Below are 57,671 nucleotides of genomic sequence, written 5' to 3' on the forward strand. Positions count from 1 at the left end.
CCTCGAGGCGGGCCGCCGGTACGGCCTCCCCACCGTGGGCACCGCCGCCCATTCCTTCACCCTCCTCCACGACAGTGAGCGGGAGGCCTTCGAGGCGCAGGTCGCCTCGCTCGGCAAGGGAACCTCGCTGCTCGTCGACACGTACGACGTCGAGCAGGGCGTGCGGACCGCCGTCGACGTCGCGGGCCCCGACCTCGGTGCGGTGCGCCTCGATTCGGGCGACCTCGTGGCGCAGGCCCGCTGGGTGCGGGAACTGCTCGATGACCTCGGGAACACAACCACGAAGATCGTGGTCACCTCCGACCTCGATGAGTTCGCGATCGGCCTCCTGGCCTCCGCCCCCGTGGACTCCTACGGGGTGGGAACGTCACTCGTCACCGGTTCGGGAGCGCCGACCGCCGGCATGGTCTACAAGCTGGTAAGCCGCCAGGATGACGAGGGCCGCTTCATCGCCGTGGCGAAGGCAGCGAAGAACAAGGCCTCCGTGGGTGGCCGAAAGTATGCGCTCCGCCGGCTCGACGAGAACGGCAGGGCCACCGCCGAGGTGCTCGGCATCGGTACGCGGCCGAACGATGACGGCAACGACCGCCCGCTCCTGCACCAGCTCGTCCGGGACGGCGAGGTGCTCCCCGGTTGGACGGGGCCCGATGCTGTCCGACGCGCTGCGGAATGCCACCAGCAATCCCTCGCTGAACTGCCAGGGGCCATCCGCCGCCTGCAGCGTGGCGAACCTGTTATCCCCACCGAATACGAGGAGAACCTGACATGACACGCGCCCTGATAATCGTCGACGTCCAGAACGACTTCTGCGAGGGAGGTTCGCTCGCCGTCGACGGCGGCGCCACCGTCGCCGCAGACCTCAGCGACCATATGGACGAGCAGTCCGGCACGTACGACTATGTGGTGGCAACGCAGGACTGGCATGTCGACCCGGGGCCTCACTTCTCCGACACCCCGGACTACGTCGACTCCTGGCCCGTCCATTGTGTTGCAGGCACCAGGGGTGCGGAATTCCACCCGGACCTCGACACCGAGGGGATCGACGCCGTTTTTCGGAAGGGGCAGTTCGAGGCCGCCTACTCGGGGTTCGAGGGCGTCAAGGGGCCCGACGATGAAGTACCGAGCGGCGAGCAGAAGCTCGGTGCCGCGGCTGAGGCGGACGAACCCGTCCTGACCCTTGACGACTGGCTCCGCGAACACGAGGTGGAGGAAGTGGTGATTGCCGGCCTGGCCGCCGACCACTGTGTACGCGCAACTGCGCTGGATGCGCTGCAGGCGGGCTACACGGTGTCGCTGCTCACCCAGCTCACGCGTGGCGTGGACGTGGAGCGCACTGCAGACACCCTCGACGAGCTGGAGGCTGCCGGCGTGGAGCTGCTGCGCTAGCCGGCTGACTCGCCGGTTCTCTAGGATGGCCCCATGATCCCGGAGCCCGATCCGCCGCTGGCCGGCCGTGTTGCTGTTCTCACCGGGGTGAGCCGCCGGAGGGGGATCAGTTTCGCGATTGCCGAGAGGCTGGCGGGCATGGGGGCCAGCTTTTTCGTGCAGCACTACTCACCCCATGATGCGGAACAGCCGTGGGGCGCGGAGAACGTCCCCGACCTTCTCGGGGGCCTGGACGGCAAACTTACGGCAGGAGCCCGGCTCGCCGACGCGGAACTGGATTTCGCACAGGAGGATGCCCCTCGTCAGCTCATCGACACGGCGAAGGCCGCTTTCGGGCATCTGGATGTCCTGGTGTGCAACCACGCCCGCAGCGGCGGCGACGGTCCCCTGGCTGCCATGACGGCCGCAACGCTCGACGCGCACTGGCAGGTCAGTACCCGTTCCACCCTGCTGGCCACGCGCGCATTTGCCGACCAGCATGACGGACGTCCGGGAGGCCGGGTCATCTGGCTGACCTCGGGCCAGTTCCAGGGGCCGATGAGCGACGAGATCGCCTATGCAACATCGAAGGCGGCCCTGGCGGGGATCACCTCATCCGTGGCCAATGACCTGATCGACCGCGGCATCATCCTCAATACCGTGAACCCGGGACCGGTCAATACCGGCTATCTCGAGGAAACGGCCGGAATGCCCGCTGATGCGCTTGCCTCAGCGCTTGCCCGTTGTCCGACCGGACGCTTCGGGGAACCCGACGATCCGGCACGGCTCATCGCCTGGCTGATCAGCGACGAGGGCAGGTGGATGGTCGGCCAGGTGCTGAACACCGAGGGCAGGTTCCGCCGCTGGTAGCGCGCGCAGCGGGACGAGGGCGACTCCTGCCCTGTTGTCGAGGTCCGGGTTCGATCCCGACGAGGTAGCGTCGTTGTCCATGGCTGACCCGATCTTCGAACATCCACGGCTGGTGTCGATCTATGACGCCATGGACCCTGACCGCAGCGACCTCGACCCATACCTCGCCATGGTGCAGGACTTTGCCGTCCGCAGGGTCATGGATCTGGGCTGCGGCACCGGGGTGCTCGCCCTGCAACTGGCCGAGCGCGGCATTGACGTCGTTGGAGTGGATCCTGCCGCCGGTTCCCTCGCCGCAGCCCGCGCCAAACCAGGCGGGTCCGGCGTCCGATGGATTCACGGGAACGCGACGGCGTTGCCGCCGATGCAGGTTGATCTGGTTCTGATGACCGGCAACGCGGCACAAGCTATTACAGAGGAGCAGGACTGGTCGGCAACCTTGGACGGCGTCCGCGCCGCGGTGAAACCTCTGGGCCGCTTCGTCTTCGAGACCCGAGATCCTGCCCGGCGCGCATGGGAGGAATGGACCGAAACTGCATCACGTGGCACAGCCGCCGTTGAGGGCGTCGGCGACGTCGAAAGCTGGGTGGAACTCCTCGACGCAACCTGGCCGCTTGTCAGCTTCCGCTGGACCTACATCTTCGCCTCCGACGGGCAGGTACTGACATCGGACTCGACCCTGCGGTTCCGGGAGCAGAATGAGGTCGAGCACGACCTCAACGCTCATGGATTCGACGTCGAAAGCGTTCGCGAGGCAGCCGACCGCCCTGGCCGCGAACTCGTCTTCGTCGCGCGGAAATCTGGCTAGGCTGTCGCTTCATCCTCACCACCTGCGGCAAGCTACCGGTGCTTGTCCGGTTGGAAGGTGAGAGATGCGGTCAGTGGTTCGTGCTGCCGCGAAGCATCTGGGATCAACGTCCGAGCCGCGACTCCTTGCGGCCTGACCCATACCATGGGGAAGACGCGATCAGTACCGCAGCCCGCACCGACGCCCCGCAGGAAAGGCGAACTCCATGTGGATCTGTCGAGCCTGTGCTGTCGAGCACGAGGACAACGCCGAAGGATGCGTCATCTGTGCCGACGAGCGGCAATACGTGCCCGCCGACGGACAACGATGGACCACCCTCTCCGAGTTGACCGCGGCTGGGCACCGAGCGCGTGTGTCGGAACTGGAACCCGATCTGTTCAGTATCACGGTGGCGCCGAAAGTCGGCATCGGTCAGCATGCACATCTGGTGCGGACCCAATCCGGGAATCTGCTCTGGGACCCGCCCGGTTACCTCGACGACCGCGTCGTACAGCAGGTACGCGAGCTTGGCGAGGTAGTTGGGATCGTGGCGAGTCATCCCCACATGTTCGGGGTACAGGTGGAATGGAGCCGGAAACTTGGCGGTGTACCTGTACTCGTCGCCGCACCAGACCTGCACTGGGTTCGGCGGTCGGACCCGGCGATCCACCCATGGTCAGGGACGCTCGAGATCCTGCCCGGGCTCACGCTCTCCCAGCTCGGCGGCCACTTCCCCGGCAGCGCGGTGGCACATTGGGCGTCCGGGGCCGGAGGAAAGGGAGTGCTGCTGGCCGGGGACACGATCCAGGCCAATCCGGATCGAACGTCGGTAACGTTCATGCGCAGCTACCCCAACCGCATTCCGCTGTCAGCAGCAGTGGTGGAACGGGTCACCCGAGCAGCCGGAGTGTTCTCCTTCGACCGGCTCTACGACAACGTCGGCGGCGCCATCGCCGCTGATGCCCGCGGTGTGGTGCGCTACTCCGCCAACCGCTACATATCCTGGATACGCGGCGACTTCGATCACCTCACCTAGGGTGGAGCTTCTGCTCGGCGGCTCTTTTCGGCCTGAATTTCGAGGGCGTCGTGGACAGGTACTGCGTTCCCGGTCTCCTATGCTGGAGCTCATGGCTTTGATCTATGAGGTTTCCCTCCATCCCTCCATCCCTCCAAGATGGAGCTTCTGGCCCAGTGGCTCCCTGCACAGCAGTGGTTCCCGGGCGTAGGCGCGGAGCATCTGGAGCGGGTGGGTTCCTTCCGCTTCGATGATCCCGACGGAGAGGTCGGCATTGAGGTCCTTCTCATCGCCGTCGACGACGCGCTCTTCCAGGTCCCACTGACCTACCGGGATTCACCGCTCACCGGCAAGGACGACCACCTTGTCGGAACGATGGATCATGCCGTCCTGGGCCAACGCTGGGTCTACGACGGACCGGCGGACCCGGTGTACGTCACTGCAATGACGGAGGCGGTCATCAGGGGCATGCCGCAGGCGGATCAGTTTCACGAGATTGATGGGCAGCTTGCCCTGATTGCTCCATCAGTGCAGCTGAAGAAGAAGTACCTCGAAACACCGCAGGTCCAGGAGGTACCTGGTTCGAGTTCTGCCGATACGGGCCGCGTCGTCGAGGTTCCGACTCCGCGCGGGCGTCTGCGAATCTTTCGGGACCTCAAGTCCGGCGCCGAGATTGAAGGACCGCACGCTCTGATATGCACCCTGACCGGCTCGCAGATCACCGCGCAGTTGGCCTCCGCGAGCTAGACCGGCCTCGGGAAGACGCCCGCCGCGCTGATGTTCCAGGGGCGCCCGGCGGTCCGACGGGGCGACTGTGAGCAGCTCGGTCAAGGCGGCGTTGAGGCGCCGTGTCACCTGGGGTGACTCGGTGCCGGCGATTCGGATCTCATCGAAGGCGAGCCGGACGAATCCGTGCCACTGCAGGACCGGCACAGTGAGCCGCGGTGTGCCCTCCGGATCGGTGAACTCGCCCGAGTGCAAGGGGCGGCGGACGATCTGACGCAGAATATCGTGCAACCGATCAATGGCCTGTACTGCAGTCGTCGGATCGTCGAACGGGCCGGAGGCCAGTGCTCCGGCTGCGATATCGACCAGCATCCGGATGCCGTACGCCACGTCCTGATTCATCGTCCGTTCCTGGCCAAGTACGACGGCACGAGAGACCTTGGCCCGTGAGAGGCCTGCCGTCCCGTCCATGATGCGGATCAGCGCGGCGTTGGTCGGTACGAAGTCTCCGATCGCCCACAGCAGGTCGATGCGGCAGTCAGCGTCCGTGGCCAGCTGGATGAGTTCATCGTGGTCCACATCGAAAAGGATGCCGCCCTGGGTCGCAACGATGACGTCCTTCGCCACCTCGGGGCCGTCGCCCGAGTCCGGGTAGACGTTACGCAGCGTGGCCATGGTGTCCTTGGCCAGCCAATCGACCAGCGCCGCGACGCGCAGTGACTGGCCGATATGGTTCAGATACCAGACCAGGGTGACGATGCATCCGATCACCAGGATGATGGCGATCAGGACGGCGAGGCCGGGCACCGTTCCGCCCTCCGGCGTCGTCCGGACCACCCGCATGGACAGCATGGAGTGGGTGAAGGTGCCGGCGAAGAGTCCAATCGCTGCCTGGCTGGGCCTGTCCTGCAGAATCTGCCGCACGATACGGGGCGAGAAGCTGCCCATGGCCAGCTGCACCACCAACACCAGCAGGGAGAGCACCAGACCGGTCAGGGTCAACATCGCAAAGGAGATGAGGTGGAGGATCTGGATCGCGGCAGTCGGATCCCCGCTGACCTGCTGCGGTATGACGGTACCCTCAGGGTCGACGGCTGTCGTTATCAGGGAGAGCGAAATCCCGCCGAGGATGAACAGGACGGGGATGACCCAGAGGCTTGTCTTGAGCCAGTGCTTCAGCTGGAAGCGCTGCATGGGTACCCTCCGTCGCGATGTCCTGGAGTGACCCGGCCCTGATGGCTGCGGAAAGTATCCTACCGATAAAACCTGGGGCCCGACCTCTACATCGCGCGATGGAACGGCCTAGAGATTGATCCCGGCCTGAACGGACAGGGCGTCCCGAACAAGGACCGCCCCCGATTCTCCGCCGTAGTTCGCGCCGAACCGGGGGGTCGGCCACGTGCATCTCCCCCGGACCCAGAAGTTAGTCCTTCGCCCCTGTTCGATCGGCGTGCCGGATACTGACGCAAGCCACGCGGAATGGCGCTGCGCCAACGTCTGCGCGCGCTCGCTGTCCGGTGGCGTGCACTCTTCCACTCCTTCGAGGATTCAGCTCCCAGAGTCGACCTCGAAGGTTGACGTCGCGGCAGGGTCAAGGCAGTTCTACAGGCGGGAGCGTCACAGCCCGTCACTACCTACTTGCGTCCGATGAACCAGTCCTGCAGTTTCTTCAGCCGGCGCTGGAGCTGATCCTCGTTCGCCTGGGCGACGGCCGGCCCACCGCACGCCTTCCGCAATTCGGTATGGACCATACCGTGCGGGGTCCCCGTGCGGGCAGACCACGCCGAGACGTTCTTGGCCAGTTGACCGCGGAGCTCCGTGAGCTGCCGGTGGTCCACCACCGCCTCCGTGGCGGACGCCCCGGCCGGCGCAGCGCCGGCCGCCTTTCCCCGGCGTCGCGACTGCTGCTCCTGCTGGCGCTGGCGCAGCAGATGCCCTACCTGGTCGGCGTCGAGCAGGCCGGGAATTCCGAGGAAGTCCTGCTCATCCTCGCTTCCCATCTCTCCGCCGGTTCCGAACTCGCCGCCGTCGAACAGCACGCGGTCGAAGGACGCCTGGGATTCGAGCGCCTCGAACTTCTGCTTCGTCAGTGAATCCGACGCCTTCTCCTCGCGATTCGCAGCCTCCATCAGGCTGTCCTCCAGTGCGAAGGCATCCTCCTCCCCTGTGGCCGGGCGGTCCAGGGCGTGGTCCCGTTCGAGCTCGAGCTGGTTGGCCAGGGCCATGAGGTTGGGCACGGAGGGCAGGAAGATCGACGCTGTCTCACCCCGGCGCCGGGCACGCACGTAGCGGCCGACAGCCTGTGCGAAAAAAAGCGGGGTGGCCGTCGACGTCGCATACACGCCAACTGCCAGTCGGGGCACGTCCACGCCCTCGGAGACCATCCGGACCGCCACCATCCACCGCTTGTCCCCCACCGAGAACTCCTCGATCTTGGAGGAGGCTTTGACATCGTCGGAGAGGATCACCGTGGCTGACTCGCCGGTGATCCTCTTGAGCTGCCCGGCGTAGGCGCGGGCGTCGTCGTGGTCGGTCGCAATGACCAGGCCTCCGGCGTCATGCACGGTACGCCGCACCTCGGTGAGCCGCCGATCCGCGGCGGCAAGGACTGCGGGGATCCATTCACCCGATGGGTTGAGCGCTGTCCGCCAGGCCTGGGCGGTGATGTCCTTGGTGACTGCTGCCTCGCCGAGCGACGCCGCCATCTCCTCGCCCGCGCTGGTACGCCAGCGCATCTGGCCGGAGTAGGCCATGAACATGACCGGGCGCACCACGTGGTCGCGCAACGCCTCGCCGTAGCCGTAGGTGTAGTCGGAGCGGGAGCGCCGGATGCCGTCGCCGTCCTCCACGTACTCGACGAAGGGGATGGCCGCGGTATCTGACCGGAACGGGGTTCCGGTCAGGGCGAGACGGCGCACGGCGGGTTCGAAGGCCTCCCGGATGCCGTCTCCCCAGGACAGCGCGTCCCCACCGTGGTGGATCTCGTCAAGGATCACGAGGGTCTTTGCGCCCTCGGTCTTGGCGCGGTGGAGCATGGGCTTGCTGGCGACCTGGGCGTACGTCACGGCGACCCCGATGAAGCTGCCGCCGTGGCGGCCGTCGGCATTCTTGAAGTTGGGGTCGATGGCAAGTCCCACCCGCGCTGCGGCGTCGGCCCACTGCCGCTTGAGGTGGTCCGTGGGGGCCACGACGGTGATCCGGTTGACGATGCCCCGCTCCACCAGCTCCGTTGCCACGCGGAGGGCGAAGGTGGTTTTTCCGGCGCCGGGGGTGGCCACGGCCAGGAAGTCCTGCGGCGATCCCGTGAAGTACTTCTCGAGTGCTTCGCTCTGCCACTGCCGCAGCTTGGGAGCGGTGCCCCAGGCAGCCCGCTCCGGATATGCGGGGGGCAGGGCTGCGCCGGCACCGAACAGGGTGTCATTACTCACGCCGGGACAGTACCTTCCATTGCGTTCTTGGGATTCCGCGAAGGGTCGGCGTCGCTGGACTGCGCCCCTCTCAGACCCGAAACTATACCTGCTGCGGCGAACACACACAGAGCCAGCCAGATCGCAACAAAGACCGACACCTGCCCCGGGTCCCTCGGGTCGCGCAACAGTGCGAAGAGGGCTCCCGCCCCGGCTGTTCCCACCACTCCCCCCAGCTGGTCGGAAATCTGCAGTGATGCCGAGTTTCGTCCCTGCTCAGAGGCGGAGGAGAACTTCAGCACCAGCACCGACGTACTGGAGAGTGTCATGCCCATCGCGAATCCGGAGAACGCCCATACCAGGACCAGCAGCCATAGCGGAGCCTCCACTGACGACGCCAGGGCGAATCCCGCCAGCGACAGGGACAGGATGGTTGATCCGGCAACCAGCAACCATTCACGCCGGAAGCGCACCCGGACCTGCAGGAAGGATCCACCGGTCCAGCCGAGGGCACCGGCACTGAGGGCAAGGCCTGCTGTCGCAGCATCGAAGCCCCGTGCGGAGACGAGCATGAGCGGAATGAAGGCCTCTGCGCCGAAGAACGCCACGTTGACGAAGCCCCGCGTGGCGATGATGCCCGGCAGCCCCTTCGCGAGTCTCAGCGTCCCCGGAGGAAGCAGTCCGGGCAATGTCAGGAAAACTGCGATCAGTCCCGCTACGGCGAGCAGGATGAACGCAATTGTGGACATGGTGCTGCCGCTGCCATCAGCGGCAAGCCTGCTGAGAGCCCACTGCGCGGCGAAAACGCCCCCCGCAAGACCGATGCCCCGCAGCGCCCGCGAACGCGCGGACGCAGCCTCGTCTGTGCTTGAACCGGTTGGGCCGGCTCCGGTATTGCCGGTTCCGGCAGGGTCCGTCTTGGCACCGCCCGATCCGGCACCGCCAGATCCGGCAGGGTCCGATCCGGTATTGCCGGTCCCGCCGTCGCTTCCGGCCGCGCCGAGCGTCGCCGTTTTCGGCCACACGATGAGGACAGCCGCCAGCACGATGGGGGCCACGCCGAGGAACACCCAGCGCCACCCCAGGTTCTCGGCAACGATGCCGGCCACCAACGGGCCCACCAGTGCGGGCAGTACCCACGCGGCGGACAACCAGCCGAACACCACGGGCTGGAGGTGGCGGGGAAATGCGCGGGCAATGACCACGTAGAGTGCCACGATCATGAACCCGCCTCCCAGACCGGAGATGGCCCGCCCCACGGTGACGAGCCAGAAAGCGGGAGCAGCACCGGCGGCCAGCAGGCCGAGGATCATGAGGACCATGCCGACACCCAGCGCCGGACGCGGACCCCGGCGGTCACACCACGACCCCGCGAGGACCGTTCCGAGCAGCGACGCCGTCAGGTACATGGAGAACGCCAGGCCATAGCTGGCCTCCCCCTGCAGTTCCCTTGCGACGGAGGGCATCGCTGTGACCACTGCCATCGCTTCGAAGGCGGCACAGGTGATGATGGCGAGAATGCCGACCGTCAGGGGGCGCAGCTCTTTCGACATGGCGCCCACGGAACGACCCGGCCGGGGAGCCTTATTCATCGCGGCTGGGGCGACAGATCATCAAGTGCGGCCCTACTTTTTCGGATCGTCCTTTCCTGGACGCAACCCGTTATAGATGTCCTTGCATTCGGGACAGACGGGAAACTTCTCCGGATCGCGCCCCGGGGTCCATACCTTGCCGCACAGGGCAATGACCGGCTCCCCGCTGAAAGCCGACTCCATGATCTTTTCCTTGCGCACATAGTGCGCAAACCGTTCACGGTCACCGGGTTCGACCTCTTCGCGCACTTCCTCGCGCTCGATGGTGGCCGTCGAACCTCCCGTTCCGGGGGTGTCCAGCGGATCATTGTCAAAGGGATCTGAGGGCATACTCATGGATCCAGTCTATCGTCCGACGATGCTCACAGGACTTTTGCACACCCCGGAACTGCCGGAATCCGGTCGTGCCGGCTTCGCGGTGGTGCCTACTTGTTGACGGACACCGCCTGCAGCAGTTCCGGGCCCCTCGTGTCATACCAGCGGCCCCCCACCCGGATCCCGAGCACCAGTGCTGCGGCACCGAGAGCTATTCCTGCGGCAAGGCTCAGCCAGCCGAACAGTGCATTCCCGGTGATGAAGTATGCGACTGCCAGGAGAATCTCCGGCAGCGCGAGCGCCAGCAGCACGAGCCATCCGACGAACTGGATGCCGAACATCGCGAAGTTCGTGCCGGGCGGCGTCCTGAACGGACTTTCGCCGGGAAGCGGCACGTTGTAGGTATAGCGTGCCGAGACCACCGAGGAGAGCCCTGTGCCGGTCAGGAGCAGACCGGCGGACAGGCCCAGCATCACGGGAAGGTGCTCCAGGCTTCCGGTGATCACCAGCGGCACCACGGTGAAGACCAGCGCAAGCGGAACGCCGAACAGCAGAAGCCCTCCCGCCCGGCCGGCCCGGTCGGCCCGCCCGCTGACCCCCGTCGACAGGTGGAGCCAGAACGCGGTGTTGTCGTAGGAGATATCCGCCGAGATGGACCAGACCAGCAGGAAAGCGGTAATGGGACCCACGAAGTTGAACGCGGCGAGACTGTCCGCCTGGGAGCCGCTGAAGTAGAGGACAACTGCTATGAGGGGAACCGTCAGCAGCGACGCGGAATAGCGGGGATCCCGCACCCAATAGGTCAGCGACCGTGCCGCAACCGCCGCGGACGGCGTGGCGGGCAGCCTGCCGAACCATCCCAGGTTGCCCCCACTCTTCCTCGTCACGGAGTTATAGGCCGGCGTGACCAGGGCCCGGCCGAGACTGGCGGACCAGAGCCACAGGCACAGCACGATGCTGGCCACTCCCACCAAAAAGTGGAGCAGTGCCTGCAAGGAATTTCCGAGGGCGATATCTGCCGGAACCGCCCAGAGTGCTCCCAGGGGCGTCCACGCGAGGACGTCGGCGAGAACCACTGCAAAGTCCGGAGAATTCTGGAAACCCGCGGTGATGCCGCCGATGATGGGCCCGAGGAGCACCAGCGGGATGATCGTCACGATCCCGCTGACATCCTTGAACCTCCGCGTTCCGGCAAGCGCCGAGATCGCCGTCGTGACGAGACGTGAGGCGACGACGCACAGCACCACCGCCAGCAGCCCGCAGACGGGTGCGACGACGGCGGCTGCCGGATACCGGATCCAGGTGGCGGTCTGGGTCAGGGCCGCCACCAGGGTGACGACGCCGGGAACCCCCAGCAGGCCTCCCAGAGTAAGGCCTGCCAGGAGCTGTCTCATGGGCACGGCGAACGTCACGAAACGGGCCGGATCCAGGGTCATATCGATGCCGGCTGCAGCGACCGGAATCACCATCCAGCCCAGTACCGCCGCCGATCCGCCGATCACGAGTACCGAGCGGATCAGGTGGGGGTCCGCCGTACCGAGCAGCACCAGGCCCACGGTGAGGAACCCCAGGACTCCAAGGCCGTAGAGGCCGCCGAGGATCAGGCCGATCAGCTGGCCGGTGCTTCGCCTCAGCGAGTTGCGCAGCAGGGTGAGTTTCAGCCTTACGAGGTCCGCAACCATGAAAGACCCTCCGCAGTGCTGCGTCCTCCCACCAGTTCGACGAAGCGGTCCTCAAGGCTTCCGTTGCCGCGGACCTCATCCACCGTTCCCGCAGCGAGCACGGTTCCGGCAGCGATCACCGCCACGTGGTCGCACACGCGCTGCACCAGATCCATCACGTGGCTCGAGACGATCACCGTTCCCCCGGAGGCCACATAACTCTTCAGGATGTCCCGGATGTTGGCTGCCGAGACAGGATCCACGGATTCGAACGGCTCGTCGAGCACCAGCAGCCTGGGTGCATGGATCAGGGCCGAAGCCAGGGCGATCTTCTTGGTCATTCCCGCGGAGTAGTCGACCACCAGCGTGCCGGCGTCGCCGGCGAGATCGAGCGCGCGCAGGAGGTCCTGCACCCGTCCGGCGACCACGCTCCTGTCCATGCCCCGCAGGAGCCCTGCGTAGCTGACGAGCTGCTCGCCGGTCAGCCGGTCGAACAGCCGCACCCCGTCGGGGAGGATCCCCAGGAGCCTCTTTGCCTCGAGCGGGCTCCTCCACACGTCCACGCCGTGCACCAGGGCCTGCCCGAAGTCAGGACGCAGGAGTCCTGTCGCCATCGAGAGTGTGGTGGTTTTTCCGGCACCGTTCGGCCCGACGAGGCCATAGAAGGAGCCCGCCGGAACATCGAGACTGATGCCGTTGACGGCTATCTTCGAGCCGAACCGTTTGGCCAGCCCCCGGAGGGAGAGCGCAACCGCTTCCGGCCGGTGAGCCGGCGGCGGATCTGTCGGCGGAGGCAGCTGGGAGCTCATGCCCAAAGGCTACTGTCAGAAGAGCGCGCGCGCGAGGGCACTGCGCGCCTTGGTGACGCGCGGATCGGACGTGCCGACGACGTCGAACAGCTCCAGCAGGCGCTTCCGCGCTGTTTCCTTCTCCTCGCCTCCGCTGCGGGCGACGAGGGCCACCACGCGGGCAAAGGCATCCTCCACATGCCCGCCCGTGATGTCCAGATCGGCCACGGCCAGCTGTGCGGGAACGTTGTCGGGCTGGTCTGCACCGGCCTGTCGGAGCTCCGCAGCGTCCGCGCTGTCCAGCCGCTGCATCAGGTCCACCTGCGCGAGGCCCGCTTTGGCGTCGGTATCTGCGGGCTGCTCGGCCAGGGCTTTGCGGTACGCCGCGGCGGCTGCCGCGTAGTCGCCCGCCTCGATGGCCTCGAAGGCTTCCTGGTGCAGGGGAGGCAGCGCCGGTTCGGTCGGTTCCGCGTCCGGGGAGGGCGCTGCGGCGTCGTTGAGTGTTCCGGTGACCCCGTTCGCCTCGGCCACCTTCAGCAGTTCATCGATCAGGGCCCGAAGCTGCGGTTCAGGCATCGTCCCCTCGAACAACGGTACCGGCTGGCCCTTCACCACGGCCACCACGGTGGGCGCGGCCGAGACCTGGAAGGCCTGCGCGATCTGCGGCTGCGACTCGAGGTCGGTATGCGCCAGGAGCACCCGGCCATCGAGTTCGAGTACCACAGCCTCCAGCGCGGCGCTCACCTGCGCTGACTGCTCGCTCCAGGAGGCGCGGAAGTCCACGATCACCGGTACCTGCGCCGAGAGCTGGACGAGCTGCGGGAAGGTCTGCTCCGTCACCGCCACGATGTAGGGGCTTTGCGCCGCAGGGGCGGCCTCGCTCGGAGCAGGCCGTGCGGCGGCGTCGGCCCGTGCCTTGAGGGCGGAGAGATCGACGGCCCCCCGCAGGTTCATCGACGACGGCGGCACTGCGCCCCGCTGTGCTGGTATGGACACTTTTCTGCCTTTCCTGAACCCCGGTAACAGTCGGCGCCACAAGTTTGAAACGCACACCCAACTGTAACGAACAGTGGCCCCTTGGGCACCTCCGGCTGTTAGTGTTTCGTCTGTCCCACCAGCGGTCGAGGCACCGCCAAAAGCGAAAGCAGAGCCCAGCGTGACAGATCATCAGGATGTCCCGGTCAGCGAGCCGCTGCCGAGGCCGTCGGGCAACCCGGCACCCGATGCCCGCGGGCCCGGCCCTGAGATGTCCGACGCCGAGCCGGCCGCCCTGCCGGAGCCTCCTCGGGCGTCCGGGGCATCCGGGGCGTCAGTCCTCCGCAGATGGGGCGCGCGGATCCGCAGACCGCTGCCGGGAGCACAGCCGCGCCCGCGTTTCGAGTTCCCCCCCGAGCGCGACCCTGATCCCGTGGCGGTCGACCCGTCGGTGCAGCTGACCGACGAACGCCTGAAGTTCGGCGGATCCTACCCACGCTCGATGCGCCAGCACCCCATCCACTTCGGCTTCATGGTGAGTGTCGGTGTGGGCCTCGCGCTGCTCGCGTTCTTCATCATCACCAACGTGACGCAGCTGCTGCTGTGGATCGGCGTGGCGCTGTTCATTGCGCTCGGCCTCGAACCGATCGTGCGCTGGCTCAACACCAAGGGCGTGCCCCGGCCCGCGGGCATCGCGCTGGCCCTGTTGGTACTGGCTGGAATCGTGGGCGGATTCTTCGCAACCCTGATCCCCACCATCGTTTCCCAGACGTCGCAGATCGGTGAACGGGCGCCGGGGTATGCCAACGACTTCCTCAACTCGGAGTTCTTCACCACGGTCGATGCGCAGTTCCAGGTGCGCGACCGCGTCTCGGATGAGATCAACCGGTTCTTCGCCAACAGTGAAGCGGTCGGCGGAATCTTCGGCGGGGTGCTGGGGGTGGGCACGGTGATCGTGAACAGCCTGTTCGGAACGCTGGTGGTGCTCGTCCTGACCCTGTACTTCCTGTCGTCGCTCCCGACCATGAAGAAGTGGGCCTACCGGCTGGCCCCCCGTTCACGCCGGGTGCGCGTGGAGATGCTTGCCGAGGAGATCACCCGCAGCGTCGGCCTCTACGTGATAGGCCAGGCCTGTGTGGCCCTCCTGAACGGGCTGTTCGCCTTCATCTTCATGAGCGTGGCAGGCGTTCCGTTCACGGTGCTGCTCGCGTTCGTCGTCGTGCTGCTCGCCTTCATCCCCCTGGTCGGCGCGTTGATCGCGGCCGCGCTGGTGACCCTCGTGGCGCTGACCGTCGGATGGGAGACGGCACTGCTCTTCGCCGTTCCCTACCTCGCGTACCTGCAGTTCGAGGCGTACTTCATCTCCCCGCGCATCATGCAGCGCGCCGTGGCGGTACCGGGATCCGTCGCGGTGATCGCGGTCATTGCGGGAGGGAGCCTGCTGGGGGTTCTCGGTGCGCTGATCGCCATTCCCACCGCGGCGGCCGTCATGCTGCTGCTCAAGGAAGTCTTCATCGCCCGCCAGGACAGCCAGTAACTCACGGCGCCGTCGCGGCCGGCCCCTCCCACCGGGTGGGCAGCGGAGACACCGGGGCAGGAAGCACGACGTCGGCGATCTCGTTCAGCACGCGCGCGGCGTACTTCTCCCCGACCCAGAGGTGCTTGGCGCCGTCCACCGGGATGAGCTCCGCCTGCGGTACTCCCGCGAACCGCTCGAGGGCTTCCGGGGGCCGGAGGTAGTCATCGTGTTCGGGGATCAGGACCTTCAGCGGCAGGCCCGCCGCCGCCCAGGCGGCGAGGTCGTCGTCGTCGGCGCGGTGCAGCGGCGGCGAGAGCAGGATGGCTCCCTCGATGAGCTCGGCCACCGGATCCAGGGCGCCGTACTTGAGGCACAGTTCGGTGCCGAAGGACCAGCCGACCAGCCAGATGTTGGTCAGGCCCTCGTCGGCGGCCCACCGGACCGCGGCCTCGAGATCGTGGCGCTCCGACTCCCCGCCGTCGAACTCACCGTCACTGGTGCCGCGGGGGGACGACGTGCCCCGCGTATTGAAACGGAGCACCGCGATATCCGCCAGGGCGGGCAGGCGGAAGGATGCCTTGCGGTAGACGTGGGAATCCATGAAGCCGCCGTGGGTGGGCAGCGGGTGGAGGGTGATCAGGGTCGCGGCCGGCGCGCGGTCCTTCGGTGAGGCGAACTCGCCCACCAGCGTCAGTCCGTCCGCCGTGGTGAGCTCGATGTTCCGCCGGTCCGCGGGAAGCACTGTCGCTGCCCGGATCTCGACCGGTTCGCTGCTGGTACTGAAGGTGTAGTCGGGGTCGCTCGCCATTTCCCCAGTCTAGAGGGGCAGGACGTGGGGTGGATCCGTCGGGCTCAGTACCGGTAGCTGCGCGTCCGCCAGCACTGCACGTGCCAGTGGCGCCGGTCTGCCAGCGCGGTCTGTGCACCCAGCAGCGAGTCCTCGCGCCACACCACGAGGTGGGCCAGTCCGGCAGGGATTCCTGAGTGGCAGCCGGGGCAGGTGTACTCCTTGGCCGCGCTGCGCTCCGTGATGCGCCGCACCGACCATTCGCCGTCGGGCGCGCTCTCGTGGGTCGGGAAGCCCGACCGCGCACGCTCGAGGTCCAGTTCCGGCGGCGGAGCCCATTTGCTCCGCGCGCCGCCAACGGGACGGCTGGGTCGGTTGGAACGGGGCACCGTACCAGTTTGCCTGACCGGAGCCCTCCCGCCGAAACGGTAAGGTTCGGAGTGTGCGTTTAGTAATAGCCCGCTGCTCCGTCGACTACGTCGGACGCCTTCGCGCCCACCTGCCGCTCGCCACCCGCCTGCTCCTGGTGAAGGCCGACGGCTCCGTCCTGGTGCATTCGGACGGCGGCTCCTACAAGCCGCTGAACTGGATGAGCCCCCCTGCGACGCTGCGCATCACCGCTCCCGACGAGGCGGACGTCGCCGACGGCATCACCGAAGTCTGGACGGTGCAGCACGGCAAGAGCGACGACAAGCTGGTCATCAACATCCGCGAACAGCTCCATGAGTCCTCCCACGATCTCGGTGTCGACCCGGGGCTGGTGAAGGACGGCGTCGAAGCGGACCTGCAGCGTCTGCTTGCCGAACAGATCACGCTCCTGGGCCCGGGGTATTCGCTGATCCGCCGCGAGTATGGAACGGCGATCGGGCCGGTCGACATCCTGGCCCGCGACGCCGCCGGAGCCACCGTCGCCGTCGAACTCAAGCGCCGCGGGGATATCGACGGGGTCGAGCAGCTGACCCGGTATCTTGAACTCCTCAACCGCGATCCCCTGCTATCCCCGGTCCGTGGGGTCTTCGCCGCGCAGCAGATCAAGCCGCAGGCGCGCGTCCTCGCTGTCGACCGCGGAATAGCCTGCCTCACCCTGGACTACGACGCCATGCGCGGCGTGGATGACGTGGAGTCCCGGCTGTTCTGAGCCGCTGGCACCCGTCACATACAATCGGGGAATGGCCAACCACCAGGGCACAGGCAGCTTCATCACGGGCCGGATGGTCACCGAGACCGAGATCATCGAGGATGCAGTCCTCGCTTGGGACGGTGAACGCATCACCCGTGCCGGCGCCGCGGACCGGTCCGACGATCCGGCGGGAGCATTGGGGTCCACGCTTCCGCCCGGCGCGCTCATCCTCCCGGGACTGGTCGATCTGCACTGCCACGGCGGAGGAGGAGGGGACTTCACCTCGGGGAACGAGGATCAGGCTCGGGCGGCGGTGGACTTTCTCCACCGGCGAGGGACCACGACGACGCTCGCCAGCACCTGCTCCGTGCCACTGACCGACCTCGTCCAGGCCTTCACGCTCCTGGCCCGGCTTGCCGAGGAGGGGTTGATTGCCGGCATCCACTCCGAGGGCCCTTTCCTCTCACCCGAGCGGTGCGGGGCGCACGACCCGTCCTATCTGCGCTCCCCCGACCAGGACGACGTCGACCGCCTGATCGACGCCGCCGGCGGCCACCTGCTCTCCATGACCTATGCGCCGGAACTCGAGGGCGCCGAACTGCTGGTCTACGAACTGGTGACCCACGGCGTCATTCCCTCGATCGGCCACACCGACGCCACCGCCGCGCAGACCGCTGCGGCCCTTGACCTGATCATCGAAGAACTCGATGCCACCGGATTCGATGGCTTCCAGGGCCGGCCGACGGCCACCCACCTGTTCAATGCCATGCCTGCCGTCCATCACCGCTCCCCCGGGCCGGTGCCGCTCCTGCTGGAGCGGGCACGTACCGGCGAGCTTGCGGTCGAGCTCATCGCCGACAACATCCACCTGCATCCCGACACCGTACGGATGGCCTTCCTCATGGCGGGGCCGGAGAACGTGTGCCTGGTGAGCGATTCGACAGCGGGGGCCGGGCGGACGTCGGGAAACTTCCGGCTGGGCCGCACCGAGATCCATATCGAGGACGGCGCCGCCATCCTCTCGGACACCGGTGCGCTGGCCGGCGGCAACGGAACACTCATCGATGTGGTCCGCTGCGCGGTGGAAGCCGGTGTACAGCTGGTGGACGCGGTGCGGTCGGCGACGTGCGTTCCTGCCGGTGTGCTGGGACTCTCGGATGAGGTGGGCTCGCTGCGCCCCGGCCTCCGCGCCGACGCCCTCATCGTGTCGTCGGAGTTCGAGGTGCTCGGCGTCCTGCGATGCGGGGTGTGGCTCGCCGCTCCGGGCGGGAACCGAGCGTACTGAGCTGAGCCCGGGTTGGAGCTGGACCGGAGCTGCGTTGGATCAGGGCCGGGCCGGATCAGAGCTGGGTCGGACCGGAGCCTGGTCAGCCCGGAGCTGCGTTGGATCAGGGCCGGGCCGGTCCGGCACTGGAGAGGATTGAACCCGCACCAGATCCGAGCTCAACCTGAACTGGCGGGGCTCAGCGCCAGGTGCCGATACCGATGACCGGACCGGCCTCGATCCAGGACGACAGCCCCGAATAGGCGTCGTACTTCATCGCCAGCTCGAATTCCTGGTCCTCGTACTTCAGGGTGACGATCACGGCCCGCGGCTGGATACGGACCGTTTCGGTTTCCGTGGGCTGGCGCCACCCCTGGAGCTCTATCGAACTGCGGAGGTAGCGGTACCGCGGCAGAGGGCTCAGGGACAGCATACTGAGCCACTCCAGGTGCATATCGGTATAACGACAAACCCCCATCCGCCAGCCCCGGGGGGAAAGGCGGATGGAGGCGTCAAAGGTTCCGAGCCTGCGGCCCAGCTGGTACCGGCGCACCAGGAATGCGGCGATGGCCAGGACCACCAGCACGAAGACGGCTGCGAGAAGGATGAAGACCAGGCCCAGACCGTCCATCGGAGGAAACGTCAGCGCGCTTCCGCGGTCACCGAACCGCCGATCCTGGCGTTGTCGGCGACAATCACCACGCGGTTGCTGTCCACGGAGAAGAATCCTCCGTCGACGCCCACGACGATGCGCTCTCCGCTCACCGGCTGGATGACGAGTTCGCCCTCCTCAAGGATGGCCAGCACCGGCGAGTGGCCGGGAAGGATACCGATCTCGCCGTCGCTGGTGCGCGCCCTGACCATCGTTGCCGCGCCGGACCACACGAAGTGGTCCGCTGCGACGATCTCTACCTCTAGCTCTGCGTTGGCGGCCATGGTACTTACTTTCCGGTCTGCTTCTGGATGTTCGCCCACTGGCGCTCGACGTCGTCGAGCCCCCCGATGTTGAAGAACGCCTGCTCGGCGATGTGGTCCAGATCGCCGTTGCAGATCGCCGAGAAGCCCTCGATGGTGTCCTTGATGCTCACCGTGGAGCCTTCGACGCCCGTGAACTGCTTCGCGGTGTAGGTGTTCTGCGACAGGAACTGCTGGATGCGCCGTGCGCGGGCCACCACGACCTTGTCCTCCTCGCCCAGCTCGTCGATGCCGAGGATGGCGATGATGTCCTGCAGTTCCTTGTTCTTCTGCAGGATCTGCTTGACGCGCACGGCCGTGTTGTAGTGATCGTGACCGATGTACTGCGGGTCGAGGATGCGCGAGGTCGACGTCAGCGGATCCACGGCCGGGTACAGTCCACGTGAGGCGATCTCACGGGAAAGCTCGGTGGTGGCGTCCAGGTGTGCGAACGTCGTGGCGGGAGCCGGGTCGGTGTAGTCATCGGCCGGAACGTAGATGGCCTGCATCGAGGTGATCGAGTGGCCCTTCGTCGAGGTGATGCGCTCCTGGAGCAGGCCCATCTCGTCAGCCAGGTTGGGCTGGTAGCCCACGGCGGAAGGCATGCGGCCCAGCAGGGTCGACACCTCGGAGCCGGCCTGGGTGAAACGGTAGATATTGTCGATGAAGAGCAGTACGTCCTGGTTCTGGACATCGCGGAAGTACTCCGCCATGGTGAGCGCCGAGAGCGCCACGCGGAGGCGCGTTCCCGGTGGCTCGTCCATCTGGCCGAACACCAGGGCGGTGTCCTTCAGGACGCCGGCCTCTTCCATCTCGACCCAGAGGTCGTTTCCTTCACGGGTCCGCTCGCCCACGCCGGCGAACACCGAGGTGCCGCCGAAGTTGCGCGCGACACGGGTGATCATTTCCTGGATCAGCACGGTCTTGCCGACGCCGGCGCCGCCGAAGAGACCGATCTTTCCACCCTTGATGTAGGGGGTGAGGAGGTCGATGACCTTGATGCCGGTCTCGAGCATCTCCGTGGAGCCCTCGAGGGACGCGAAGCTTGGTGGCTTGCGGTGGATCGGCCACCGTTCCGTGATCTCGAGCGTTGATTCCTCGACGTCGAGCGGCTTGCCCAGGACGTTGAAGATGTGGCCCTTGACGATATCGCCCACGGGAACGGTAATCGCCGAACCGGTGTCCTGGACAACCGTGCCGCGGACGAGGCCGTCGGTGGCCTGCAGCGAGATGGCGCGCACGAGGTTGTCCCCGAGGTGCTGCGCTGTTTCGAACGTGATCAGGCGCGTTACCCCATTGAGGGTTACCTCAGTGGTGAGCGCGTTGTACATTGCGGGGATTGCGTCAGCCGGAAACTCGACGTCGACAACCGGGCCAATGACGCGTGCAATACGGCCGGTAGCGCCGGGGGCAACTGAGTCCGTACCGTGTTCAACAGTCTGGGCAGTCATCTCTCTCACTTCATTTACGTAGATGGCGTGGAACTAAATTTAGCTGTGCGCAAAGTCCTCGGGGACTCTTTGCAGGAACGCAAATCAGGAGGCGTTCAGCGCATCGGCTCCGGCAACGATCTCCGAAAGCTCCTGCGTGATTTCTGCCTGCCGTGCGGTATTGCGCAACCGCGTGTACTTCTTGATGAGTTCGGTCGCGTTGTCGCCGGCCGACTTCATGGCCCGCTGGCGGGCGGCGAGCTCGCTTGCGGAGGACTGCAGCAGGGCAGCGAACAGACGGGACTCGATGTACCGCGGCAACAGGGCATCGAGAACCCGCTCCGGTTCCGGCTCGTACTCGTAGAGCGGCAGCAGTTCGGCGTCGCTTGAGTCCTGCTCGTCGACCACCTCGAGGGGCAGCAGTCGGATGACGGACGGCTCCTGGACAACCATCGACCGGAACTTGGTGTAGACCACATGGATTTCCTCCACGCCGCCGTCAGCGTAGTCCGTTGCGAAGTCGTCGAGGAGGGCCTTGCCGATTTCCCGTGCCGTCTCGAACTTCGGGGCATCGGTATCCCCGGTCCACACCTGCTCGTAGGGGCGGCGGCGGAAGTCGAAGTACGCCTGTGCCTTGCGGCCCACCAGGTATGCCTTGGTTTCCTTGCCTTCGCTTTTCAGCTTCTCGAACAGGCCCTCGGCCTGCTTGAGCGCACTGGCCGAGTAGGAGCCAGCCAGGCCGCGGTCCGACGTCATGACGAGCACTGCCGCCCGGCGCACCTCCGCTGGTTCGGTGGTGAGCGGGTGGTCGAACTCCGTCTGTGACGCCACAGCCGACACCGCACGGGTGATCGCGTTGGCATAGGGCAACGACGACGCTACACGCGAGCGGGCCCTGCCGATGCGAGAAGTCGCAATCAGCTCCATCGCCTTGAAGATCTTCCGCGTCGACGTCGTCGACGCGATCTTCTGGCGGTAGACCCGAATCTGGGCTCCCATACTTGTCCTTTCCTCCGCTTCCCCGTGGGAAGCGACTACTGCCGGGTCCGGAAACCGGACACGCGCCAGGCGCGCGTCCGGATTTCGCTACCTAGCGCTTGTGCCGAACGATCTTTTCCTGGTCCACCGAGTCGGCGGGCAGGGCGTCGTACTCTTCGTGGCCTGCTCCAGGCCCGTCCGCTCCCACACCGAAGAAGCCCTGCTTGAAGCTGGTGATCTCCGACTTCAGCTCCTCAGCCGTGGAGTCCTCCATCTTGCCCGTCTGGGCGAGCGTGGTCAGCACTGAGGTCCGGTGGCCCAGGTGCTCGAGGAATTCGGTTTCGAAGCGGCGAATGTCCTCGACCGGGACATCGTCGAGGTAGCCGCCGGTGCCGGCCCAGATCGACACGACCTGCTGCTCCACCGGCATCGGCGAGTACTGGCCCTGCTTCAGCAGTTCCATGAGCCGTGCGCCGCGGGTCAGCTGCTGCCGTGACGCTGCGTCGAGGTCGGAGGCGAACATCGAGAAGGCCTGCATGTCGCGGTACTGCGCGAGGTCGAGCTTCAACGTGCCCGACACCTTCTTCATCGACTTCACCTGGGCGGCGCCGCCCACGCGGGACACCGAGACTCCGACATCCACCGCTGGGCGCTGGTTGGCGTTGAACAGGTCCGACTGCAGGAAGATCTGGCCGTCGGTGATCGAGATGACGTTGGTGGGGATGTACGCCGAGACGTCGTTGGCCTTGGTCTCGATGAGCGGCAGACCCGTCATCGACCCGGCGCCGAGCTCGTCGGACAGCTTCGCACAACGCTCCAGCAGGCGGGAGTGCAGGTAGAACACATCGCCCGGGTAGGCTTCGCGTCCCGGCGGGCGCCGCAGCAGCAGTGACACCGCACGGTAGGCCTCTGCCTGCTTGGAGAGATCGTCGAACACGATCAGGACGTGCTTGCCGCCGTACATCCAGTGCTGCCCGATGGCTGATCCGGCATAGGGCGCCAGGTACTTGAAGCCCGCGGGGTCCGAGGCCGGGGAGGCGACGATCGTCGTGTACTCCAGCGCACCCTTGTCCTCAAGGGTCTGGCGCACAGCAGCGATGGTGGATGCCTTCTGCCCGATCGCAACGTAGATGCAACGGACCTGCTTGCTGACATCTCCGGAGGCCCAGTTCGCCTTCTGGTTGATAATCGTGTCGACGGCGATGGCCGTCTTCCCGGTCTGGCGATCACCGATCAGGAGCTGGCGCTGGCCGCGGCCGATTGGGATCATGGCGTCGATCGCCTTGAGTCCGGTCTGCATGGGCTCGTGCACCGACTTGCGCTCGGTCACGCCCGGCGCCTGGGTTTCCAGGGCACGGCGTCCCTCGGCCTTGATCGGACCGAGGTCGTCGATGGGCTGCCCGAGTGGGTCCACGACGCGGCCGAGGAACGCGTCCCCGACCGGCACGGAGAGAATCTCCCCGGTGCGGTGGACTTCCTGGCCTTCTTCGATTCCTGTGTAGTCACCGAGGACGACGACTCCGATCTCGCGGGTGTCGAGGTTCTGGGCGAGGCCCAGCGTGCCGTCCTCGAACCGAAGCAGTTCGTTCGCCATGACCGAAGGCAGACCCTCAACCCTGGCAATGCCGTCACTGGCGGTGGTTACGCGGCCAACTTCGACGCGCTCCGCGTTTCCGGGCTCGTAGGACGCCGCGAAGTCATTCAACGCATTACGGACGTCGTCGGCGTTGATGGTCAATTCGGCCATCTGCAGTCCCTGCTCTCCTGTGTTGCGATCGCCGGTAGGTTCGTGGCGACCTGGATGTAATTCAGTCTTGGTCGAGCTTGGATAAGCGCGAAGCGCTATCCCGCCATCTTGCGGCGGAGTTCGGACAGACGCGTGATCACCGTGGAATCGACCATCTCGTCGCCCACGCTCACCCGCACACCGCCGATCAGTAGCGGATTGACTTCCACATTGACCTTCAGTTCCCGGCCGTACATGGCGTTCAGTCCGGCAACAAGTTTGGCGTGCTGGCTTTCCGTCAGTGAACGGGACACGCTGACGTTGGCGATCCACCGCTGCTGGCGCGCTGCGACCAGCTCGAGGAAACGTCCCACGAGTGTGGCCGGTTTCAGCCCGCGCGGGGCCGACACTGCCTGGGAAACCAGCAGCTTGCCGGCTTCCCCCGCGTTCGGCACGAGCTTCAGCGCAAGGGCGACCTTGGATCCGGTGCTCGCCTGCGCCTCCGAAAGCGCCCGCTGCAGTTCATGGTTGGATCCCACGACCGCCATGAACGCGTGCAGCTCGCTCTCGAGCCGTTCCAAGCCCTCCACACCGGCTCCACCACGCTCGGCAACAGCGATGACCACTGTGGCGGCCAGTGTCTCCAGGGCGTCTCCGATGTCGCGGGCACTTGACCAGCGCTCACCGACGAGGCTCTTGACGACCCCCACTGCTTCGGGGGACACCCGCGTGGCAATGAGCTGGTCCACCAGCACCGCCTTGTCCTTACCGGAGCGCGACGGATCCGTCAGCGCCCGGCGGAGGCCTGCGTTGCTGTCGAGCATCGCGAGAACACCGAAGAGGTCCTCCGCCAGGGACAACTTCGCTCCCGGCAGGCGGCCTTCCAGTTCTTCCCGGACACTCGCCAGGGAGTGGCTTGATACACCGGCCATTACTTGGCTGCACCTGCGCTCTGCGAGGAGGTCTCGAGATCAGCCAGGAAGCGGTCGATCACGCGGCCCGAGCGGGCGTCGTCGGCCAGGGACTCTCCGACGATGCGGCTTGCGAGGTCCGTAGCCAGCGTTCCGACCTCGGCGCGGAGCGAGACAACTGCTGCCTGACGCTCGGCTTCGATCTGGACGTGGGCCTGCTCGGTGATCCGTGCGGACTCCGCTGCGGCCTTCTCCTTCAGCTCCGCGAGGATCTGCGCGCCTTCGGCCCGGGCTTCCTCACGGATGCGGTTGGCCTCGGTGCGGGATTCCACCAGCTGCTGCTTGTATTCTTCGAGAGCCGCGTTGGCTTCTGCCTGCGCGGCTTCAGCCTTCGCAATCCCGCCTTCGATGGCTTCGGTGCGCGCGGCAAACGTCTTCTCGAACGCCGGCATGACGTACTTGATGACGATGAACATCAGCACTGCGAAGCCCGCCACGGTCACGAGCAGTTCCCAGAGGTTCGGGATCAGAGGACTTGAGCCCTCCTCCGCCGCCATAATCGCTGCGTTAAGCATTTTTCACCCGTCTTTCTTCAACTGGTCTTCGGACGAAACTTCAGCCGTGCTGCTAAGCGCCGATAACGAACGCGAAGACGAGGCCGAGGATTGCGAGGGCTTCGGTCAGAGCCAGGCCGAGGAAGGCGATGGGCTGGAGGACGCGCTGTGCCTCAGGCTGACGTGCTACGCCGTTGATGTACGCGGCGAATACGAGACCCACACCGATACCACCGCCGATTGCGGAGAGACCGTATCCAACGAGGTTGAGGCTACCCTGTACTTCCATTGTGTTCCTTTCAAGATGCCGCCTTGCTGCGGCAGGTTGTTTGGGATCATCCCCGACGGGGAAGACTGTTGAGAATCTGGAGAACTAGTGCGCGTCGGCGTGCAGGGCGCCTTCGATGTAGATGGCGGCCAGCAGCGTGAACACGTAGGCCTGGAGGACCATGATCAATGCCTCGAGCATGTACATGGCGATGGCACCGCCGAGCACCAGGACGCTGGTTCCCTGCAGGAGGATGCTTCCCGTGGACACCATGTACTCGATTGCCGTTCCGGCGAGCGTGACGATGAGGTGGCCCGCGAGCATGGTCGCGAAGAGCCGGAGGGAGTGCGTGACCGGCCGGACGATGAAGTTCGAGATGATCTCGATCGGCACGACGATCGGCAGGATATACCAGGGCACACCGGACGGGACGACTGCGAGCTTGAAGTACTTCAGCCCATGCTTCTTGAGGCCGATTCCCACCCAGAGCAGGTAGAAGATCGCGGCGATGGCATAGGCGCTGCCGGGATGCGAGAAGCTGGGAAGCTGCAGGAACGGTATGGCACCGAAGATGTTGTTCACCAGGACGAAGAAGAACGCCGTGAACAGCCAGGGGACGTACCTCAGGAAATCCCGTCCGCCGATGATGTCCTTGCCGATGGAGTTGCGGACGAACCCGTAGGCCGACTCCCCGAGGAACTGCATCTTGCCCGGCACCAGCGCGTTGCGGCGGGAGGCCATGAGGAAGAAGGTGGCGATCAGGATCACCGAGAAGATGATCATCAGCATCTGCTTGCCGAAACCGCCCTCGAACCAGACGCCGTATTCACCGCCCCAGGGGAAGATGTCCCGGTAGTGGGTGTCGTCAATAGTCGGGGGCACGAAGCCCTCTTCAGTTGTTGCGGCCGGGAGCGCAAGCGCGATCAACGCGTTTCCTCTCTGCAGTGTCCATCGTTGGGCAATTTTCGATCGGCCACAGCGTGACGCGTCCGACTTCTAAAGTTGTGGGGGCTCACTCGGACTTTCCGCTGGAGCCGCCGGGGTTGTCCTGCGGGGATTCGCCGGACGGCGTTGAGCGGGATCGAGTGAGGTTGTGCATGTGCGAGAGGTAGAAACCTCCGGCCGCACCCAGGAAGGCTCCAGCGAGCACCAACCAGCGTGTTTGCAGGAGATTATCCAGCCCCCAGCCTATCAAACTCCAGACCACGATCCCGCCAACGATGTAGCTGAACACGGCGATGCCCTCGTTGTAGCCGCCCCTGGCGTACCTGCCGCCGTCGTCGTCGGACGGAACGTTCCGGGGTGCATTTTCCTCGGGCATCAGGCAGCCTCGTCCTCGTACAGCTGGTGGCGGGTGCGGGAGAAGACGAAGACCTCCACTACCTGCCAGACCACCACGGTGACCACGGCGCCGGTGAAGAACCACGCGCCTGCGAGCCAGTCGGGTGTTCCCAGGAAGAACAGGACGGCGGCGAATCCCACCACCTTGATGGCGTAGGTGACTGCGAACAGGCCGAGGGCGCCGGACGGATTCGATGTGCTCGCGAAATGACCGATGGCCAGGCTGATGCCGAAGAACAGGACGACGAGGGCGAAGCCGAACAGTGCGCTCAGCGCTCCCCCGAACCCCGCCACGACGCCCGCGGGGACACTGATGAGGGCGATGACGACGGTGGCGGCGAGCGTGCAGCGGGCCAGGATGCCGAGCCAGGGCGACGCCGTCGGGCCGGAAACGGCGACGCGCTCCCCCCGGATGCCGTTTCCCACTGCTGGATCGGGTGTGCTCACTGCATCCGCTCTGTCGATGTCGGTCGGTTCACTTCCGGCTGGGATCGCTCGTCCGTTCCGGAGCGCATCTAGATTCTACAGCAGGTAGAGGACGGCACCGCTCAGGTGAGCCCGGCGGAGGCCACCGCGCCGCGCCGGTCGGCTCGCGCGCGGAGGATTCTGGGCGAGTACAGGTACAGGGCAACGACGCCGGCCGCCAGGAGCGATCCGGAGACCGCGACGGGCGCGTCGGCCGTCGCGACCACGAAGCCCGCCGCTCCGGTGACAGCGGAGAATGCGGTGACCAGGAGAGCGACCTGCACGTGGTTCAGGCCGGTGTCGGTGAGTCTTTGGTAGACATGCTGCCGGTGCGAGACGTATAGGCGTTCGCCGCGGCGCGCCCGCCGCAGGAAGGTGGTGAAGGTATCGGCGAGGTAGATGAGGACGGGCGAGAGCAGGTACTCGATGTACACGCCGGCGAGGAGGCCAGTCACAGCGATCGCCGCGACCGACGCTCCCAGCAGGTAGCTTCCCACATCCCCCAGGAACACGAATCCCCGGCCGAGGTTCCACGGCAGGAATCCGGCGAAGGCGGCGGCCACTCCGAGCCCTGCGACAGTCAGCCACAGCTGATCGCTCAGGGCACCGGCAATCGCATAGAAGGTGCCGACGAGCACTCCGTGCATCCCCGAGATCCCATTGATGCCATCCATGAAGTTGGCCACGTTGATATAGGCAGCAACCGCGAGTGCCCCGAAGGGCACCCACCAGTAGCTCTGGTCGATCGTGTAGGCCAGGGCGGCCGTGCCGAGGGCGCCGATGACGAGCTGGCAGCCCGCCCGCACCCGGATGGGCAGTCCCCGGAAGTCCTCCAGCCACCCGAGGAGCGACGCCGCAGCCACCATGAGCAGCACGATCAGCACCAGCGACCGGTCCACGGCGATCAAGCCGGTGGCGAGGGAGAGGACGAGGGCCACCAGGATGGCTGCCGCAACGCTCACTCCCATTCCGCGGATCACCACCGAGGTGTGGGACGAGCGGTCGTTCGGGACGTCGAGCACTCCCCACCGGGCCAGCAGCGGCTTGACGGCGAAGGGCAGGAGCACACTCAGCAGGAACGCGCTGGCCGGAACGGTCATCAGCAGGAGGTTCATTGGATGGCCTTGTCCCTGCCTGCAGGTCGGAGGCGGGGTCTGACTGCGAAGCCGCCGCGGGTGCTCCACTCCTGGAGATCGAGTTGCCGGGGGTCGAGGGGAGCGACCGAGGTGTGGGAGATCTTGGGGTGGAGCGGCCGTGAGTCGTCCTCACCCACGCCGATCAGGTCCTCATGCATCTTCTCCCCGGGACGCAGCCCGGTGAACACGATGCCGATGTCCTTGCCGGACATCGCGATCATCCGCTGGGCGACATCGAGGATCCGGACGGCCTCGCCCATGTCGAGGATCAGCACTTCTCCCCCACGGCCGATGGCACCGGCCTGGACCACGAGCTGGCACGACTCGGGAATGGTCATGAAGAAGCGGGTGACCTCCGGGTCCGTCACGGTGATGGGTCCGCCGTTCCGGATCTGCTCGGTGAACAGTGGAAGCATGGAACCGCGGCTGCCGATGACGTTGCCGAAGCGCACCGACACGTATTTCTGCCCGGACTGCTGAGCGTGCCAGGACGTCAGCTTCTCGGCGACCCGCTTGGAGTGACCGAGGGCGCTGGTGGGATCGGCTGCCTTGTCGGTGGAGATGTTCACGAAGTTCGTCACGCCCGCCGCGGCCGAGGCGCGCAGCACGTTGAGGGTGCCCTGGACATTGGTCTTCCATGCCTCCTCGGGATACTGCTCGAGAAGTGAGACATGCTTCAGCGCGGCGGCGTGGAAAACCACTTCCGGACGACGGTCCTCGAAGATGTCCAGCAGCGCGTCGGAATCGCGGATGTCAGCAAGGACGGTGTCGCGGCCGGTGAGCAGACCCCTCCCGGTGAGGGAGATCTGCGTGGACTGGAGACCGGTCTCGTCCCGGTCCAGCATGATCAGTTCCACGGGGTTGAAGGCGGCGAGCTGGCGGCACAGTTCGGAACCGATCGAACCTCCCGCTCCGGTCACGAGGACCCGCTTCCCGGTGATATAGCCCGCCACCTCATCGGCGTGGATATCCACCGGGCGCCGGCCGATGAGGTCCTCGACCGCCACCTCGCGGAAATCCGACAGGCCGGTCCCGGTGCCCAGCATGTCCCGCAGGGGCGGCAGCACCAGGACCTTGATGCCGAGGTTCGCGACGAGGTCGGATACCTTGCGCACCTGGGATGCTTCGACCTCCGAGAAGGCGAGAACGAGGATGGATGCCTGTGTCCGCGCGGCGATCGCAGGAAGTTCCTCAAGCCTGCCGAGGACGGGGACCGAGGACAGCCGCAGGTGCTTCTTGGCAGGGTCATCGTCGATCAGGCCCACCGGCACGTAGGGCGATTCCGGGTCCTGCATCATGCGGGTGACGAGCGAGTTCCCGAGGAACCCCGCACCGTAGACCAGCGTGCGCTGGGCGTCCTCGCCGGGCCGCGCCTTGCTCTCGACATACATCCGCTTGAGGTACCGCGTCGCGGCAAGGAACATGCAGGCGAAGGGAAAGGCGATGATGCCGATGCTCCGGGGCACTCCGATCACCGTGAAGAAAGCGAGGCTCACCAGGACGAGGATGACGGAGACGAGCACCGTGACGATGACCAGGAGCCGGGCCTCGTGGAAGCTTCCGAAGCTGTATTTCCCCCGGTACAGGGCGAAGCTCAGGCCCACGACCAGCTGCGCGAGGACCGCGGCCCCGCAGAAGACGGCCACTCCCTCGACATTGATCGCGCTCACCAGGAGCTCGTAGCGCAGGATCACGGCAAGGACGATCGCCACCACCCAGGCGACGGCGTCGAGCAGGTACTGGGACCAGAGCCACAGGGCCGGTTTCTCCCCTTTGGGAGTACCCTCCGAAGTGCGCTCCGCCTGGGAAGCTCCGGACGCGACTGCCGGATTCTGGGAGTCGGGTCGACCGCCGGTTTGTCTCATGGTTCCTAACAACTAGACTCGTCCTACCCGAGAATACTAACCGCAGTAGCCCGGCTCAGGCAGTTTCGAGCGGCGACGCGGCGCGGAAGGATCACGTTGCAGGACCCAGCAGCTGGCGGCCGCCTGTTCCTCGTCATTACCACCTTCAACCGGTCCGCATACCTCCGCGGCCTCCTGGATTCGGTGGCACTGCTCGACCCGGCACCGGCCGGCGTCGTCGTCGTCGACAACGCGAGCACCGACGGAACCGCCGGCGTCATCGCGGAGTTCGCCTCCGAGCTGCCGTACCCGCTTCTCCACCACCGGCTGGCAACGAACGTGGGCGGGGCCGGAGGCTTCGCCGCGGGCATCGAGCGTGCACTGGACGAAGGCGCGCACTGGCTGTGGCTGATGGACGACGACGTCGTGGCCCTCCCGGATGCGCTGGCGGCCTTCGCTCCCTGGATGGAGCGCTACCGGTGCCTCCATGGGCGCCGGTGGGACTCCTCGGGCAAGCCCTTCTTCTGGCAGCACCAGCTCAACGAATTCCTCGGCGTCCACCTTCCCGTGCGCGGCAATGTCTTCGCCGCGTCCCGCGTGTTCCACACGAATGTCGGGTGCTTCGAGGGCATGCTGCTCCACTCCAGTGTGGTGCGCGACGTGGGGCTCCCGGATCCCCGGTTCTTCCTCAACGGTGATGACACCACCTACGGCTGGCTGATCTCCCAGCGGCACGCCGTCGCCTATGTCGACGAGTTCGTGTTGCAGAAGGCACGCCCGCAGAAGCAGATCCACCTCGGCGTGAGGCACCTCAACGACTCGAGCGACCTCGGCAGGTTCTGCGCGATGCGGAACCGCGGGCATCTGGCGAGGTACCTGCAGCACGCCGGCCGGTGGAACCGGACCGGCTTCGCCCTCGGCACGGCGCTGACAGCAGCCAAGGAACTGGTCCGGCTCGTCGCGGTGGAACACACTCTCTCCGGGCTGGGGGCGGTATGGCGCGGCTGGCGGGAAGCGCGCGGAATCCTCGCCGACAAGGCCTGGCTGCCCATGCCTCCGCTGGCTCCTACCGCCAACCGCCCAGCTCGTACCGCCGACCGCCCGACCGGGGATGCGGCGCCGGGTCCGGAAGTGCCGGCCGGCAACGACGCTCCTGCTGCGCCGTGAGGTGGGCGGTGGTCGGGGCCTCGGGCTTCGTGGGCTCAGCGGTGGTGTCTGCGCTCGACGCAGCCGGAATCGGCGTCGTCCGGATCGCCGCCCCGCGGCTGGCCACTGACCTGGCCGACCCCGCCCGCTTGACGGAGGAGGCTCAGACCCACCCCTGCATCCCCGACCTCGCGGAAGCCCTGAGTGGCTGCAGCGTGGTGGTGAACGCCGCCGGCCTCGCCGCGCCCGGCGCTTCCGATACCCCGGAGTTGCGCGGTGCCAATGCGCTGCTCCCCGCCGTCCTCGCGGAGGCCGCCGCACGTGCCGGCGCGCACCGGTTCATCCACCTCAGCAGTGCCGCGGTGCAGGGTAGGAGCCCGGTGCTCGACGACACCGAGGCGACGACGCCGTTCTCCGCGTACTCGCGCAGCAAGGCACTGGGCGAGCAGACCCTTCGGGCGTGGAGACGATCGGGTGCGGGGACCGCTGCCGGAACCGGCCTGCTGCCGATCACCGTACTGCCGATCACCGTGGTGCGGGCCACGTCGGTGCAGGGACCCACACGCCCCACCACCCTGGCCCTGGCCCGGCTGGCCCGCTCCCCGCTCGCCTCGGTCGCGTCCCCCGGAAACGCACCCACACCCGTGGTGTCCGTCGATGCCCTGGCCGGCCTGGTTCTCGCCGTCGGGCGTTCAGTGCCGGACCCGCCGTTCATCGTCCTCCAACCCTGGGGGGGGCTGACGGTGACGACGGTCCTCGAAGCGGCAGGCGGCAGGCCCCTGCAGCTTCCCCGGTGGGTGTGCCGGGCGATCGTGCGCTGCGGCTATGCGGCGTCCTCCCTCGCGGGCGGCCGCCTGTCGGGTGCGGTGCGCCGCGTGGAGCTGATGTGGTTCGGCCAGGCACAACGGCCAGGGTGGGCGGAGGAGCAGTTCGTGGCGCCGCAGCGCCGGGTCAGGGCCGTTCTGGAAGCTGCGGCCGGGCAGGCGGCGCGGGGTCGGAAACCGTAACCGCCGTGGAACCGCCGGCCGGGTGCCGGATCCCGGAAGGGACGGCAGATGACGGGGCGTCGGGGGCCCGGTCGTCCGGTAACCCGGTGTCCGACGCAGCAGCCTCCGCGTCGACGCCTGCCACCTCGTCGATGTCGAGGAGGGTGGGAACCGCACCTCTCAGCCGGTCGAGGGAAATCGGGCCTGGCCGAACCACCCGAAGGAGATCCCCCGTCGCATCGACAATGGTCGAGCCCACCGCCGAACCACCCGACCGTTCGCCGTCGTCGAGGTAGACCGCGGCTGATTCCGCCAACTGGGAGACCGCCTCAGCGGCAGTGGTGGCGGCCGGGTGACCGGTCCGGTTGGCCGAGGACACGGCCAGCGGACCGGTCATGGCCAGCAGGTCGAGGGCCACGCGATCGTCGGGCATGCGCAGCGCCACGGTGCCCAGGGTTTCCCCGAGGTCCCAGGTGAGGGACGGCTGCGCATGAAAGATGATGGTCAGCGCGCCCGGCCAGAATTGCGCTGCCAGCCGGCGAGCATCGGGGTGGACGTCGGCTGCGAGTCCGTCCAGAGTCTGGATCCGCGGAATGAGGACGGGAGGCGGCATGTTCCGACCGCGGCCCTTTGAGGCCAGCAGAGTTGCCACGGCCTGCGGTGAGAAGGCATCGGCGGCTATCCCGTAGACCGTGTCGGTGGGGATGACCACACACTGCCGGGCCGCCAGCGCCCGTTGTGCTGCTGCGAGGCCCTCGCTGCGCTGGTTGGGATCTGAGCAGTCGTAGCTGGTGGTCACTGGATCATTCTTCCATTCGCCGGAACACGGGTGCACATCGGGGATTCACGGCGTCCTCAGACGGCCGGCGGAGGGCCGAAACCGGTTCCGCGCAGGCCCTTCGAGTAGGCGCTGAACCAGGAGGCCAGGCCGCGGAAATTGCCGGTGGTGAGGAAGTAGTAGGGGAAGCCGACCATGTCCGCACTGAACCACCGGAGGTTGCGGTACTTTCGGGTGAGGTAGCCCCGGTTGCGGAAATAACAGAACCGCTTGTACTCGCCCTCCGGAATGACCGGTGTGATGAAGCCTCCGAAGATCGGCTTCATTTCGCTCCAGCTCGCAGGATGCCGCACAGCGACGGTCGCGACGGTGCCGTACTTCAGGCCGGCCTTCTTCACGCGGAACAGGAAGTCGACCTCGTCGCCGCGGATGAAGTATTTCATGTCGGGCAGGCCCACCGTGGAGAACACGCTGGTACGGATCAGGGCGCCGTTGAAGAAGTGCACCATGTTCGGCAGGTATCCCAGAGGCTCGAGCTGCGAGCGGTCATTGGTGATCCGCCCGTTGATCCGGAAGTTGAACGACAACCGGCCGGGGTCGCCGCTCGCCGCCACGAGGGGGCTGACGACGTCGAGGCCGTGCTCCCCGGCGGCCTTCAGCAACTCCGCCAGGCAGGTTTCGTCCTCGGGGTGTCCGTCGTCGTCCATCAGCCAGATCCAGTCGGCGCCGCTCGCGATCGCCGCGAGGATGGCGAAGGCGAATCCGCCGGCTCCCCCCAGATTCGCCTCTGAGCGAAGGTAGTTGATATTGCTGCCACCGGCGGCCACGACGTCGGCGGCGGGTACCGTTCCGGAGTCCACGAGCGCGATCGAGTGGATCGGTGTCGTCTGCGCGGCAAGACCGTCCAGCAGCAGGGCGAGTTCACCGGGACGGTCGAACGTGACGGCGGCGACCGCGACTTTCGGGATCGTTCGCGGATGCGTCATCGCAGGGTGCCGCTCGGGTGCGTAGGGAAGATCATTGCCTGTTGCTCTTTTCTGCCGGCGCGGGGCCGGCCAGGACGGCGCTCGTGGCCCGGTCGCGTCCGTTGAGGTCGCGTCGGGTGGTGATCTCGAGCCAGCGCCCGGTGCGCGCCAGCAGCGAGGCGACCCAGCCGGCCTGCACTTCGGCGTGCTCCATGACGAAGTAGCCGCCGGGCTTCAGGAGGCGGGCTGCCGATCGGGCCGCGGCAATGGGAAGCGCCATGCCGTCCTCTCCCCCGCCGTACAGGGCCATCTCCGGATCATGCAGGGCGACCTCGGGCTCATTGGGCACGGCCCCGGACGGGATGTAGGGCGGGTTGGCCACCACCACATCGAAGGTCGAATTGTGGTCGGGGAGCGCATCGGTGAGGTCGCCCTGCACGAGTGTCACCCCGAACGGACGGAGGTTGCCCTCGGCCCACGCCACCGCGAGGTCGCTCAGTTCGACCGCGTAGACGTCGGCTGCGGGCACTTCGTCGGCGACCGACGCCGCGATGGCTCCCGAGCCGGTGCCTAGGTCGACGATTTTCGGCGTGGCAAGACGCAGGGCATGGTCGATCACGAGCTGTGCCACGGATTCGGTTTCGGGGCGGGGAAGAAACACTCCCGGACCCACGGCAAGTTCGACATGCCGGAAGTACGCGGTGCCGGTGAGGTGTTGCAGCGGCGTGCGGCGCGCCCGTTCCGCCACGAGGTCCTCGAACCCGTCGGGCGCCGCGGAATCCGTCAGGGCCAGCGCGCGCACGCGTCCGGTGCTGACCTTCAGCAGGTGGGCCGCGAGCAGTTCGGCGTCCACGCGCGGGCTGGGCACACCCGCCGCCGTGAGGCGCCGGACGGCGTCGTGCAGGGCCTGTTCAAGCGCGCCGGAGGGCACGTGCTGCCCGCTCGTCCGGCCGCTCATCCGCCTACTCCTCCGCCCCGATGGCGTCGAGCCGGGCCTGCTCGTCCATCTCGATGGCGGCCTGTACCACGGGCTCGAGCTCGCCGTTCATGACGGCGTCCAGGTTGTAGGCCTTGTAGCCGGTGCGGTGGTCGGCGATGCGGTTCTCGGGGAAGTTGTAGGTCCGGATGCGCTCGGAGCGGTCCATGGTGCGGATCTGGGACTTGCGGATGTCCGAGTTGACGGCGTCGATCTCCTCCTGCTTTGCGGCGAGGATCCGCGACCGCAGCACACGCATGGCCGCCTCCCGGTTCTGCAGCTGCGACTTCTCGTTCTGCATGGCCACCACGATCCCGGTGGGCAGGTGGGTGATACGGACAGCCGAGTCGGTCGTGTTGACCGACTGGCCACCCGGGCCGGAGGACCGGTAGACGTCGATCTTGAGGTCGTTCTGGCTGATGTCGACCTCTTCGGGCTCATCGACCTCGGGCAGGATGAGCACGCCGGCGGCGGAGGTATGGATGCGGCCCTGGGACTCCGTCACAGGAACCCGCTGGACGCGGTGCACGCCGCCCTCGAACTTGAGGCGGGCGTAGACACCCTCGGCGGGATCGTTCGAGGATCCCTTGATCGCCATCTGGACGTCCTTGTAGCCGCCGAGGTCGGATTCGTTCGCCGAGAGGAGCTCGGTCTTCCAGCCACGCGACTCCGCGTAGCGCGAGTACATGCGCAGGAGATCGCCGGCGAAGAGGGCCGCCTCGTCGCCGCCCTCGCCGCCCTTGACCTCGATGATGATGTTGCGGCCGTCATTCGGATCCCGTGGAATGAGCAGGCGCCGCAGGCGTTCCTGCGCGATGGACAGCTGCTCCTCGAGCACCGGCACCTCCGCCGCGAACTCGGAGTCCTCGCCCGCCATCTCGCGGGCGGCCTCGAGGTCATCCTTCAGGGCGCTCTCCTTGTTGTTGGCGTCGACGATCCGACCCAGCTCCGCGTACCGCCGGCCGAGCTTCCGCGCGAGCGACTGGTCGGCGTGCACTGCGGGATCGGACAGCTGGAGCTGCAGCTCGGAGTGCTCATCGAGCAGGCCCTGAATGGACTCGAACATCTGTCTCAACCTCTTTCTGAAAAATGCATCCACTGCGCACAAATTACGGCTTCGGGGCCGGATAGCCGTCATTTCTGCGCACTCGATGGGGAAAATTAGGTGGGGATATTAACCACAAGAGCCGCCCAGGGCCTCCACCGGCCCGGGGACAGCCCCGCGGTCCGGAAAGAATCCGGGACGCGGGTCTGCCGAGCAGGGCGATGGTGCCGTGGGCGGCTTTTCGCAGCTAATCGGAGTCTTTGGACCCCAGCGTGGTCTTCTGGACCTGCATCAGGAATTCCACGTTGGACTGCGTCTCGCGGATCTTGTTGGTCAGCAGCTCAAGCGCCTGCTGCGTCTCGAGACCCGACAGTACCCGGCGGAGCTTCCACATGATCTTGACCTCGTCAGGTGACAGCAGGTTCTCTTCACGGCGCGTGCCCGACGCATTGACGTCCACGGCCGGAAAGATGCGCTTGTCCGCGAGGTTCCGGGAAAGCCGGAGCTCCATGTTGCCGGTGCCCTTGAACTCTTCGAAGATCACCTCGTCCATCTTGGACCCCGTCTCCACCAGTGCCGTGGCGAGGATGGTCAGCGAACCGCCGTTCTCGATATTGCGGGCGGCACCGAAGAAGCGCTTCGGCGGGTAGAGCGCTGCCGAGTCGACACCTCCCGAGAGGATCCGGCCCGACGCCGGGGCGGCCAGGTTGTAGGCACGGCCGAGGCGTGTCATGGAGTCCAGCAGGACCACCACGTCCTGGCCCATCTCCACCAGGCGCTTGGCACGCTCGATGGAGAGTTCAGCCACCGTCGTGTGGTCATCCGCGGGACGGTCGAAGGTCGAGGCGATGACCTCGCCCTTCACTGTCCGCTGCATGTCGGTGACTTCCTCGGGACGTTCGTCGACGAGGACCATCATGAGGTGGACCTCGGGATTATTGATGGTGATGGCATTCGCGATGGCCTGGAGGATCAGCGTCTTGCCGGCCTTCGGCGGCGATACGATCAGGCCGCGCTGGCCCTTGCCGATCGGAGCCACCAGGTCGATGACACGGGGGCCGATCTTCTTCGGGTCGGTCTCGAGGCGCAGCCGGTCCGAGGGGTACAGCGGCACGAGCTTCGCGAATTCGACGCGGTCCTTGAGGTCCTCGGCCGGCTTGCCGTTCACCGTGGTGATGCGCACCAGTGCGTTGAACTTCTGGCGCGTGCTCGCCTGGGTCTCGCCCTCACGCGGCGCACGGATGGCACCCACGACGGCGTCGCCCTTGCGCAGGTTGTGCTTCTTGACCTGTGCAAGCGACACGTACACATCGTTCGGCCCCGGAAGGTAACCGGAGGTACGCACGAAAGCGTAGCTCTCAAGAACGTCAAGAATGCCGGCAACGGGCAGCAGGACGTCGTCATCGGTGACCTCGACGTCGTCGACCTCGGGGTTCTGGTTGCGTCCGCGGCGGCGCTCGTTGCGGTCGTTGCGGTCGTTCCGGTCACGGAAGCGACTGCTGCGGTCGTCCTCGCGGGGGCTGTTGCGCGTAGGACGGTTCCGGCGGTTGCGTCCGCGGCCCTCGTCGTCGGAAGAGTTCGTCGTTGCGCCACGATCGTTCGTGTTGCGGTCGCTCGCGTTACGGTCGTTTGCGCCACGATCGTTCGTGTTGCGGTCGCTCGCGCTGCGGTCATTTCCGTTACGGTCGCTCGCATTACGGTCGTTTGCGCCACGATCGTTCGTGTTGCGGTCGCTCGCATTACGGTCATTTCCGTTACGGTCGCTCGCGATGCGGTCATTGCCGGTGCGCGAATCAGCGCTGCGGTCGTCGTCGCGCTCCGACCGTGAACGGGTGCGCCGCTCGTTGCGGTCGGCACGGGTTTCGCCCTGCTGGGAATTCCCGGACTCGCCCTGCTGCTCGTCAGCCGGCGCAGCGGAGTCCGCCTGCTGATTGTCGGAGCGTTCCTCGCCGCGGCGTCCCCGCCGGTTGCGCTGTCCGCGGCCGGTGTTCTCGCGGTCGGTATTGTCGCGGTCGGTGTTCCCGCGGTCGTTCGAGCGATCCTCGTCGTCCGACTCACTGCGAGCATCGCTGCCGCGCGAACCGCTGCCGGCATTGGAGCTGTTGCCGGCGTCCTGGGTGGATCGTCCGTCAGCGTTCCTGGCCGAGGCTTCGGGGTCCGTACCCTCGGCCGGGAGGGCTGCATCAGCCGGAGCGGAGGGGGTCTGGACTGTGACGACGCCGTCGCTGCCCGCACGGCGGTTGCGGTTGCGCGTGCGGGGCTGGCGTTCGGCCTGCGCCCCGGCAGCGGCATCCCCGCTCACCGCATCAGAGCCGGCATCCGCTGCGGGCGCCTTGTCGGAAACCGCAGCTTCGGTACGCACCGCAGGAGTCTTCTGGCGGTCGGCGACTGCCGAACCGCGCTGGTGGTCGGAGATCGCCGAGACGAGATCTCCCTTGCGCATCCGCGATCCACCCGTAATACCCAGCTGTCCGGCAAGAGCCTGCAGCTGTGCAAGCTTGAGGCCTGCGAGGCCGCTGCTCTTGGACGCCGGTGCGCCATTTGAAGCCGGTGCGCCATTTGATGCCTGTGCATCAGTCGATGCTGGTGCGCCGTTCGATGCAGCGTCTTTCTGGTCCACACCTGGTAACAGGTCAGTGGTTTCAGTCACGAAGGATCCTTCCCCCTCGTCGGGCGGCCACCTCTCGGGTGTACCGCGTTGGTGAGCCCCGATGCCGCAAAGGACAGGCGGGGTTTCGGCCGGGCCGGAAACGCTCCGGCATGGCCGAGTGTGCTGGATGCCTAGGGATATCCGCACGGGCAAGGTTCGCGACCCGCCCATGCAACGATAAGTTCGGAGGCTGCACCGGTATTTGCGCTACTGCTGGCAAACCTGCAGTTTCACGGCGGTCGAAAAGAGAATGACGGCCGGTCCAACAGAAGCACACGGCGGGAACATGGTGATGATTCCTACCCCGGGTGCACTCCCAGTTTAGCACCCTCACGGTCCACATCCAGGCGGAGGACCCGCCAGCTGTCCGGCGTGTCGGATGCATCGAGCAGCGTTCGGGCGGCGATCACGGCCTCGGCCGCCTGCTTCTCGCCGACGGCCAGCGTCATCACGGTGGGGCCTGCACCCGAGATGACGGCGGCGAAGCCCGCCGTCCGCAGCGCCCTCACCAGCATCGCACTGGCAACCATCGCCGGTGCCCGGTAGTCCTGGTGCAGAAAATCTTCGGTCGCGGGGAGCAACAGGTCAGGGCGGGCCGACAGTGCATGCACCAGGAGGGCTGCGCGCCCGGCATTGGTCGCTGCGCTCCAGTGCGATACCGACGTCGGCAGGAGCGCCCGCGCACTGTCCGTCGACAGCGATGTGCCCGGGACAGCCGCGACGGGAATGACATCGGGATGTACCTCGAGCCGGGTGCTGAAGTACGCCTTCCCGCTCTCCCACGAGATGGCCAGCGAGCCCGACAGTGCCGACGCCACATTGTCCGGATGCCCTTCGAGCGTGGCGCACCACTGCAGGAGTGCCTTCTCGTCCATGCGGTCCTCGTCGGCGAGCAGAGCGTTCGCCGCCACGGCACCGGACACGATGGCGGCTGCGGAGGAACCCAGTCCGCGGCCGTGCGGCAGCACGTTCACCGTATCGATCTCCAGGCCCGGAGACCGCCGTCCTGCGCGGTGCAGGGTCGCCAGCAGCGACTTCGCCACCAGATGGCGCTCATCCCGTGGAAGGGTCCCGGCGCTCTCGCCGAGTGCCGTGACCGTCGTCGTGCCCGACTCCACGGCGCGCACCCGCACGGTGTCGCGCAGGGTCACTGCGAGGCCCAGCGTGTCGAACCCCGGGCCAAGGTTGGCGCTGGTTCCGGGCACCGTCACCTCCAACGATTGGCCCGCGGCGATGAAGGGCCCTGCCGGGATCACCCGGAGTGCGGACGAGTGCTGCACGCGCTCAGTCCTCCAGACCGAGCGCTGCCGCCACGCTCACGACGTCGAACTCGACCTTGGTGGGCTCGACATCCGAGCCGCTGGCGGTCCGCAGCGCCCACTGGGGGTCCTTGAGTCCGTGGCCCGTCACGGTGATGACGATCGTCTTGCCGACGGGAGCGAGCCCTTCGGAGTGCTTCTTGATGAGCCCCGCGACGCCGGCCGCCGACGCCGGTTCCACGAAGACGCCCTCGCGTGAGGACAGCCACCGGTGGGCGTCGAGGATCTCGTCATCGGTCACGGACTCGATCAGCCCGCCTGATTCGTCGCGGGCGGCCACGGCGTAATCCCAGGACGCCGGATTGCCGATCCGGATGGCGGTGGCGATGGTGTCGGGTTCGGTGATGGGATGGCCCTTGACGAAGGGCGCGGCTCCTTCCGCCTGGAAGCCCCACATGACCGGGGTCTTCGTGGCCACGGGGGGCAGTTCCCCCGCGTGCAGGGACGCGTAGGGAGCCGCGTACTCCCGATAACCCTTCCAGTAGGCACTGATGTTCCCGGCATTGCCGACGGGGAGCAGGTGATAGTCCGGGGCGTCGCCGAGCGTGTCGACGATCTCGAACGCCGCGGTCTTCTGGCCCTCGAGTCGTGCCGGATTCACCGAGTTCACGAGGAACACCGGATACGCCTCGGCCAGCTTCCGGGCGACATCGAGGCAGTTGTCGAAGTTGCCGTTGACCTGCAGCAGCTCGGCTCCGTGCGCGATGGCCTGGCTCAGTTTGCCGAGCGAGATCTTGCCGTCCGGCACCAGGACGGCACAGGTGAGACCGGCCTGCGTGGCATAGGCCGCCGCGGACGCCGAGGTGTTGCCTGTGGAGGCGCACACCACGGCCTTGGCCCCGGCCGCAACCGCTGCGGTCATGGCCATGGTCATCCCGCGGTCCTTGAAGGAGCCGGTGGGATTCATCCCCTCGACCTTCAGGTACACCGTGGAACCGGTCAGCTCGGACAGGTGCTTCGCGTGTACGAGGGGCGTTCCACCCTCGCCGAGGGTGATGATCTCGGTGGTGTCGCTGACGGGCAGGCGGTCGGCATATTCGCGGATGACTCCGCGCCACTGATGGGCCACTTAGATTCCCTCGACTCTCAGGACTGATGTGACGGCATTGATCACGGGAAGTGCGGCAATCTGCGTCACGGTTGCCGCCAGGGATGCCTCGAGTGCGCGGTGGGTGACGATCCGCAGCTCCGCCGTCGGCTCGCCGTCCTGCCCGGTCTGGTCGATGCGCTGCCGCATGGTCTCGATGGAGACGCCGGTGTCGGCGAAGATGTGGGCGATCTTCGCCAGCACGCCCGGTTGGTCGGTGACGTCGAGCCCGATGCTGTAGCTCGTGCTCACGGTCTCGATCCCTCGGGCGGGAACGTGGCCGGTGGTCGTTTCGGTGCGGCCGGGGCCGCCGAGCACCATGCGGCGGGCAGCGCTGACGACGTCGCCCAGCACGGCCGACGCGGTGGGCGTTCCACCGGCGCCCTGCCCGTAGAACATCAGCTCGCCCGCATTCTCCGCCTCGATGAACACAGCATTGAAGGCGCCGTGCACCGCAGCGAGCGGGTGCGTCCGCGGGAGGAGGGTCGGATGGACGCGCACACTGACTCCGGGGTCCCCGGAGTCGTCGTTCCAGAACTCCGCGATGGCGAGGAGCTTGATGACGTAGCCGTCGTCCTTCGCCGCGGCGACGTCGTCGGCCGTCACCGAGGTGATGCCCTCGCAGTACACGTCCTCGAGCGCGAAGCGCGTGTGGAAGGACAGCGAGGCCAGGATCGCCGCCTTCGCCGCTGCATCGTGGCCTTCGACGTCGGCGGTCGGGTCCGCTTCGGCGTAGCCCAGCGCCTGGGCGTCCTTCAGGGCGTCCCCGAAGGAGGCACCCGTCGAGTCCATCTGGTCGAGAATGTAGTTCGTGGTGCCGTTGACGATTCCCAGGACACGTCGGATGCGGTCGCCGGACAGGCTGTCGCGGATCGGCCGGAGGATGGGGACCGCACCTGCCACTGCTGCCTCGTAGGAGAGCTGCACTCCGGCGGCGTCCGCCTTCTCGTAGAGCGCCGGCCCGTCCTTCGCCAGCAGGGCCTTGTTGCCGCTGACCACCGAGGCGCCGTGCCCGATGGCGCCAAGGATCAGCGAGCGGGCCGGCTCGATGCCGCCCATGAGCTCGATGACGATGTCGGCATTCGCAATGAGTTCCTCCGCGTCCTGGGTGAACAGTTCACGGGGCAGGTCGGCGTCCCGTTCGGCATCGAGGGACCGCACGGCGATGCCGGTCAGCTCCAGGGGCGCGCCGGCCCGCAGGCCGAGGTTCTCGGCATCCTCGAGAAGGATCCGCGCCACCTGCGAGCCGACGTTGCCGCACCCCAGAAGGGCGACGCGCAGGGGTTTGCCGGGGGGATATCCAGTGGTGTTCATACGGTCGGTTCGGCTCCTGAGCTGGGGAATGAAGATACGGGGGAACGGGGAACGTCCCGCGCCAGCAGGTCATCCTCCGTCTCGCCGCGGACGATCAGCCGGGCTTTGCCGCCGGCCACTGCCACGACCGGCGGTCGTGGGATGTAGTTGTAGTTGCTGGACAGGGACCAGCAGTAGGCGCCGGTGCCGGGCACTGCGAGGAGATCGCCGGCCCGGGTGTCCCCCGGAAGGTAGACGTCCCGTGCCACGATGTCGCCGCTTTCGCAGTGCTTGCCGACCACGCGCGACAGCACGGGGTCCGCGGCCGGAGCCCTCGAGGCGAGGACGGCCGAGTAGTCCGCGCCGTACAGCACCGGGCGCGCGTTGTCGCTCATGCCACCGTCCACCGAAACATAGCGGCGCGGGTGGGTAACCGGCTCCGCTGCGCCCTCCGGCCCTCCGCTGTCCACGCGGACCACCTTGGTGGTTCCCGCGGTGTAGAGGGTGAAGGTGGTGGGGCCCACGATGGCGCGGCCCGGCTCGATCGAGATGCGGGGGACGCGCAAATCCAGTTCCGTGCACGTGGACCCGACGACGGCGGCCATGGCCCGCGCGATCTCCCGCGGCGGCCGCGGGGTGTCCGCCTCGGTGTAGGCGATGCCGTAGCCTCCCCCGAGGTCCAGTTCGGCAAGCTCCACCCCATGGCGGTCCCGCACCTCGGCGAGGAAGCCCAGCAGCCTGCGCGCCGCGAGTTCGAAGCCTTCGGGCTCGAAGATCTGCGACCCGATATGGCAGTGCACCCCCAGGAGGTTGATCCCGGGGTGCCGGAGCGCTGCCGATACCGCCTGCGCGGCGGGTGAGGCGCCGTCGTCGTCGGTGGTCTCAGCGCCGTCGGTCTCAGGGTCGTCGGCCAGCGACAGGCCGAACTTCTGGTCCTCGTGCGCGGTGGCGATGAACTCGTGCGTTTCGGCATGGACACCCGGAGTGAGCCGGAGCATCACGTTGGCCCTCGCGCCCCGCTCCACTGCCAGGCCGCCGACCAGCGCCACTTCCTGCAGGCTGTCGACCACGATGCGGCCGAGGCCGGCGTCGATGGCCCGCGTGATCTCGGCGGCCGACTTGTTGTTGCCGTGCAGGCCCAGCCGATGTCCGGGCAGGCCCGCGCGGAGGGCTACCGCGAGCTCACCGCCCGAGCACGTATCCAAGCCCAGGCCCTCCTCCGACACCCAGTGGGCAATCTCGGAGCACAGGAAGGACTTGCCCGCGTAGAAGATGTCGACTCCCCCGCAGAGCTCGTCGAATGCGGCGTTGAAAGCGTCACGGAATCCGGCGGCACGGGCACGGAAATCCGCCTCGGAGACCACGTAGAGCGGAGTGCCGAACTCCCGCGCGAGGTCCTCCACGGGGACGCCGTCGATTTCGAGGCTTCCCGACGGGCCCCGGTCGACGTCCTGCGCCCAGAGCTTCCGCTCGAGGACCGCGGGGTCCGCGGGCACGGTCAACCAGCCGGGGGCGAGAGGCGATGCTTCGACAGCCACGCCTACATCCTTTCCGGCGCCGAGACGCCCAGCAGTGCCAGTCCGTTGGCCAGGACCTGCTGCGTTGCGTTGTTGAGCCACAGTCGGCTCCGGTGCACTTCCTCCACCGGTGCGTCACCGAGTGGAGCGATCCGGCAGGCGTCGTACCAGCGGTGGTAGGTGCCGGCTATCACTTCGAGGTGACGGGCCACGCGGTGGGGTTCGCGGAACGTGGCGGCCGACGCCACGACGCCGGGGAACTGCCCGAGGGCGGCCAGCAGTTCGCCCTCGGTGGGGTGGCTGAGCGTCGTCGCGTCGAAGCTTCCGGTGTCGACGCCGGCCGAGGAGGCATTGCGCTCCACCGCGTTCGTCCGGGCATGCGCGTACTGCACGTAGAACACCGGGTTCTCGTTGCTCTTCTTCGTCAGCAGATCCAGGTCGATGTCGATGTTGGAGTCGGCCGAGAACCGCGCCAGGGTGTACCGGGCGGCGTCGACGCCCACGGCGTCGACGAGGTCCTCGAGGGTCACCACGGTCCCGGCCCGTTTCGACATGCGCACGGGGGCGCCGTCCTTCATCAGGTTGACCATCTGGCCGATCAGCACCTCGACGGCGTCCGGGTCGTCGCCGAGCGCTGCTGCCGCGGCTTTCAACCGGGCCACGTAGCCGTGGTGGTCCGCGCCGAGCATGATGATGTTGAGGTCGAAGCCGCGCTGGCGCTTGTTGACGAAGTAACCGATGTCGCCGGCGATGTAGGCCGGCGAGCCGTTCGACTTGATGACCACGCGGTCGCGGTCGTCCCCGAAGTCGGTGGACTTCAGCCACCACGCGCCCTCCTCGAAGAACAGGTTGCCCGAGCCTTTCAGCTGCTCCAGCAGACCCTCGACGAAGTGGTCGGCGAACAGCGAATGCTCGTGGAAGTAGACGTCGAAGTCCACACCGAAGTCGTGAAGGGACTTCTTGATGTCGGTGAACATGAGGTCGACACCGACAGCCCGGAAGGTCTCGAGGGCCTCCGCCTCGTCGAGGGACAGGACGTCCGGCTCCTTTGCCAGGACCCGGTCGGCGATGTCTCCGATGTACTGTCCCCCGTAGCCGTCCTCCGGGGCGGGGCTTCCCGAGGCGCTGGCGAGGAGGGACCTCGCAAACCTGTCGATCTGGGCGCCGTGGTCGTTGAAGTAGTACTCCCGGGTCACGTCCGCGCCCTGTGACTGCAGGATCCGCGCGAGCGCATCACCGACAGCCGCCCACCGCGTGCCGCCGATGTGGATGGGTCCCGTCGGATTGGCTGAGACGAACTCGAGGTTGATCTTCCGGCCCGCCAGGGCGTCGTTCGTCCCGTAGGCGGTGCCCGCCTCGACGACGGTACGGGCGAGTTCGCCGGCCGCGCCGGCATCGAGCGTGATGTTGAGGAAGCCCGGCCCGGCGATATCGACGCTCTTGACGCCCTCGATCGCGGCGAGGCGTGCACTGAGGATCCCGGCGAACTCGCGCGGGTTCATGCCGGCCTTCTTCGACAGCTGGAGCGCGATGTTGGTGGCCCAGTCTCCGTGCTCCCGGTTCTTAGGTCGCTCGACCCGGATCTCGGGAGGAAGTTCGATAGCGAAATCACCGGCGGCGACAGCATCATGCAGGCAGGCGGAGATAGCGGAGGAAAGCTGTTCAGGAGTCACCTTCCCAGCATAACGGCGCACAACACAGAGGCTGATTCGTGTGACGGGCCATGCAGCCGCGAAGTCCGTCAGTGGTGCCGATGTGAATTGGAGTCCCCGGGAGTCCGTCCAGCACGCCGCGTGGAACGAAGTACTTGCGGTTATGTTTTATGGGCAGAAGCCCTTTCCATTCCGGGTCGGCGTGCTGGGCCCGAACCTTCGAGGAGACCTGCCATGGACGCCGAAATCACCAGTCCCACCCCTGTTCGACGAGGCACGCCCGGCAGGAAAGTCCTGACGGCCCTTGCCGCCGTCTCACTGCTCGGCGCGGCCGGCTGCGCTGGATCCTCGGATGCCGCGGAGGACAGCGGAGGCGGCGCGGACAGCACGGCCACGGAGGCTGCTGCGGCTCCGGCTTCCCCGTCCGCGGCTGCCGGGGACCCGACATCCGCTGCGGCTCCGGCAGACGCTCCGGCAGAAGCTTCGGACCAGACGTACAAGGACGGCACGTACACCCAGGTCGGAACGTACGTCTCCCCCGGCGGGCCTGAGGAGATAGGGATCACCCTGACCCTCGAGAGCGACGTCGTGACGGCGGCGGAGGCCGAGCCCATGCCCTCCAACCCGACCACGGAGATGTATCAGGGGCGCTTCGCCAGCGGCATCCAGGAGGAGATCATGGGCAAGAAACTCGACGAACTCGAGGTCGACAAGGTCGCAGGGTCCTCGCTGTCGAGCGGTGGATTCGCGGAAGCCGCCGAGAAGATCAAGGGCGAAGCCGGAGCCTAGGCAGGACAGGGGAAAGGTAACCGATGGCGAGCACCTTCGCCTTCGACGCGATCGGCACCGCCTGGCGGGTGGACAGCGGAGCGGAGCTCGACCCTGCCACGCAGCGCGGAGTCCTGGAGCTGATCGAGGAGTACGACGCCGTCTACTCGCGGTTCCGTGCAGACTCGGGCATCTCGACGCTCGCGCAGGCAGGCGGCTCGTTGACGCTCCCTGCCCACGGCGCGGAACTCGGAACGCTCTACGGTGCGCTCTACCGGATCACCCGGGGCTCGATGTCGCCGCTGGTGGGTGCCGTGCTTGAGCACCAGGGCTACGACGCTGCCTACAGCCTCACGCCCCGCGGCCCGGCGAGCGCCGCAGCCGGTCACGACGACGTCCTGGTCGACGCCAGCGGCGACATGCTGCACCGCGGTCCCCGGGCGTTGACCGTAGCGCTCGAGCACCCCTACGACGCCACGTCGGCCATCGGCACCGTGGTGCTCGAGAACCGTGCATTGTGCGCGTCGGCGTCCAACCGGAGGGCGTGGGGCGATGGCCTCCACCACGTGGTGGACGCCGCGACGGGCAGCTGCGTGGATCGCGTGGTCGCCACGTGGGTGCTCGCCGCGGACGCCATGACGGCGGATGCACTTGCCACCGCCCTTTTCCTGGCCGAGCCGGAGGACCTTTCGGCCGAGTTCGAGTTCGACTACGTCCAGGTCTTCTCCGACGGACGCGCCCGCTACTCACCTCCCCTGAATGGAGCGCTTTTCTAGATGAGAACCCGAATGGACACCCTGCTGGGCCGGTTCACGATGTACCGGCTGACCCTGGCCCTGCTGGTGGCCCTGACCCTTGAGGCCTTCCTTCTCTCCGCCGCCGGGCTGCTGGCCTTCACCCTGACGGAACTCGCGGCCACCCTGGCCGTCACTCTCCTCTCGACCCTCGTGGGCACCCGCCTTCTGGCGCTGATCCTCCGGCTCCGGCCGCATCATGAGTCGGCGCTGATCACCGGCCTGATCCTGTTCTTCGTCATGTTCCCCTCCAACACGGCCGCCGGGCTCGGGGGCATCGCCGTGGCCGGCTTCGCCGCCGCTGCCTCCAAATTCGTGCTGGCGCTTCGCGGGAGGCACATCTTCAACCCCGCGGCGATAGGAGCAGTCATCGCAACACTGCTGGGCGTGTCGGCGGCGGGCTGGTGGGTTGCCAACCCCTATATGCTTCCGCTGGTCCTGGCCGGCGCCCTCGTCCTGCTCTACCGGACCAGGAAACTGACCATGGGTGTGGTTTTCGTCGCCGTCAGTGCCGCGATCCTGATCGTCGGACTCGTGGGCAACGGCCTCACCACGATCGCTTCGGCCCAGCTGATCTTCCTCTCGTACCCCATCCTTTTCCTCGTCGGCTTCATGCTGACCGAGCCCCTGACCCTGCCTCCGCTGCGGTGGCAGCAGCTGGCCGTCGCCGTCGTCTTCGCGTCCCAGCCGAGCATCGGGCCCATCCTCCTGGGGCCCGAGTTCGCCCTGGTGATCGGCAACGCCGTCGCCTTCCTGATGGGCCAGCGCCGCGGGGTCAGCCTGCGGTACACCGGCCAACGGCAGCTGACCCCGACAAGCACGGAGCTGGTGTTCGAGCCGACCCGCCCCGTGCGTTTCGACGCCGGGCAGTACATGGAACTGACCCTCCCCCATGAGCGGGCCGACGCACGGGGTGCCCGCCGAACCTTCAGCATCACCTCGGCGCCCGGGGACACCTCGCGGATCAGCTTCGGCCTGCGTGTCTCCGAGCCCGGCAGCTCCTTCAAGAAGGCACTCCTCTGCCTCCGGGAAGGAACAAGCATTACCGGGACCCTGGTGGGCGGTGATTTCCGCCTCCCCCGCGATGCGTCGGTCCCCCTGCTCCTCGCCGCGGGCGGCATCGGCGTGACCCCATTCCTCAGCCAACTCCGGGACGTTGCGGAGCGCGGGGAACACCGCGACGTCGTCCTGCTCTACGTAGTGACGGCGCCCGCCGAGATCGCCTACCTCGACGAGCTCAGGGAGCTCGGCACCCGTGTGGTCCTCTTCGCGTCACGGAACCCGTCCGACGACGGCGTGGCGCTGCCCGATTCCTGGCACTATGCGGGCTCCGGCTACCCGGACGCCGACGCTCTCCTGGCCGGGATACCGGACCTGGCCGACCGCAGGGCCTACGTCTCGGGTTCCCCGAGAATCATCGCCCATCTCACGGCAGAGCTGAAGCGGGCCGGGACCAGAAGGGTGGCCACCGACGCGTTCCTCGGGTACTAGGGCCACGGACAGGGTTGCTGGTATGGCTATCGATGGGTCACCGTTGAGGTCAGCGATGAGGTCACTGCCGAGGCCACGGCCGAGGCCGTCAAGGGCGGGCGGCGTTTCCGCTGGGCATATCCCACCTGCTAAGCTCGATAAGTCCTGTCGAGGGCGCGCTCGCCGCGTACCTTGCCTTCGTAGCTCAGGGGATAGAGCGTCCGCCTCCGGAGCGGAAGGTCGTAGGTTCGAATCCTATCGAGGGCACCAGAGCAGCAGGGAAAACCTGCAGCGAAGGGAACCGCCGCCGTCCTGAAAAGGGCGGCGGCGGTTTTTTTACTTCCCGCACCGTATTCTCACTGCCCGCACTGTCTGTCACTGCCCGCTAGAGCGGCCAGTTACTCGAGCGCCCCCATGCCACGGAGACGGCAAGCAGCAACGCTGCAATGTTGATGGCGAAGTCTTTCTCGCCCCGGGACAGATGAAACGCGATGGACAAGGCCATTATCAGGGCGAGCCCTGCAGCTGCCAGGGGAATGAGGAAGGTGGCGATGGTGAACACTGCCGGGAGGATCAGGCCGAGCGCCCCGAGGATCTCGGCCACCCCTGCGGTCCGCGCGTAGGCCGGCTTCTCCTGTGCCCAGCCGAGCCCCCGGTCGGCCAGTTTGTCGAGGGGAATTAACGTCTTCGAGATTCCGGCGGCGAGGAAGAAGGCGGCAAGGAGAATTGCAGCTATCCATAGTGCGATATCCACGGAATCACCTCCGACCGGTGCCTGCTGTCAGGTAATTCTGCGCCTTCTCGCACTACTAGGGAAGCGCGGATCCACGGTACCGGCGGACGGCGCTTGTAGGATGTCCCGATGGCCGATACAACTTCCCGTCAGCAGCACATCATCGACACCCTCGTGGAGGCGCACGACGCCCTGATGCAGGCCGATCCGCGCGCCTTCCGGGCGCGGTTCCGAAAGATGGCGGCCGACCCCTATGCGTTCTACCGCGGCAGTGCCTCCATCTTCTACTCCGATATGAAGAATCTGCAGGATCGCTGGGCGGACGGGCAGACCAGCCGTGTATGGATCCACGGAGACCTGCATGCGGAGAACTTCGGCACCTATATGAGCAACGAGGGCAAGCTGACCTTCGACGTCAACGACTTCGACGAAGCCTATGTGGGACATTTCTCCTGGGACCTGCGGCGCTTCGTGGCCTCCCTGACGCTCCTGTGCTGGAGAAAGGCGCTTCCTGCAGAATCCACCCGTGAACTCGCGCGCACCTACCTGCTGTCGTACCTGGCACGGGTTGCCGACTATGTGGTCGACGAAAAGTCGGACTTCTCCTTCGGACTGCACAACGCCGAGGGCACGATCTATTCGATCCTTCAGGTGGCGCGCGCGGCAAAACGGACCCGCCTCCTCGATTCGCTGACCCTCATCGAGGACTACGAACGCCAGTTCCGCGACGACGGGTCCATCCGGCACCTGGAGGACGCGGAGCGCCGCGAGGTGGAAACTGCGTTCGAGGCCTATCTCGGGACCATCCCGCGGAACGAACGCTCCCGGCGGCGGGTGTTCTACCGCGTCAAGGGGATCGTGGGGAAGAAGGGGTTCGGGATCGGCAGCGCCGGGCTGCCCACCTACAACATCCTCATCGAGGGTTTTGACGAAGCCCAGGAAAACGACATCATCCTGACGATGAAACAGTCGAATATCGCGGCGCCGAGCCGGATCGTGACTGATGCGCGGGTCCGCGACTACTTTCTCGACGACGGCCATCGGGCCGTCATCAGCCAGCGATCGCTCCAGACGCACACCGACCCTTTTCTCGGCTACACCACGCTGGACGGCATCTCCTACGTCGTCTCCGAACTCTCCCCCTACAAGCGCGATCTGGACTGGGAGGACCTGACGGAACCTGGTGATATGACACCGGTCCTCGAGAGTCTCGGCCAGGCGACCGCGAAGATCCACTGCTCCACCGACCAGGACAGCGACCACGACCTCGTCCCGTTCCGCACCGAAACGGCCATCACCGAAGCACTGGCGGGCCGGGAGGAGGAGTTCATCGAGGACATCATCGACTTCGCCGAGGAGTACGCCGCCACCGTCCGCAGCGACCACGCGCTCTTCGTGGACGCCTTCCGGGAGGGGAAGATCACCGCTGTGCCGGCCACCACCTCCCCTGACCAGGACAGCTCCCGTCCGCGGTAGGCGGTCCATCACGCGCTCGCCCTACCATCCTTGGCGTCGGCTTCGATTCACCCGACAACCCCCTGGCCTACCTCGCCGTCCTCGATCTCGACTTCGGGATCCTCGAAGCTCCCGTTCTGCGTGAGCACGCCCGCTGCCGGCATTGAGGCTCCAGCGCGGTGCGCAGAAACCGCCCGCGGATGGCGGGAAATGAGGCGCTGCCCTCTAGAATTGGGGTAACTATGGCACTGACTATCTCCTACCCCGCCGAACTTCCGGTCTCGGAGCGCCGCGCGGACATCATGGCCGCCATCGCCGCGAACCAGGTCACGATCATCGCCGGCGAAACCGGTTCCGGAAAGACCACCCAGATCCCGAAGATGTGCCTCGAGCTGGGCCTCGCGGAGCACGGCCTCATCGGCCACACCCAGCCGCGGCGCCTTGCCGCACGCACCGTTGCAGAACGCATCGCCGAAGAGCTCGATGTGAAGCTGGGCGCAGAAGTGGGCTATCAGGTGCGGTTCACGGCCGAGGTGGGTCGCAGCACCAGGATCAAGCTGATGACCGACGGCATCCTCCTCGCCGAGATCCAGCACGACCGCATGCTGCGCAAGTACAGCACCATCATCATCGACGAGGCCCACGAGCGCAGCCTCAACATCGACTTCATCCTCGGCTACCTCAAGCGGGTCCTGCCGCAGCGCCCGGACCTGAAGGTGATCATCACATCGGCCACCATCGACCCCGAGCGCTTCGCGCAGCACTTTGCCGCCGACGCCGCCGTCGCGGAGACGACGCCCGCGCCGATCATCGAGGTGTCCGGCCGCACCTACCCCGTCGAGATCCGGTACCGGCCGCTGGACCAGCCCGCCGGAGGTGCCCCAGGCGGCAATTCGGGTGATGATTCGGGTGATGCCTCGGACAGCGAGCTCGAGGAGGAACGTGATCCGCTCGACGCCGTGTGCGACGCCGTCGACGAACTCGCCTTCGAGGCTCCGGGTGACATTCTGGTGTTCTTCTCCGGCGAACGGGAGATCCGCGATGCCGCCGACGCCCTGCGGGCGCGCGTGCAGACCAACTCCCGGCTCCGCGGAACCGAGATCCTTCCCCTCTTCGCGCGGTTGTCACTCCAGGAGCAGCACCGGGTCTTCAGCACGGGCGGTTCGGGGCGCCGCATCGTCCTCGCGACCAACGTCGCCGAAACCTCACTCACCGTTCCCGGGATCAAGTACGTCATCGACACGGGCACGGCCCGTATCTCGCGCTATTCGCACCGGACCAAGGTGCAGCGGCTTCCCATCGAGCGGGTCTCCCAGGCTTCCGCCAACCAGCGGTCCGGCAGGTGCGGACGTGTCTCGGACGGCATCGCCATCCGCCTGTACTCGGAGGAGGACTACGCATCGCGCAGGCCGTTCACCGATCCGGAAATCCTGCGGACCAGTTTGGCCGCCGTCATCCTCCAGATGACCGCGATGGGAGTGACGCGGGGTCCGCGGGACATCGCCGAGTTTCCCTTCGTCGAACCGCCCGACTCGAAGGCCATCAACGACGGCGTGACCCTCCTCAAGGAACTGGGGGCCCTGAAGGACGACGGCGCCCTGTCCGAGGTGGGGCGGAAACTCGCCCAGCTTCCGGTGGACCCACGGCTGGGCCGCATGATCGTGGAGGCCGGAAAGCGCGGCTGTGTTCGGGAAGTCATGGTCCTCGCCGCAGCCCTGACCATCCAGGATCCCCGCGAGCGGCCGCAGGCGGACCAGGTGGCGAAGCTCCAGACAGCCACCGAGAAGCACAAACGTTTCCTCGACGAGAACTCCGACTTCACCGCCTACCTCAATCTGTGGCGCTACCTCCAGGAGCAGCAGAAGGAACTGTCGTCCACGCAGTTCCGCAAGCTGTGCCGCAACGAATACATCAACTACCTCCGCGTCCGCGAGTGGCAGGACCTCTTCGCCCAGCTCCGGCAGCTTGCCAAGCCCCTCGGCATCACACTCTCCGCCGGGGAGGTGGACCCGGTGGGGCTGGGCGACGCCATCCACATCAGCCTGCTCTCGGGGCTGCTGAGCCATATCGGCCTGTACGACCAGCGCAAGCGTGAGTACGCCGGAGCGCGCGGCACCCGGTTCGCCGTCTTCCCCGGTTCTGCGCTGTTCAAGAAGTCTCCCGACTGGGTCATGGCCGCCGAACTGGTCGAAACGTCCAGGCTCTGGGCGAGGGTAGCCGCGCGTTTCGACCCGCTCTGGGCTGAGGAAGTGGCGCCGAACCTCGTCAAGCGCAGCTACAGCGAACCGCACTGGTCCCGGAAGGCCGGCTCGGTCATGGCGTACGAAAAGGTCACGCTCTACGGTGTGCCCATCGTGCCGCAGCGCCGCATCAACTACGGACGGGTGGACCCCGAAGTGGCGCGCGAGCTGTTCATCCGCCACGCACTCGTGGAGGGCGACTGGAAGACCCACCACAAGTTCTTCTTCCGCAACACCGCACGCCTCGCCGAGATCGAGGAGCTCGAGAACCGGCTGCGCCGCCGGGACCTGCGCGTGGATGACGAGACGCTCTTCGAGTTCTACGACGCGCGGCTGGGCCCCGAGGTGGTGTCTGAGCGGCATTTCGACTCCTGGTGGAAGCAGGCCCGGCAGGACGACCCGGACCTGCTCGATTTCAAGCCCGAGGAGCTCCTGAGCGACGACGCCGGGGGGCCCGACGAGACGGCGTTCCCTACTATTTGGCACCAGGCCGGCTTCGAGTTGCCGCTGCACTACGAGTTCTCCCCGCTGACGCCGGGAGCTGCCGACGGCGTGACGGTCACCATCCCGGTCCTCTTCCTCAACCAGCTCGAAGCGAAGCCGTTCCGTTGGCAGATCCCCGGGCTACGGGTTGAACTCGTCACGGCGCTCATCAAATCGCTGCCCAAACAGGTTCGCAAGAACTTCATTCCCGCTCCGGATGTTGCACGGTCCGCCGTTGCGGCGCTGGCCGCCGACTTCAATCCTGCGACGGACGACCTCGAGGAATCACTCGAGCTGGCCCTGCGCCGGCTCAAGGGATCCGTCATCCCGCCGGGATCCTGGAACTGGTCAGGACTTCCTCCCCACCTGCTGATGACCTTCCGGATCATCGACGCGGGAGGCCGCACGCTCGACGAGGGGCCCGACCTCAACGTCCTCAAGGAGTCCCTCGCACCGGCCGTCCGCCGCGCAATCACCGAATCCCTCGGTGCAACGCCGGCCACCACCCGGTCAACCGGCCGGAATGGTTCCGGGCTGCACGCCGCGGCTCGCGGGACCCGGACGCACACCTCCCTCGCCTCCGGCCCTGCCGCTGCAGCGGGCGGGGCCGGCGCCCCGGAGCATTCCCCCGCGGTGCAACCCGCCATTGCGGAGCTGACGGGCCAGGTGTCCTGGGCCTTCGGTGCGCTCCCCCGCGACGTCTCACGCACCGTGGCCGGGCACCTGGTCACCGGCTATCCGGCCCTGGTGGATGAGGGCATCTCAGTGGGGTTGAGGGTTTTTCCCTCAGCGGGTGAACAGGCGGAGGCCCTGCGGGGCGGTGTGATCCGGTTGTTGTTCCTGCGCGTCCCGAGTCCCGGGAAGTACGTGCTGGAACACCTCAGCAACACCGAGAAGCTCACCTTCAGCCAGAACCCGCACGGCAGCGTCGCGGAACTGATCCGGGACTGTTCACTCGCCGCGATCGACAAACTGGTGCCGGAGGAACTCCCGCGGACGGAACAGGACTTCGATCTCCTGTACGAGACGGTGAGAGCCGAGCTGATCGATACCGTCTTCACCGTCACCGCGACGGTCGAAACCATCCTGGCGAGCAACCGCCGTATCCAGAAGCAGCTCAAGGGCACCACGAGCCTTGCCATGATCACGGCCTTGAACGACATCCGCAGCCAGCTCGAGCAGCTCGTGTACCCGGGCTTCGTGGCGAGGACCGGCTACGCGCAGCTTGCCCACCTGCCGCGTTTCCTGCGGGGCATCGAGGTACGGCTCGACAAACTGGCGTCCAACATCCAGCGCGACGGGCTCAACACCGCGCTCGTGCAGCGCCTCGAGGACGAGTACGATACCGCCGCATCGGCACTCGCCGCCGCAACGCGCCGTGTGCCGCCGGGGCTGCTCAGGGTGCGTTGGATGCTCGAGGAACTGCGGATCAGCCTTTTCGCACAGGAACTCGGCACTGCCTACTCGGTCTCGGAGAAGCGGATTCGCACCGCCCTCAATGACGCGATGAGCGCCAAGGCGGCCTAGCCGCGCTAGCCGCGCCTCCGCTGGTACCGGTCCGTTCCATCGCGATCGGTCCCAGCGCCGTCCGTCCCAGCGCCGGTGCAGCGGTAACCTAACGCGCCCGTCCCGGCGCCGGTGCAGCGGTAACCTAACGCGCCCGTCCCGGCGCCGGTGCGGCGGCAACCCCCCGCGTCCGTCCCAGCACCGGTGCGGCGGCAACCTAACGCCGCCCGTCCCAGCACCGGTGCGGCGGCAACCCCCCGCGTCCGCCTCAGCCGGCGGGGACGTGTGCCCCGTGCCCCGCTGCGCGGAGTGCTTCCCGGAGAGCGTGTGCATTGCGGTCCAGTCCGGCAGGATCCGGATTGTGCTCGACGCGGTGGACATCGAAATCCTCCGGCCCCTGCGCAGGCCAGACATGCACGTGGAGGTGCGGCACCTCGAAGCCCTCCATCAGCACACCCACCCGCTTGGCAGCAAACGCTTGCTGCTGGGCGGTGCCGATCCGCTGTGCAACGGCCATGATGCGGGCCAGGGTCTGCGCATCGGCGTCGAGCCAGTGCTCGATCTCCCGGCGCGGGAGGACGAGCGCATGGCCCGGCGTGATGGGCGCGATGGTGAGGATCGCCACGACGTCGTCGTCCTCCCAGAGGAACCTGCCGGGAATATCGCGGTTGATGATCTTGGTGAAGAGGGTGCTCACTCGTTCTCCTGGAGTCGGTATGGTCGGCAGGATGCGTTCGGGCATCCGGGCGCGCAGGGGCGGCGGTGCGGGGCGGCCGGCAAACATGCTCCGACGCTACCCGTGCCTCTCCGGTATGCGCCACCCGGAGATCCCGCGCAACACCATGCCGAACGGTCCCGGCGTGGACGCTCCTCAGGCTCCGGTTGCCACGGGCAGCTCTGCCCGGGACGACCACTGCGACCAGGATCCCGGATACAGAGCCGCCGGATATCCTGCGATCTCAAGGGCAGCTATCTCATGTGCGGCGGTGATTCCGGAGCCGCAGTAGACGGCGATGGGCGCACGGCCGTCAGCGCCGAGCGCGGCGAACCGCGCGGCCAGTTCAGGCGCGGGACGGAACCTTTTATCCGGCCGGAGATTGTCCGAGGTGGGCGCGCTTCGGGCACCGGGGATGTGGCCGGCCCGTGGATCGACCGGCTCCACCTCGCCACGGAAACGCTCGCCGGCCCGGGCATCGAGCAGCACTCCCTGCCACTGGGGTCCGTTGAGGTCAGGAAGCTCCACCACCGGCATGGCACCGGAGCCCAGCGTCACGGAACCGAGGCAATGCTGCTCCTCGCCGCCTTCCAGCTCGAATCCGGCGGAACGCCAGGCGGCCAGTCCGCCGTCGAGCAGGTACACCGAGGGAAAGCCTGCATCGCGCAGGAGCCACCACAGGCGCGCCGCCGCGAGGGTCCCGTTGTCGTCATAGGCCACCACGACGTCGTCGTCGTTGATTCCCCAGTGGCGCGCGGCCTCCTGCAATGCCTCCGGCACGGGAAGCGGATGCCGCCCCGATCCTGCATGCGGCGGTGCACACAGTTCGTTTTCGAGGTCGACGTAGGCCGCCCCAGGGATATGTGCTGCGCGGTAGTTCCGGTGGCCATGGGGGTCTCCCAACACCCACCGGACATCCAGCAGAACCGTCTGCGCGCCGGAGGTCATCCGGTTCCGCAGCGTCTGCACGTTCATCAGAGTCTCCATCAAGATCTCCTTTTATGGTGTGACCGGCACCACGGCCGGTCCTGATGCTCGCCAGTTCACCACAGCCGGACTCGGATCACCAAGCGGCGCGCACTGTCCTGCTAGACCTCGACGCTCTCACCGGGAGACAGGTGCCGGTAGGTGGAGCCGTATCCCGCTCCGATCCGCATCACATGGCTCTCCACAAGGGTTACCCCGGCGTCATTGAGCAGGGCGTCATGGATGGGAAAGGCCTGCGGTGCCCGAACCGCCACCACGAAGTCGATCACCTCGCCGACCTTCGACCACGGCGCGTGGAGGGGTACCAGCAAGGTCTGCACGGCTATCCCCGAGGGAACCACGAAGGAATCCCCCGGGTGGTACACGTTGCCCTCCACGAGGTAGCCGATGTTCGCCACCAGCGGGATCAGCGGATGGATCAGCGCATGCTGACCGCCGAAGGCACGGACGCCGAATCCCGCAGCCACGAACTCGGTGTCGCTCAGCACAGCATGCACCCGCTTCGCTGCGCCGTCGTCGAGCCTTGTCTGTAGCGACTGCGCGACGCCGGGAGGTGCCCACAGCTCAAGAGCCTCGTCGGAGCGCAGTGCGGCAATCACGGCCTCCTCGTGCAGATGGTCGGCGTGCTCGTGCGTGATGAGGATCGCCTGCGCCCCTGCCAGGGCCTCCTCCACCTCCGAGAAGGATCCGGGATCGAACACCAGCACCGACCCCTCGCGTTCGAGCCGGACACAGGCGTGGGTGTACTTCGTCAGCTTCATACCCGTCAGAGTACAGCTGCGACGCTGATAATCTGGAGGAGGACCTGGTCCCGCCAACGTGCCAGCACCTTCGTTGAAAAGGACATCCCATGCCGCCCGATGCGGAGCAGCCCACCCGCCGGGGTTCCGAGCAGCGGGTGACCAAGCAGCGCCGCGCCGTGAGCGCGGCCCTGGACAGCCTCCCTGATTTCGTGAGCACCCAGGAACTGCACCGGGTCCTGCACGGCAGGGGCGAGTCGGTGTCCCTCGCCACGGCGTACCGGATCCTGCAGTCGATGGCCGACGACGGCCTTGTCGACGTCCTGCGCAACGGCGACGGCGAAGCCGTCTACCGGCGCTGTGAAGCCCCCCACCACCATCACCACCTGCTCTGCCGCAACTGCGGGCGCGCCGTTGAGATCGAGGCGCCGGCAGTGGAGCAGTGGGCCGCACGGACTGCGGCCGAATTCGGCTTCACCGAGGTGGCGCACACCGTGGAGATTTACGGGCTGTGCCGTGCGTGCTCCGCGCGGAAAGCCGCCGGCGCTGCCTGACCGGGTGTCAGCCG

The 57,671-nt window shown here is 66.9% G+C and carries 51 protein-coding genes, 1 tRNA gene and 2 pseudogenes; 18 read left to right on the forward strand and 36 right to left on the reverse strand.

The features are described from left to right. The 6 genes and pseudogenes from Y704_RS22245 to Y704_RS25445 form a co-directional block, all read left to right on the forward strand. Positions 1-769 (forward strand): annotated as a pseudogene (locus Y704_RS22245) (nicotinate phosphoribosyltransferase); the annotation flags it as partial. Further along, entirely contained in the window at positions 766-1,386 is a 621-nt protein-coding gene (locus tag Y704_RS0116715) for an isochorismatase family protein (protein ID WP_026550952.1), read from the forward strand. The pseudogene Y704_RS22245 and the gene Y704_RS0116715, both read left to right, overlap by 4 nt. A 33-nt stretch (positions 1,387-1,419) precedes the next feature. Beyond that, positions 1,420-2,235, forward strand: coding sequence for an SDR family oxidoreductase (locus tag Y704_RS0116720; protein WP_026550953.1), 816 nt, complete (start codon positions 1,420-1,422; stop codon positions 2,233-2,235). A gap of 79 nt (positions 2,236-2,314) precedes the next feature. Then, entirely contained in the window at positions 2,315-3,043 is a 729-nt protein-coding gene (locus tag Y704_RS0116725; RefSeq protein WP_026550954.1) for a class I SAM-dependent methyltransferase, read from the forward strand. A gap of 205 nt (positions 3,044-3,248) precedes the next feature. Then, positions 3,249-4,058 carry an MBL fold metallo-hydrolase gene (locus Y704_RS0116730; RefSeq protein ID WP_026550955.1) on the forward strand — a complete coding sequence of 270 codons (810 nt, stop codon included), beginning with the start codon at positions 3,249-3,251 and terminating at the stop codon, positions 4,056-4,058. Between the two features lie 138 nt (positions 4,059-4,196). Continuing rightward, positions 4,197-4,451, forward strand: a pseudogene (locus Y704_RS25445) (aminoglycoside phosphotransferase); the annotation flags it as partial. Positions 4,452-4,562: 111 nt separating this feature from the next. Here the strand turns inward: Y704_RS25445 and Y704_RS25450 are convergent. The 7 genes from Y704_RS25450 to Y704_RS0116765 form a co-directional block, all read right to left on the reverse strand. After that, positions 4,563-5,957 (reverse strand): DUF2254 domain-containing protein, encoded by a 1,395-nt coding sequence (locus Y704_RS25450; protein WP_051477302.1) that lies wholly within the window; start codon positions 5,955-5,957, stop codon positions 4,563-4,565. Between the two features lie 440 nt (positions 5,958-6,397). Next, a complete protein-coding gene (locus Y704_RS0116740; RefSeq protein ID WP_026550956.1) occupies positions 6,398-8,191 on the reverse strand; it encodes a DEAD/DEAH box helicase in 1,794 nt (597 codons plus the stop codon). Beyond that, positions 8,188-9,723: an MFS transporter gene (locus Y704_RS22255; protein ID WP_051477304.1), complete on the reverse strand. Its 1,536-nt coding sequence runs from the start codon at positions 9,721-9,723 to the stop codon at positions 8,188-8,190. Before Y704_RS22255 ends, Y704_RS0116740 begins: the two co-directional genes overlap by 4 nt. A 72-nt stretch (positions 9,724-9,795) precedes the next feature. Further along, positions 9,796-10,098 (reverse strand): DUF3039 domain-containing protein, encoded by a 303-nt coding sequence (locus Y704_RS0116750; RefSeq protein WP_026550957.1) that lies wholly within the window; start codon positions 10,096-10,098, stop codon positions 9,796-9,798. Positions 10,099-10,187: 89 nt separating this feature from the next. Beyond that, on the reverse strand, positions 10,188-11,759 hold the full coding sequence (locus tag Y704_RS0116755; protein ID WP_026550958.1) for a hypothetical protein: 1,572 nt from the start codon (positions 11,757-11,759) through the stop codon (positions 10,188-10,190). Beyond that, positions 11,741-12,547, reverse strand: coding sequence for an ABC transporter ATP-binding protein (locus tag Y704_RS0116760; protein ID WP_026550959.1), 807 nt, complete (start codon positions 12,545-12,547; stop codon positions 11,741-11,743). The genes Y704_RS0116755 and Y704_RS0116760 overlap by 19 nt, the downstream gene beginning before the upstream one ends. A gap of 15 nt (positions 12,548-12,562) precedes the next feature. Then, entirely contained in the window at positions 12,563-13,522 is a 960-nt protein-coding gene (locus Y704_RS0116765) for a tetratricopeptide repeat protein (RefSeq protein ID WP_026550960.1), read from the reverse strand. A gap of 160 nt (positions 13,523-13,682) precedes the next feature. Between Y704_RS0116765 and Y704_RS22260 the strand changes: the two genes are divergently transcribed. Continuing rightward, positions 13,683-15,038, forward strand: coding sequence for an AI-2E family transporter (locus tag Y704_RS22260; RefSeq protein WP_253904381.1), 1,356 nt, complete (start codon positions 13,683-13,685; stop codon positions 15,036-15,038). A gap of 1 nt (position 15,039) precedes the next feature. Here the strand turns inward: Y704_RS22260 and Y704_RS0116780 are convergent, their stop codons facing one another. Together Y704_RS0116780 and Y704_RS0116785 are read right to left on the reverse strand one after the other, a co-directional pair. After that, positions 15,040-15,828 (reverse strand): alpha/beta hydrolase, encoded by a 789-nt coding sequence (locus Y704_RS0116780; protein ID WP_026550961.1) that lies wholly within the window; start codon positions 15,826-15,828, stop codon positions 15,040-15,042. A 44-nt stretch (positions 15,829-15,872) separates the two neighbouring features. After that, a complete protein-coding gene (locus Y704_RS0116785; protein ID WP_026550962.1) occupies positions 15,873-16,196 on the reverse strand; it encodes a hypothetical protein in 324 nt (107 codons plus the stop codon). Positions 16,197-16,249: 53 nt separating this feature from the next. Between Y704_RS0116785 and nucS the strand changes: the two genes are divergently transcribed. Both nucS and Y704_RS0116795 read left to right on the forward strand, forming a co-directional pair. Further along, positions 16,250-16,945 (forward strand): endonuclease NucS, encoded by a 696-nt coding sequence (gene nucS, locus Y704_RS0116790; RefSeq protein WP_026550963.1) that lies wholly within the window; start codon positions 16,250-16,252, stop codon positions 16,943-16,945. Positions 16,946-16,976: 31 nt separating this feature from the next. Further along, a complete protein-coding gene (locus Y704_RS0116795; RefSeq protein WP_035773247.1) occupies positions 16,977-18,212 on the forward strand; it encodes an N-acetylglucosamine-6-phosphate deacetylase in 1,236 nt (411 codons plus the stop codon). 178 nt (positions 18,213-18,390) lie between these two features. On the opposite strand, the gene Y704_RS0116800 is transcribed toward Y704_RS0116795, so the two are convergent. The 13 genes from Y704_RS0116800 to Y704_RS22270 all read right to left on the reverse strand — a co-directional run bounded on the left by Y704_RS0116800 (position 18,391) and on the right by Y704_RS22270 (position 29,819). Continuing rightward, the gene (locus tag Y704_RS0116800) at positions 18,391-18,822 is read right to left on the reverse strand and encodes a DUF2550 domain-containing protein (protein WP_026550965.1); all 432 of its coding nucleotides are present in this window, start codon (positions 18,820-18,822) and stop codon (positions 18,391-18,393) included. An 11-nt stretch (positions 18,823-18,833) separates the two neighbouring features. After that, a complete protein-coding gene (locus Y704_RS0116805; protein ID WP_026550966.1) occupies positions 18,834-19,127 on the reverse strand; it encodes a F0F1 ATP synthase subunit epsilon in 294 nt (97 codons plus the stop codon). Positions 19,128-19,132: 5 nt separating this feature from the next. Then, positions 19,133-20,596, reverse strand: a complete 1,464-nt coding sequence (gene atpD, locus Y704_RS0116810) for a F0F1 ATP synthase subunit beta (RefSeq protein ID WP_026550967.1) — start codon at positions 20,594-20,596, stop codon at positions 19,133-19,135. A gap of 84 nt (positions 20,597-20,680) precedes the next feature. Then, the gene (locus Y704_RS0116815) at positions 20,681-21,574 is read right to left on the reverse strand and encodes a F0F1 ATP synthase subunit gamma (RefSeq protein WP_026550968.1); all 894 of its coding nucleotides are present in this window, start codon (positions 21,572-21,574) and stop codon (positions 20,681-20,683) included. Positions 21,575-21,665: 91 nt separating this feature from the next. Continuing rightward, a complete protein-coding gene (gene atpA / locus Y704_RS0116820; protein ID WP_026550969.1) occupies positions 21,666-23,300 on the reverse strand; it encodes a F0F1 ATP synthase subunit alpha in 1,635 nt (544 codons plus the stop codon). A 95-nt stretch (positions 23,301-23,395) separates the two neighbouring features. Beyond that, positions 23,396-24,211 carry a F0F1 ATP synthase subunit delta gene (locus Y704_RS0116825; protein WP_026550970.1) on the reverse strand — a complete coding sequence of 272 codons (816 nt, stop codon included), beginning with the start codon at positions 24,209-24,211 and terminating at the stop codon, positions 23,396-23,398. Continuing rightward, positions 24,211-24,765, reverse strand: coding sequence for a F0F1 ATP synthase subunit B (locus Y704_RS0116830; RefSeq protein WP_026550971.1), 555 nt, complete (start codon positions 24,763-24,765; stop codon positions 24,211-24,213). The genes Y704_RS0116825 and Y704_RS0116830 overlap by 1 nt, the downstream gene beginning before the upstream one ends. 52 nt (positions 24,766-24,817) lie before the next feature. Further along, positions 24,818-25,033 carry an ATP synthase F0 subunit C gene (locus tag Y704_RS0116835; RefSeq protein ID WP_019481292.1) on the reverse strand — a complete coding sequence of 72 codons (216 nt, stop codon included), beginning with the start codon at positions 25,031-25,033 and terminating at the stop codon, positions 24,818-24,820. An 84-nt stretch (positions 25,034-25,117) separates the two neighbouring features. After that, positions 25,118-25,939 (reverse strand): F0F1 ATP synthase subunit A, encoded by an 822-nt coding sequence (gene atpB / locus Y704_RS0116840; RefSeq protein ID WP_026550972.1) that lies wholly within the window; start codon positions 25,937-25,939, stop codon positions 25,118-25,120. 85 nt (positions 25,940-26,024) lie between these two features. Continuing rightward, entirely contained in the window at positions 26,025-26,333 is a 309-nt protein-coding gene (locus tag Y704_RS22265) for a hypothetical protein (protein ID WP_035773248.1), read from the reverse strand. Beyond that, the gene (locus tag Y704_RS0116850) at positions 26,333-26,800 is read right to left on the reverse strand and encodes a Cg1360 family ATP-synthase-associated protein (RefSeq protein ID WP_026550973.1); all 468 of its coding nucleotides are present in this window, start codon (positions 26,798-26,800) and stop codon (positions 26,333-26,335) included. The genes Y704_RS22265 and Y704_RS0116850 overlap by 1 nt, the downstream gene beginning before the upstream one ends. Positions 26,801-26,901: 101 nt before the next feature. Further along, positions 26,902-27,933 carry an MraY family glycosyltransferase gene (locus Y704_RS0116855; protein WP_026550974.1) on the reverse strand — a complete coding sequence of 344 codons (1,032 nt, stop codon included), beginning with the start codon at positions 27,931-27,933 and terminating at the stop codon, positions 26,902-26,904. Further along, positions 27,930-29,819, reverse strand: a complete 1,890-nt coding sequence (locus Y704_RS22270) for a polysaccharide biosynthesis protein (RefSeq protein ID WP_081747729.1) — start codon at positions 29,817-29,819, stop codon at positions 27,930-27,932. The genes Y704_RS0116855 and Y704_RS22270 overlap by 4 nt, the downstream gene beginning before the upstream one ends. Positions 29,820-29,915: 96 nt before the next feature. Here Y704_RS22270 and Y704_RS25455 point away from each other — a divergent pair, with 96 nt between their 5' ends. Both Y704_RS25455 and Y704_RS0116870 read left to right on the forward strand, forming a co-directional pair. After that, positions 29,916-30,965 (forward strand): glycosyltransferase, encoded by a 1,050-nt coding sequence (locus Y704_RS25455; RefSeq protein ID WP_051477306.1) that lies wholly within the window; start codon positions 29,916-29,918, stop codon positions 30,963-30,965. Positions 30,966-30,973: 8 nt separating this feature from the next. Next, the gene (locus Y704_RS0116870; protein WP_253904382.1) at positions 30,974-31,951 is read left to right on the forward strand and encodes an NAD-dependent epimerase/dehydratase family protein; all 978 of its coding nucleotides are present in this window, start codon (positions 30,974-30,976) and stop codon (positions 31,949-31,951) included. Here Y704_RS0116870 and Y704_RS0116875 read toward each other — a convergent pair. The 10 genes from Y704_RS0116875 to argS form a co-directional block, all read right to left on the reverse strand. Further along, positions 31,896-32,729 (reverse strand): L-threonylcarbamoyladenylate synthase, encoded by an 834-nt coding sequence (locus Y704_RS0116875; protein ID WP_026550976.1) that lies wholly within the window; start codon positions 32,727-32,729, stop codon positions 31,896-31,898. The two genes, Y704_RS0116870 and Y704_RS0116875, sit on opposite strands and share 56 nt — an antisense overlap. 56 nt (positions 32,730-32,785) lie before the next feature. Then, the gene (locus Y704_RS0116880; protein ID WP_026550977.1) at positions 32,786-33,694 is read right to left on the reverse strand and encodes a glycosyltransferase; all 909 of its coding nucleotides are present in this window, start codon (positions 33,692-33,694) and stop codon (positions 32,786-32,788) included. Positions 33,695-33,725: 31 nt separating this feature from the next. Beyond that, positions 33,726-34,631 carry a peptide chain release factor N(5)-glutamine methyltransferase gene (gene prmC / locus Y704_RS0116885; RefSeq protein WP_051477308.1) on the reverse strand — a complete coding sequence of 302 codons (906 nt, stop codon included), beginning with the start codon at positions 34,629-34,631 and terminating at the stop codon, positions 33,726-33,728. Between the two features lie 4 nt (positions 34,632-34,635). Next, complete coding sequence (gene prfA / locus Y704_RS0116890; RefSeq protein WP_026550979.1) at positions 34,636-35,715, reverse strand: peptide chain release factor 1; 1,080 nt, start codon at positions 35,713-35,715, stop codon at positions 34,636-34,638. 226 nt (positions 35,716-35,941) lie between these two features. Then, a complete protein-coding gene (gene rho, locus Y704_RS0116895; RefSeq protein ID WP_026550980.1) occupies positions 35,942-38,344 on the reverse strand; it encodes a transcription termination factor Rho in 2,403 nt (800 codons plus the stop codon). 299 nt (positions 38,345-38,643) lie between these two features. Next, positions 38,644-39,624, reverse strand: coding sequence for a homoserine kinase (thrB, locus tag Y704_RS0116900; protein WP_051477310.1), 981 nt, complete (start codon positions 39,622-39,624; stop codon positions 38,644-38,646). 4 nt (positions 39,625-39,628) lie between these two features. Continuing rightward, positions 39,629-40,732: a threonine synthase gene (gene thrC, locus Y704_RS0116905; protein WP_026550982.1), complete on the reverse strand. Its 1,104-nt coding sequence runs from the start codon at positions 40,730-40,732 to the stop codon at positions 39,629-39,631. Next, a complete protein-coding gene (locus Y704_RS0116910; RefSeq protein WP_026550983.1) occupies positions 40,733-42,064 on the reverse strand; it encodes a homoserine dehydrogenase in 1,332 nt (443 codons plus the stop codon). It lies immediately after the preceding gene. Continuing rightward, a complete protein-coding gene (gene lysA, locus Y704_RS22280) occupies positions 42,061-43,581 on the reverse strand; it encodes a diaminopimelate decarboxylase (protein ID WP_051477312.1) in 1,521 nt (506 codons plus the stop codon). The genes Y704_RS0116910 and lysA overlap by 4 nt, the downstream gene beginning before the upstream one ends. Before the next feature lie 2 nt (positions 43,582-43,583). Then, positions 43,584-45,233 (reverse strand): arginine--tRNA ligase, encoded by a 1,650-nt coding sequence (gene argS / locus Y704_RS0116920; protein WP_026550984.1) that lies wholly within the window; start codon positions 45,231-45,233, stop codon positions 43,584-43,586. 213 nt (positions 45,234-45,446) lie between these two features. Between argS and Y704_RS0116925 the strand changes: the two genes are divergently transcribed. From Y704_RS0116925 to Y704_RS0116940, 4 genes are all read left to right on the forward strand, one after another. Next, positions 45,447-46,001 carry an FMN-binding protein gene (locus Y704_RS0116925; RefSeq protein WP_081747731.1) on the forward strand — a complete coding sequence of 185 codons (555 nt, stop codon included), beginning with the start codon at positions 45,447-45,449 and terminating at the stop codon, positions 45,999-46,001. 23 nt (positions 46,002-46,024) lie between these two features. After that, positions 46,025-46,756 carry an FAD:protein FMN transferase gene (locus Y704_RS0116930; RefSeq protein WP_026550986.1) on the forward strand — a complete coding sequence of 244 codons (732 nt, stop codon included), beginning with the start codon at positions 46,025-46,027 and terminating at the stop codon, positions 46,754-46,756. Further along, the gene (locus tag Y704_RS0116935; RefSeq protein ID WP_026550987.1) at positions 46,757-48,265 is read left to right on the forward strand and encodes an FAD-dependent oxidoreductase; all 1,509 of its coding nucleotides are present in this window, start codon (positions 46,757-46,759) and stop codon (positions 48,263-48,265) included. Between the two features lie 173 nt (positions 48,266-48,438). Then, positions 48,439-48,514 (forward strand) — tRNA-Arg (locus Y704_RS0116940). A gap of 115 nt (positions 48,515-48,629) precedes the next feature. Here Y704_RS0116940 and Y704_RS0116945 read toward each other — a convergent pair. Then, positions 48,630-48,998 carry a DoxX family protein gene (locus Y704_RS0116945; RefSeq protein WP_026550988.1) on the reverse strand — a complete coding sequence of 123 codons (369 nt, stop codon included), beginning with the start codon at positions 48,996-48,998 and terminating at the stop codon, positions 48,630-48,632. 108 nt (positions 48,999-49,106) lie between these two features. On the opposite strand from Y704_RS0116945, the gene Y704_RS22285 reads away from it, so the two are divergent. Both Y704_RS22285 and hrpA read left to right on the forward strand, forming a co-directional pair. Continuing rightward, on the forward strand, positions 49,107-50,453 hold the full coding sequence (locus Y704_RS22285) for a DUF2252 domain-containing protein (RefSeq protein WP_051477314.1): 1,347 nt from the start codon (positions 49,107-49,109) through the stop codon (positions 50,451-50,453). A 221-nt stretch (positions 50,454-50,674) separates the two neighbouring features. Then, positions 50,675-54,682, forward strand: coding sequence for an ATP-dependent RNA helicase HrpA (gene hrpA, locus Y704_RS0116960; RefSeq protein ID WP_026550989.1), 4,008 nt, complete (start codon positions 50,675-50,677; stop codon positions 54,680-54,682). Positions 54,683-54,929: 247 nt separating this feature from the next. Here hrpA and Y704_RS0116965 read toward each other — a convergent pair whose 3' ends face one another. The 3 genes from Y704_RS0116965 to Y704_RS0116975 form a co-directional block, all read right to left on the reverse strand. Beyond that, positions 54,930-55,358: an HIT family protein gene (locus tag Y704_RS0116965; RefSeq protein WP_026550990.1), complete on the reverse strand. Its 429-nt coding sequence runs from the start codon at positions 55,356-55,358 to the stop codon at positions 54,930-54,932. Positions 55,359-55,532: 174 nt separating this feature from the next. Then, positions 55,533-56,363 (reverse strand): sulfurtransferase, encoded by an 831-nt coding sequence (locus Y704_RS0116970; protein WP_026550991.1) that lies wholly within the window; start codon positions 56,361-56,363, stop codon positions 55,533-55,535. 101 nt (positions 56,364-56,464) lie between these two features. Then, complete coding sequence (locus Y704_RS0116975) at positions 56,465-57,124, reverse strand: MBL fold metallo-hydrolase (RefSeq protein WP_026550992.1); 660 nt, start codon at positions 57,122-57,124, stop codon at positions 56,465-56,467. A gap of 89 nt (positions 57,125-57,213) precedes the next feature. Between Y704_RS0116975 and Y704_RS0116980 the strand changes: the two genes are divergently transcribed. Beyond that, a complete protein-coding gene (locus tag Y704_RS0116980) occupies positions 57,214-57,657 on the forward strand; it encodes a Fur family transcriptional regulator (RefSeq protein ID WP_026550993.1) in 444 nt (147 codons plus the stop codon). Positions 57,658-57,671 lie beyond the last annotated feature (14 nt).

It is taken from the genome of Arthrobacter sp. Br18, from assembly GCF_000520555.1.
In the GTDB taxonomy this organism is placed as follows: Bacteria; Actinomycetota; Actinomycetes; order Actinomycetales; family Micrococcaceae; genus Arthrobacter_D.

Coding starts and splice junctions, on each gene's coding strand:
- Y704_RS0116760 (WP_026550959.1), bottom strand. CDS start 12,547: ATGAGCTCCCAGCTGCCTCCGCCGACAGATCCGCCGCCGGCTCACCGG.
- Y704_RS0116930 (WP_026550986.1), top strand. CDS start 46,025: ATGGCGAGCACCTTCGCCTTCGACGCGATCGGCACCGCCTGGCGGGTG.
- Y704_RS0116780 (WP_026550961.1), bottom strand. CDS start 15,828: ATGGCGAGCGACCCCGACTACACCTTCAGTACCAGCAGCGAACCGGTC.
- Y704_RS22255 (WP_051477304.1), bottom strand. CDS start 9,723: ATGTCGAAAGAGCTGCGCCCCCTGACGGTCGGCATTCTCGCCATCATC.
- Y704_RS0116835 (WP_019481292.1), bottom strand. CDS start 25,033: ATGGAAGTACAGGGTAGCCTCAACCTCGTTGGATACGGTCTCTCCGCA.
- Y704_RS0116795 (WP_035773247.1), top strand. CDS start 16,977: ATGGCCAACCACCAGGGCACAGGCAGCTTCATCACGGGCCGGATGGTC.
- Y704_RS0116910 (WP_026550983.1), bottom strand. CDS start 42,064: ATGAACACCACTGGATATCCCCCCGGCAAACCCCTGCGCGTCGCCCTT.
- Y704_RS0116980 (WP_026550993.1), top strand. CDS start 57,214: ATGCCGCCCGATGCGGAGCAGCCCACCCGCCGGGGTTCCGAGCAGCGG.
- Y704_RS0116755 (WP_026550958.1), bottom strand. CDS start 11,759: ATGGTTGCGGACCTCGTAAGGCTGAAACTCACCCTGCTGCGCAACTCG.
- atpD (WP_026550967.1), bottom strand. CDS start 20,596: ATGACTGCCCAGACTGTTGAACACGGTACGGACTCAGTTGCCCCCGGC.
- Y704_RS22270 (WP_081747729.1), bottom strand. CDS start 29,819: ATGAGACAAACCGGCGGTCGACCCGACTCCCAGAATCCGGCAGTCGCG.
- Y704_RS22265 (WP_035773248.1), bottom strand. CDS start 26,333: ATGCCCGAGGAAAATGCACCCCGGAACGTTCCGTCCGACGACGACGGC.
- Y704_RS0116815 (WP_026550968.1), bottom strand. CDS start 21,574: ATGGGAGCCCAGATTCGGGTCTACCGCCAGAAGATCGCGTCGACGACG.
- Y704_RS0116800 (WP_026550965.1), bottom strand. CDS start 18,822: ATGGACGGTCTGGGCCTGGTCTTCATCCTTCTCGCAGCCGTCTTCGTG.
- prmC (WP_051477308.1), bottom strand. CDS start 34,631: ATGAGCGGCCGGACGAGCGGGCAGCACGTGCCCTCCGGCGCGCTTGAA.
- Y704_RS22285 (WP_051477314.1), top strand. CDS start 49,107: ATGGCCGATACAACTTCCCGTCAGCAGCACATCATCGACACCCTCGTG.
- Y704_RS0116855 (WP_026550974.1), bottom strand. CDS start 27,933: ATGAACCTCCTGCTGATGACCGTTCCGGCCAGCGCGTTCCTGCTGAGT.
- Y704_RS0116880 (WP_026550977.1), bottom strand. CDS start 33,694: ATGACGCATCCGCGAACGATCCCGAAAGTCGCGGTCGCCGCCGTCACG.
- Y704_RS0116830 (WP_026550971.1), bottom strand. CDS start 24,765: ATGCTTAACGCAGCGATTATGGCGGCGGAGGAGGGCTCAAGTCCTCTG.
- hrpA (WP_026550989.1), top strand. CDS start 50,675: ATGGCACTGACTATCTCCTACCCCGCCGAACTTCCGGTCTCGGAGCGC.
- atpA (WP_026550969.1), bottom strand. CDS start 23,300: ATGGCCGAATTGACCATCAACGCCGACGACGTCCGTAATGCGTTGAAT.
- prfA (WP_026550979.1), bottom strand. CDS start 35,715: ATGTTCGAGTCCATTCAGGGCCTGCTCGATGAGCACTCCGAGCTGCAG.
- Y704_RS0116970 (WP_026550991.1), bottom strand. CDS start 56,363: ATGGAGACTCTGATGAACGTGCAGACGCTGCGGAACCGGATGACCTCC.
- Y704_RS0116725 (WP_026550954.1), top strand. CDS start 2,315: ATGGCTGACCCGATCTTCGAACATCCACGGCTGGTGTCGATCTATGAC.
- Y704_RS25450 (WP_051477302.1), bottom strand. CDS start 5,957: ATGCAGCGCTTCCAGCTGAAGCACTGGCTCAAGACAAGCCTCTGGGTC.
- Y704_RS0116935 (WP_026550987.1), top strand. CDS start 46,757: ATGAGAACCCGAATGGACACCCTGCTGGGCCGGTTCACGATGTACCGG.
- Y704_RS0116720 (WP_026550953.1), top strand. CDS start 1,420: ATGATCCCGGAGCCCGATCCGCCGCTGGCCGGCCGTGTTGCTGTTCTC.
- Y704_RS0116715 (WP_026550952.1), top strand. CDS start 766: ATGACACGCGCCCTGATAATCGTCGACGTCCAGAACGACTTCTGCGAG.
- Y704_RS0116825 (WP_026550970.1), bottom strand. CDS start 24,211: ATGGCCGGTGTATCAAGCCACTCCCTGGCGAGTGTCCGGGAAGAACTG.
- Y704_RS0116750 (WP_026550957.1), bottom strand. CDS start 10,098: ATGAGTATGCCCTCAGATCCCTTTGACAATGATCCGCTGGACACCCCC.
- Y704_RS0116805 (WP_026550966.1), bottom strand. CDS start 19,127: ATGGCCGCCAACGCAGAGCTAGAGGTAGAGATCGTCGCAGCGGACCAC.
- Y704_RS0116925 (WP_081747731.1), top strand. CDS start 45,447: ATGGACGCCGAAATCACCAGTCCCACCCCTGTTCGACGAGGCACGCCC.
- Y704_RS0116730 (WP_026550955.1), top strand. CDS start 3,249: ATGTGGATCTGTCGAGCCTGTGCTGTCGAGCACGAGGACAACGCCGAA.
- Y704_RS0116975 (WP_026550992.1), bottom strand. CDS start 57,124: ATGAAGCTGACGAAGTACACCCACGCCTGTGTCCGGCTCGAACGCGAG.